We start from the raw sequence: 56576 nt of genomic DNA on the forward strand, positions 1-56576 counted from the left end.
AGCGGCCGGATCTCAAGTAGACCAATGTTGCCGGCCAGGCGCTCCACCCGGGCCATCCCGCCCGCGGTCAACTCGGCCTGCTGCCGCCAGGCAATGTCCTCGGCGACCGGGTCGGTCTCGTCGACCACCTCGTCGACGTGGAACTTCAGTCGCAGATGCAGATCCTGATTACCCTCCTGCAGATCGGCCGTCACCCGGTCGGCCAGCGCCGACGGCTCGACCAGCCCGTCGTACCGGCCGTCCGCCGTGGCCTTCCTCAGCCGGTCGGCGATCTCCACCCCGACGCCGGGGAACACGTAGTACTCGGCGACCAGGCTCGCGAGCCGGTCGATCAACGGGGGAATCTCCTCTGTACGCATGACGAGAAATCAAACACCAGGATTGACAAAGCGTCAAGAACTCTCGACGCTTAACCTCATGACCGAAGAAATGGCGGACAAGCTGGAGATCTCGACCGCGGAGCAGTTCAAGGCGCTCGGGCATCCGCTCCGGCACCGGCTGCTGTTCGCGCTCGGCCTGGAGGCGGCGACGATCAGCCAGCTGGCGGCCACGCTCGACACGGCGAAGGGCAATGTCGCCCACCATCTCGGCGTACTCAGAGACGCCGGGATGGTCCGGGTCGTCGAGACCCGGCAGGTGCGCGGAGGCACCGAGCAGTACTACCGCCGGACCGCGAAGATCATGGACTTCACCGGTGAGGGCGAGCGCGCGAACACAGCGATCGCCCTGCAGGCCGCCTCGGCCGAGCTGCAGTCCTCGACCGGCAAGCCGATGCTCGACCTGCGCAACATCCGGCTGACCGAGGCGCAGGCGGAGGAGCTCCGGACCCGGCTGTCCGAGCTCGTCCGGGGGCTGGAAGACGCCGGCTCTGGCGAGGCCCGCTACGGCGTGGTCGTCTCGGTCTACCGTCCCCAGCAGCCCGAGCCGACCACCTAGCGGACTACTTCAAGAAGTCCGGGATGTCGAGGTCGTCCTCGTCATTGTCGGGCTTGCGCGGCTGACGCTGCGGCGGCGGCTGCGAGGACGGCGCGTTCGACGGGCCCGTGGTCGGCCAGGTGTGCTGGGCCGGTGCGGGCGGCGGCGTATGCGGGAGGGGCGGCTGGTTCGTCTGCGGCTGAGGAGTGCGAATCGGCTCGCCGGCCTGCGGGCGCGCCGAGTGCGTGGTGCCCCGCTGGTCCGTGTTCGGCACCGGGACGGTGTCGTCGGCCGGCACGGGAGCCGGCGGCTGGTAACTCGGCGCGCCCTGAGTCGAGCCCTGGGCCGCGCCTTGGCCAGCCGGAGCCTGGGGTTGCGCCTCCACAGGCGGTGCTGCGGGCGCCTGGCTTGCGGTGTTCGCAGGCGGTGTCCCGTACGGCGGGGCCTGGTTGGCCGCTTGCTGAGCCTGCGCCTGCGCCTCGGCCGAGCGCGGAACGCCCTGGGTCGCGACATCGCCGCCGGCGGCCGGCAGCTTGTTCTGCGGACGCGCCTGGTTCATCGCCTGCTCGCGACGCTTCGGCATCCCGCCGTCGAAGCCGGCCGCGATCACGGTCACCCGGACCTCGTCGCCGAGCGCGTCGTCGATCACCGCGCCGAAGATGATGTTCGCGTCGGTGTGCGCGGACTCCGAGACGAGCTGGGCCGCCTCGTTGATCTCGAACAGGCCGAGGTCGGAGCCGCCGGCGATCGACAGCAGCACGCCGTGCGCGCCCTCGATGCTTGCCTCCAGCAACGGTGAGGAGATGGCCGCCTCGGCCGCCGCCACCGCGCGGTCCTCGCCGCGGGACGAGCCGATGCCCATCAGCGCCGAACCGGCGTTGGACATCACTGCCTTGACGTCGGCGAAGTCCACGTTGATCAGGCCGGGAGTGGTGATCAGGTCGGTGATACCGGAGACACCCTGCAGCAGCACCTGGTCGGCCTGCTTGAAGGCGTCCAGGACGGAGACGGCGCGGTCGGAGATGGTGAGGAGGCGGTCATTCGGAATCACTATTAGAGTGTCGACCTCCTCACGCAGAGCAGCTATACCGTCCTCGGCCTGGGTCGCGCGGCGCTTGCCCTCGAAGGAGAACGGCCGCGTCACCACACCGATGGTCAGGGCGCCGAGCGAGCGGGCGATCCGGGCCACGACGGGCGCGCCACCGGTACCGGTGCCACCACCCTCACCCGCGGTGACGAAGACCATGTCGGCGCCCTTCAGCGCCTCCTCGATCTCCTCCGCGTGGTCCTCGGCGGCCTTCTGCCCGATCGCCGGGTTCGCGCCGGCGCCGAGGCCCCGGGTCTCCTCACGGCCGATGTCGAGCTTGACGTCCGCGTCGCTCATCAACAACGCCTGGGCGTCGGTGTTGATGGCGATGAACTCAACGCCCTTCAAGCCGTGCTCGATCATCCGGTTCACGGCATTGACGCCGCCTCCGCCGATGCCGACGACCTTGATGAGTGCCAAATAGTTCTGCGGTGCCGCCACGTCCGCGCCTCTCGCCTCGTTCTGTTCCCGTTATGGCCAGTTGGCCGTCCGAGCTGCGCCTGCCTCGAACCCTTCCGCAAACCGCTCCCCGTTGCCCGGCAGCCGTCTGTGGTGTCTCCGGAATGGGTCTGTACCTCAAGTAGATGATTAGAGTTCTGTCAACCCTAGATTCATTCGAACGCTACGGGAGACGCTCAGGCAATGTCCACGCGCCTCGCCGCCCGTCCCGCGATGTGTGCCCGATGTGGGCACGCTCACTTCTTTTCCCCTTTGGTGACAGGGAGATCGGGCGCCGAGACGTCGTAGACCAAAGCGTCGCGTTTCATCAGCACGCTGAGTACTGCCGCCTTCTGCTCACTGTCATCGTCGCTGCCCCAGACCACCTTCACCCTGGACCCCAGGTTGAGGGTGATCGAGTCCGGCGAGGCCGCCGAGATCGACTTCACCTGGGACCGCAGTACCTCCGGCAAGGCCGCCGAAACCGTCACCACCGAACGGATTGTGACCGCTCGCCTGTTCCCGACCACGAGTGCCTCGGGTAACCCCTCCGGCCGGGCGGGCACGGTCTTGAAGGCCACCCCGGTCGCGTCCACGAGCTCGAAGTTGCTGCCGTCGGTGACGACCACCACCGGGACCCGCTCGGTCACCACGATCTTCAGCTGGTTCGGCCAGGCCCGGGTGACCTGCGCGTCGGAGACGGACTGGATCGTCCGCACCCGCTGCGCGATCGCACTCAGGTCCACCTTCGCCAGCGGCGTCCCGAGCGGGGCCGCCGCGACCTGGGTGATGGTTGCCACCGGCACCGTATCCGCCCCGGCCACCTTGACCCCGGAGACCGCGAGCACGGAGGAGTAGTAGAACAACCAGGCGATCACGCCGGCGAGCAGGACGATCAGGCCGCCGACTGCCCAGGGCAGCCAGCCACGCCATCGCACCAACCGCTGCCGGCGCGCGAACCGCTCCTGTGCCCGGGCAAGGTCAGTGCTTTGACTCATCCCCCGCTCACCACCGGATCCACCGGATCACTCCGCGGCCGCCGCCGCGAGAGCTGCCCGCTCGGCCAGCAGGCCGAGCACCTCAGGCCCGATCAGCGTCACGTCACCGGCACCGGCGGTGACGACCAGGTCGCCCGGCTCGGCCAGGTCCGCGACCAGCCGCGGTACGGCGGACCAGGAGGGCTCGAACCGGACCTGATCCGGCTTCAGCGGCACGTGGTTGGCGATCAGCGCGCCGGTGATCCCGGGCTCGGGATCCTCCCGGGCGGCGAAGATGTCCATCACCACGACCTCGTCGGCCAGCGCGAGCGACTCGGAGAAGTCGGCCGCGAAGATCCTGGTCCGGCTGAACAGGTGCGGCTGGAAGCAGACGATCACGCGCCCCTCCCCCGCCACCGTGCGAGCCGCGGCCAGGTCGACCGCGATCTCGGTCGGGTGGTGGGCGTACGAGTCGAAGACCCGGACGCCGTCCTCGAGGCCCTTGAACTCGAACCGCCGGCCGGTCCCGGTGAAGGCCGCGAGACCCTCGGCCAGATCGGCCGCGGAGAAGCCCAGCCCGAGCCCGACGGTCAATGCCGCCGCGGCGTTCAGCGCATTGTGCTTGCCGGCCTGCTGCAGGTTCACGATCGGCAGCTTGCGCCCGTGGAAGACCGGCACGAACGACTGGACCGCCCCGGTCGCGATGATCTCGGTCACCTGGGTGTCGGCATCCGCCGATTCGCCGTACGTCCGTACGTCGATGCCCTTCGCCCGGGCGAACTCGGCCAGCTTGCGGGCGCCGGGGTCGTCGAAGCAGACGACCATGAAGCCACCCGGGATCACCCGGTCGCAGAACTGCTCGAAGGCGAGCCGGTAGCTGGCCTCATCGCCGTAGTTGTCCAGGTGGTCCGGCTCGACCGAGGTGACGATCGACACCTCGGGGCTGTAGGTCAGGAAGGACTTGTCGGACTCGTCGGACTCCGCGACGAACAGGTCGCCGCTGCCGTCGTGGGCGTTCGAGCCGGACTCGTTCAGGTTCCCGCCGATCGCGTACGACGGGTCCGCACCGCAGTGCTGCAGCGCGACCGTCAGCATCGACGTGGTGGTCGTCTTACCGTGCGTACCGGCGACCGCGATGGTCCGGCGGCCGACCATCACCGACGCGAGCGCGGCGGCCCGCGGCAGGATCGGGATCCCCGCCGCCCGCGCGGCGACGACCTCGGGGTTGGTCTCGCGGATCGCCGTGGAGACGACGACGGTGTCCACCTCGGCGACGTGCTCGGCAGCGTGCCCGACCCAGCAGGTCGCACCGAGGGCGCGCAGGGCGCCGAGCACCTTGCTGTCCTTGCCGTCCGAACCGGAGACCTCGATACCGCGGGCCGCCATGATCCGGGCGATCCCGGACATCCCGGCGCCGCCGATACCGACGAAGTGCACCCGGCCGAGCTTCTCGGCGGGCAGATGGCTGTCAGGTGCGGTGACGATCACGAAGAAGACCCCACCACATCGAGGATGATCCGCGCCAACCGGTCGTCGGCGTCGAGCTTGATCAGGCCCTGGGCTGCGTTGGACATGGCTGTCAGACGCTCCCGGTCGTGCAGAAGTTGCGGCACGGTCGCGCGAACCCAGTCCGGAGTCACCTCGGCGTTGTCGACCAGCAGGCCACCGCCCGCCTCGACCACCGCCTTGGCGTTCTGGCGCTGCTCACCGTTACCGTGTGGCAACGGAACGTAGATGGCCGGCAGTCCGACGCCGGACGCCTCGGTGACCGCGTTCGCGCCGGAACGGCAGACGACCAGGTCGGCGGCGGCGTAGGCGTAGTCCATCCGGTCGATGTAGTTGAGCACCCTGTACGGGTACGGACCCGTCTGCGCGACCTCGAGGCTGTTCTTCGAGCCGATCGCGTGGATGACCTGGACCCCGGCCGCGAGCAGATCCGCCGCGGCCCCGCCGAACGCCTCGTTCAGCTGCTGGGCGCCCTGCGAGCCACCGGTGACGAACACCGTCGGCGCGTTCGGGTCGAGCCCGAAGAACTCACGCGCCTCCGCCCGCAGTGCGGCCCGGTCGAGGGTCGAGATCGCCCGCCGGATCGGCAGCCCGACGTACTGGGCGTGCGGCAGGTCCGTACCGGGGAAGGAGGTGATCACGTTCTGGGTGCAGTAGCGGGCGGCGAACTTGTTCGCGATGCCCGGGGTCGCGTTGCCCTCGTGCACGACGATCGGCGTCTTGCGGCGCCAGGCCGCGACGTACGCCGGGGTCGAGACGTAGCCGCCGAAGCCGACCAGGACGTCGGCCTTGGCCTCGTCGAGCACCTTGCGGGCGGCGTTCACCGAGCTGAGCATCTTGCCCGGGACGGCGAACAGCGCCGGCGTGGGTTTGCGCGGCAACGGGACGGGTGGGATCAGCTCGAGCCGGTAGCCGGCCTCGGGGACGACCCGGACCTCCAGGCCACGCTCGGTCCCGAGGGCGATGATCTCGATCGTCGGGTCGATCCGGCGCAAGGCGTCGGCGGTAGCGATCAGGGGGGAAGTATGGCCGGCGGTACCACCACCGGCCAGGACAATGCTCGGCACAGCTTTCAACGCTCCCGCGTGTTCTCACGGCCAGTACGGCCAGGTGTACGCCACGAAGACATCCACCCGAACCGAGGCCGCCTGGTCTCCTTGAGGGCGGCCTGCGCGCCGGGTTCGGCCTTCGCGAAGGACAGCAACATGCCGATCGCGATCAGCGTCGGCAGCAGTGCGGAACCACCGTACGACAAAAGCGGGAGCGGGATACCCACGATGGGTAGCAGTCCGATCACGGCGCCCAGGTTGACGAGCGTCTGGGCCATCAGCCAGACGGTGATTCCGGCGGCCGCATAGCGGACGAAGGGGTCCGAGTTGCGGGTCGCGATCCGGACGCCGACGTAGGCGAGCATCAGGAACAGCGCGAGCACGGTGAGTGACCCGATCAGCCCGAGCTCCTCACCGATCACCGAGAAGATGAAGTCGGTGTGCGCCTCGGGCAGGTTGCCCCACTTCTGCCGGCTGTTGCCGATCCCGACACCCCACCAGCCACCGGTGGAGAGCGCGTAGAACGAGTGGTACGCCTGCCAGCCGATACCGCCGGGGTCGGCCAGCGGGTTGGTGAAGTTGAGCAGCCGGTCCATCCGGTGCTGCGCGGTGGTGACGAAGTACGCCGCGATCGCGCCGACCACGACGATGGTGGCGACGAACAGCCGGGTCGGTGCGCCGACGATCCAGATCATCCCGATCATCACGGCCATCAGCACCAGCGCCGTACCGAGGTCGTGCTGGCCGACGACAAGGGCGATCACCAGACCGCAGACCGGCACCATCGGAACGAGCAGATGCTTCCACTGGGTCAGCAGTTTCTGCTTGCGGGCGTACAGATCCGCGCACCACATCACCAGCGCGAGCTTGGCGAACTCACTCGGCTGGAGCTGCAGCGGTCCACCGAGGTTCAGCCAGTTCGTGTTGCCCTTGACGCCGACGCCGAGTCCCGGCACGTAGGTCAGGACGAGCATGAACACCGACCCGAGCAGCGCGACGTACGCGAGCATCCGGAAGTGCCGGGGCGTCATCCGCGAGGCGACGTAGGCCATCGGCAGGCCGACGCCGACCCAGATCAGCTGGCGGTAGAAGATCGCGTACTGGTTCTGGTTGTTGGCCCGGTACGACAGCACGCTGGACGCGGACAGCACCATCAGCAGCCCGAGCACGAGCAGCAGGCCCGTCGCGCCGAGCAGGATGTGGTACGACGTCAGCGGCCGGTCGAGAACGTCCCTGATCGCCGCCAGCCAGGGGCGTTCGGTCGCCTGCGGAGCGTTGTCCTTCGACTGCCCCTTCGGCTGATCCGTGATCGTCGTCATGCGATCACCTCCGGATCAGTTGTCGCCCAGCCGCAGTACGGCTTCGGCGAAGGCGTCTCCGCGGGCTCCATAGTTGGCGAACATGTCCCAGGAAGCGCAGCCAGGCGCGAGCAGCACGGTGTCCCCCACCTGCGCAAGCTTCGTCGCCTCCCCCACCACGGTCTCCATTGCACCAGTGTCCGTTGACTCCACGGTGATCACCGGGACATCTGGCGCGTGTCGGGCAAGTGCTTCGGCGATCACAGCCTTGTCCTGACCGAGCAGTACGACGCCGCGCAACCGGTCCTTGGCAGCGATCACGAGCTCGTCGAAAGTCGCTCCCTTCGCCTGTCCACCGGCGATCCACACCACGTGGTCGTAGGCGAGCAGCGAAGCCTGCGCCGCATGCGGGTTGGTCGCCTTGGAATCATCGATGTAGTTGACCTCGGCAACCTCACCGACACTCGCGATCCGGTGCGCATCGGGCCGGAACACCCGCAGCCCGTCACGGACGGCAGATGCCGGTACGCCGAACGCTCGCGCCAGCGCGGCCGCCGCCAGCGCGTTCGCGACATTGTGCGGCGCCGGCGGCGTGATGTCGGCGATCGAGGCGATCTCCAGCGCCGAGCTGGCCCGCTGCTCGACGAAGGCACGGTCGACGAGCAGGTCGTCGACGAGGCCGACCATCGAGATCGCCGGCGTACCGAGAGTGAAGCCGACCGCGCGGCACCCCTCGATCACGTCCGCGTCCTGCACCAGCTGCTCGGTCGCGGGATCGGCGACGTTGTAGACGCAGGCGACCTGGCAGTTCTCGTAGATCTTGCCCTTCGCCAGCGTGTACGCGTCCATCGAGCCGTGCCAGTCGACGTGGTCGGGCGCGATGTTCAGTACCGCGGCCGAGTGCGCCGACATCGAGTCGGTGAAGTGCAGCTGGTAGCTGGACAGCTCGACCGCGATCACGTCGTACGGCTCGGGGTCCATCACGGCTTCCAGCAGTGGCAGCCCGACGTTGCCCGCGGCAACGGCACGGTGGCCGGCCGCGGTCAGGATCGAGGTCAGCATCTGGACCGTCGTGGTCTTGCCGTTGGTGCCGGTGATGCAGAGCCAGGGCGCGGCGTTGGCAGGATCGCGCAGGCGCCAGGCCAGCTCGATCTCGCTCCAGACGGGGATCCCGCGCTCGACGGCGGTCGCGAGCAGCGGCGCGTGCGGCGGGATACCGGGTGAGGTGACGACCACCTCGACGTCGGCCGGGAGCTCCGCGGTACTACCCGCGCCGAGCTTGATGGTGGCGCCCAGCGTCTCGAGGATCTGCGCCTTCTCGCGCAGCGCCTCGTTGTCGCGGTCGTCGAGCACGGTGACGTGATCGGCACCGGCCTGCAGCAACGAGTCGGCGCAGGCATAGCCGGCCGTACCGAAGCCGAGGACGACGAACCGCGTCGTCGCCCAGCCGTCGTCGGTCCGTGTCGTGAGGCTCATCCGGCCACCCATTCCGCGTAGAACAAGCCGAGCCCGGTGGCGACGCACAGGCCCGAGATGATCCAGAACCGGATCACCACGTTCACCTGTTCCCAGCCGAGCATCTCGAAGTGGTGCTGCAGTGGCGCCATCCGGAACAGCCGTTTGCCCACCCCGCCGGCGCGTTTGGTCACCTTGAACCAGCTCACCTGCAGGATCACCGAGGCGGTGATGATGACGAACAGGCCGCCGAGCACCAGGACGAGCAGCTCGGTCCGGGTCATCACCCCGAAGCCGGCCACCGCGCCACCCAGCGACAGCGAACCGGTGTCACCCATGAAGATCTTGGCCGGCGAGGCGTTCCACCACAGGAAGCCGAACAGCGCGCCGGTGAGTGCTGCCGCGACGACGGCCAGGTCGAGCGGATCCCGTACCTCGTAACAGCGGGCCTCGGCCATCGTCTTACAGCTCTGGTTGGACTGCCACACACAGATCAGCGTGTACGCGCCGAACACCATCATCGACGCGCCGGTGGCCAGCCCGTCCAGGCCGTCGGCGAGGTTGACTCCGTTCGACATGCCCGCGATCAGCAGCAGGATCCAGATCACCACCAGCACCGGCACCAGGTGCAGCCACTCGATGTCACGGATGAACGAGATGAACGGCGAGGCCGGCTTCTGGCCGCGCTCGTCGGGGAACTGCAGCGCCAGCACCGCGAAGGCGACCGCGACCATCGTCTGGCCGGCCAGTTTCGCCTTGCTGCGCAGGCCCAGGCTGCGCTGCCGGAAGATCTTGATGAAGTCGTCAAGGAAGCCGACCGCGCCCATCCCGGCGAACAGGAACAGCACCAGCAGCGCCGACGCGCTCGGCGCCCGCCCGGTCAGCAGCTTCGCCGCGAAGTAGCCGACGATGGTCGCGATGATGAAGACGGTGCCGCCCATCGTCGGCGTACCGCGCTTGGTGTGGTGCGAGGTCGGGCCGTCGTCACGGATCTCCTGGCCGTAGCCGCGGCGGGCCAGCAAGCTGATCGCCGAGCGGGTACCGAGCAGCGTCAGCACCATCGAGATGGCACCGGCGAACAGGATCGAGATCACTGCGAAGCCTCCTCGAGCAGGGCGGTCGCCAGCCGGTCGAGGCCGACGAACCTGGATGCCTTCACCAGCACCACGTCTCCCTGCTGCAGTTCCTTGCGAAGCAGCTCGAGCGCTTCGTCCATGCTGTCGACGTACGCCGACTCGTTGCCCCACGATCCTTCCAGCGAGGCGCCGAGGTGGATCGACCGGGCCCCCTCACCGATCACCAGCAGCCGCTGGATGTCCAGCCGAACGACGAGACGGCCGATCGCGTCGTGCTCCTCGATGTGGCTGTCGCCCAGCTCACCCATCGGGCCGAGCACCGCCCAGGTACGGCCTGTTCCGGTCTGCGCCATGCGGGCCCGGCCGATCGCGGCCAGCGCCTTGAGCGCGGCCCGGACCGACTCGGGGTTGGCGTTGTAGGCGTCGTTGATGATCGTCACGCCGTCCGGACGCTCGTGCACCTCCATCCGCCACTTGGAGGCGGCCGTCGCGGTGCTGAGCCCCTCGGCGATCTGCGCCGGCGTCAGCCCGACTGCCTGTACTGCGGCCGCGGCGGCGAGTGCGTTCGCAACTTGGTGTTCCCCGACGGTCTGGAGCTGAACTGCGTGCTCCTCGCCGCCCAGGTGCAGGGTGAAGCCGGCCCGCCCGAGCGTGTCGAGCTCGACTTCGGTGGCCCGGACGGTCGCCTCAGGAGCATCGCCCCAGAGCACGACGCTCTCGGCGGTCCGGCTCGCCATCGCGGCGACGCGCGGGTCGTCGGCGTTCAGGATCGCGGTACCACCAGGAAGTACGGCCTCGATCATCTCGCCCTTGGCGACGGCGATCGCGTCCTGGCTGCCGAACTCGCCGATGTGCGAGTGGCCGACGTTCAGCACCAGCCCGACCTTCGGCGGCGTGATCCGGCACAGGTAGGTGATGTCGCCGACGTGCCGGGCGCCCATCTCGGCGACCAGGTAGCGCGTGGCCAGATCCGCCTTCAGCGCGGTCAGCGGGTGCCCGATCTCGTTGTTCTGCGAGCCCACTGCGGCCACGGTCGGGCCGTACGGCGCGAGCAACTGGGCGATCAAGTCCTTGGTGCTGGTCTTGCCCTGGGAACCAGTCAGGCCGATCACGGTCAGCTCGGGCAGCTGGGAGATGACGAGCTTCGCGAGCTCACCGATCGCCTGCTGGGCGTCCGCGACGACGATGCAGGGGCTGCCCTCGACCGGCCGGGTGGTGATGGAAACGGTCGCGCCGGCCGCGGTCACCGCGGGGACGTACTCGTGCCCGTCGACGTTCTGCCCGGCGAAGGCGACGAACAGCCCGCCCGCGGTGATCTTGCGGGAGTCGATCTCGACGCCGGCGTCGACGACGGCCGCCGGGTCCACGCCGACCAGCTCACCGCCCACCGCTGCGGCGATCTGAGCACAACTGACGGGGATCAAAGCGCTGCCTCTTTCGTCGCCGCGATCAGCTCGCGGACGGTCTGCCGGTCGTCGAACGGGTGGATCACACCGCCGATTTCCTGGCCGGTTTCGTGGCCCTTGCCCAGCACCAGCACGGTGTCGCCGGGTCCGGCCAGTTCGATCGCGGTGGCGATCGCCTGACGGCGGTCACCGATCTCTTGCAGGTCCACGCCGGGGACGGCGGCGCGCGCGCCCTCGATCGCGGCGGCGCGGATCGCCGCCGGGTCCTCGCTGCGGGGATTGTCGTCGGTGACGATCACGATGTCGGCCGCCCGGGCCGCCGCCGCGCCCATCCCGGGTCGTTTGCCGGGGTCGCGGTCGCCGCCGCAGCCGACCACGGCGAACAGCCTGCCCTTGGTGGCCGTCCGGGCGGCTCGCAGCGCCAGCTCGACCGCGTCCGGCGTGTGCGCGTAGTCGACGATCACGCTCAGGCCGTCAGCCCGGGTGAAGGTCTCCATCCGGCCCGGTACGGCGGCGTTCTGCAGCCCGGCAGCGATCGCCTCGGCCGGTACGTCGATCTGCCGCAGCATCACGGTCGCCAGCAGCGCGTTCGCGACATTGAAGTCGCCGGGCAGCCCGATCTCGACCGTCAGCGTCTCGTCGGGGCCTTGGATGTCGATCACCGTGGTGCCGTGCTCGGACTGGTGCGTCCCACCGACAGTCCAGTCAGCATCAAGCGTCGTCGACACGGTCACCAGCGGTACGACCGTCTGCGCGGCGAGCCGGCGGCCGTACTCGTCGTCGATGTTCACCACGGCCAGGTCGCAGCGCTCGGGCGTGAAGAGCGAGGCCTTGGCGGCGAAGTACTCCTCGAACGTCTTGTGGAAGTCCAGGTGATCCTGGGTGAGGTTGCTGAACCCGGCGACCGCGAACCGCGCGCCGTCCACCCGGCCCATCGCCAGCGCGTGGCTGGAGACCTCCATCGCGCACCAGTCGACGGCCCGCTCGCGCATCACCGCGAACAAGGCCTGCAGGTCGGTGGCCTCCGGCGTCGTCCGGGCGCTCTTGACCGCCTCGTCGCCGATCCGGGTCTCGATCGTGCCGATCAGGGCCGACTGACCGAGCGTGCGCAGTACGGAGTCGAGCAGGAAGCTCGTCGTGGTCTTGCCGTTCGTGCCGGTGATGCCCAGTAGGTGCAGCCCGCTCGTCGGTTCGCCGTAGATGTGGCTGGCGACGGCGCCCAGCACCGCGCGCGGCTTGGCGACCACCAGGACGGGCAGGCCGGTGGCTCCCGCCCGCTCCTCTCCCTCCGGATCGGTCAGTACTGCGACGGCGCCGGCTGCCTGCGCATTGGCGGCGAAGGCTGCTCCGTGAGCCCGGGCGCCCGCCAGGGCGGCGTACAGGTCACCGGGGAGGATCGATCGCGAGTCGAGTGACACGCCGGTCACGAAGACGTCGGCGAGGTCCGTCGAAGGCGTGGCTCCGGCGGTCTGGACGAGGTCGGCGAGTGCGACCGGTACGGTCCGTTGCGGCCTGATCGCGGCAACGGCTCCGCCTGCGGCGGTTGGGGTGGACACGGGCCCAGAGGCTACCGCTCCGGACCCGGTGACACCTACCTGACCCGGCGTCACCAGGTCAGCGGGACGTTGGGCGCCTTCGCCCCAGTCGGCGGTACGGCGTACTTCTGCAGTGCGTAGCTCATCACGTCGCGGAACACGGGACCTCCCTGGAAACCACCACCACGCCCGTTCGTCGGGTTCTGCAGTACGACGTACGTAACGAAGCGTGGGTTGTCGGCAGGAGCGAATCCGGCAAAAGAAGTCGCCCACTTGCAGTAGCCCTCGCACCCCTCGCCGGTCTCCTGGGCGGTACCGGTCTTGCCCGCGACCCGGTAGCCGGCGATCGCGGCCTGGAGCGCGCTGCCGCCGTCCGCGGTCACCGACTCCATCATCGTGGTGACCTCCTTGGCGGCGGTCTCGCTCACCACCCGGCGGGACGGGCCGGCCGGATTCGGGATCTCGTTGCCGTTGGAGTCGACGTAGTTCTTGACCAGCTTCGGCGGTACGTAGACGCCGCCGTTGGCGACCGCGTTCACCGCGGCGGTCATCTGGACGGCGTTCGCGGCGATGCCCTGGCCGAAGGCGACGGTCGAGCGGGTCAGCTCCTGCCACTCGTCGCCGGGCGGCATCTTGCCGCGGCTCTCGCCGGGGAAGTCCAGGCCGGTCGGCTCGCCGAAACCGAAGTCGTGCAGGTACTTCACGAACTGCGGGATCGGCATCTCGCGCGACGCGATGATGGTGCCGACGTTGGACGACTTGGCGATCACGCCGGCGATGGTCAGCTTCAGCGTGCCGTGGTCGAAGTGGTCCTTGATCTTGCGCCGCTGCACCGTGATGCTGCCCGGCACCTCCAGCTTGGTGTCGAGCGAGATCTTGCCGGCGTCGGCGAGCGCGGCCATCGTGACGACCTTCTGCACGCTACCCGGCTCGTAGATCTGCTCCAGTGCGTTGTTCTTCAGCGACTGGCCCTTGAGCGACTTGTTCGGGTCGTAGGTCGGGTAGTTGGCCATCGCCATCAGGTCGCCGGTCTTCACGTCCATGACGACGACCGTGCCGGACTCTGCCTTCCACTGCTTGACCGCCGACTCGATCCGCCTCTCCGCCATCCACTGCAGGTCAGAGTCCAGGGTGAGCTGCGCGCTGACGCCAGGCTTGGGCTCCTCCACCGTGTGGTCGGCGTTCGGGATCTTGTTGCCCTTGGTGTCGACCTCGTACATCGCCTTGCCGTCCGAGCCGGACAGCTTGTCGTTGAGCCCGTACTCGAGCCCGGCCAGGCCCTTGCCCTCGGCACCGACCACGCCGACGACGTTGGCGCCGACGGTCCCGAGCGGGTGGCTGCGGATCGGGTCCGACTCGGTGAACAGGCCGACCAGCAGCGGCGCCTTGGCCTCTTTCAGCTTGCCCTTGTTCTGCTCGCTGATCGCGGCGTTCTGCTTCTTGATCTCGGCCTCGATCTGGTTCCAGGTCTGCGGGCTGACCTGGTGCGCGAGCAGCACGTAGCGCTTCTTCAGGGTGAGGTCGGCGTAGAACTTCGCGTACGTCGTACCGGGGATCTTCGAGGTCAGGATGCCGGCCAGCGCGGCCGCGACGGGCGCGGTCTGGGTCGGGTCGGCGGTGATCGCCACCGCGTCCTCCGACACCGACAGCGGGATGCCGTTGCGGTCCAGGATGGCGCCGCGGGTCGCGTGCAGCACGAACGGCTTGGTGTTCTCCTTGGTCGCGGCAAGCGCGTACGAGTCCGGGTCGACACCCTGCAGCAGGATCAGCCGGCCGGCGAACAGCGACAGCACGAAAGCCATCACGCCGAACGTCATCCGCAGCCGGAGCGCCGGGCGCCCGAGCTTCAGCGTGCGCGGCGGCTTCTTGTCCTTCGGCTTGCGCGGCGGACGGCGGTTCTGCGGCGGACCCTTCCTGGGATTACGGCTAGGGGTGCCACTGGCCGAGCGCTTGCGCGGCGGCTCGCCGGTACGCCGGGGTGCGCCGCTGGCGGCCTTCACCGGGCGCGCGGCAGAGGTCTTCTTCGCAGTACGCCGAGGCGCATCGCCAGCAGCCCGGCGGGGCTCACCGCTGCGGCTGACAGCCTTGCGAGGCTCTCCTGAACGACTGGCGGACTTGCGAGGCTCTCCCGTGGCCTTGCGAGGTCCAGTCGCCGCCTTACCGGGCCCTGCCCGGCGAGCATCCGCGCCCGGCCCCGCACGGCGAGCGTCTCCAGCGTCGGGCCGCTTGCGGCCGCCCGGCTCTGCGCGAGACGAGGCGGCTCCCTTCCGGGTCTCGCCACCGGCCTTGTCGCCTGCGGCGGCACGGCGGCGGCCACCGGCCTCTCCGGCGCCTGGGCGCTGCGCGCCCTCTCCCCCGCGCTTCGGGCGGGGTGTGGTTGAACCGGTGCTCTCTGTAGCTGACGGGCGGCGCGGCGGGGTAGCTCGGCGCGGTGGTTCCCGGCCGGGCTCGCCGCCGCGCTTGCGTGGCGGCTCGCTGCCCCGTCGCTCCGTCATCCGATCATCCCCCGGTCGTCGTGTTGGCCCCAGTAGTCACAGGCGGCTTGGTGGTCGTCGCCGGCGGCTTGTTCGCATTCGCGGGCGGCTTGTTACTGGTGGCAGGCGGCTTGGTGGTCGTGACCGGTGGCTTGTTGGTGGTCACCGGCGGCTTCACTGGCGGCTTCACCGGTGGCTTGGGCACCACTGGCGTAGTACCAGCCACCGTGCCCGGGCCGAACATCGTCGCCGCCGTTCCCGCCTTGCCCTCGGCCGGTACACCGAGCACCTTGCCGTCGGACAGCCGCAGGAACACCGGGTTCGGGTTCGGCACCATACCCATCAGCACCGCTCGGTCCGCCAGGTGCTGCGGCGACTCCAGCGTGCGGACCTGCTTCTCCAGCTGCTCCTGCTGGTCGCGCAGCTGGTCGGCCTGGTTGTTGAGGCTGGTCACCTGGAACGTGCCGCGCTGCAGCTCGGTGTTGAGCAGCAGCAGGCCGACCAGGCCGGCCGCGAGCAGCGCCACCACGAAGATGACGAACGGCATCCGCGGCGGCCGGAAGGGCGCTCCGTAGACGACGCGGAGCTTCGGCTCCTGCTTGGTCGCCGGCTGGGCCGGCGTGACCCGTGCCTTCGACGGGCTGAACACAGTGCTCATCAGGCCACCAACCCCTTCTCGCGTACGCGCTCCGCCGCCCGGACCCGGGCCGAGGCGGCCCTTGGGTTCTCAGCGACCTCTTCTTCGGTCGGCTTCTCCGCTCCACGCGTCAGTAACTTCAGGTACGGCTCGTGACCCGCCGGGATCACCGGCAGGTCGTCCGGCACATCGCTCTTCGCGGCTGCCGCCAGCGTCTGCTTGGCGATCCGGTCCTCGAGCGACTGGTAGCTCATCACCACGATCCGGCCGTGCAGCGCGAGCGAGGCGACCGCCGCGGGCATGGCGCGCCGCAGTACCTCGAGCTCGCCGTTGACCTCGATCCGCAGTGCCTGGAAGGTCCGCTTGGCCGGGTGTCCCCCGGTCCGGCGGGCAGCCTGCGGGATCGAGTCGCGGACCAGCTCGGACAGCCGGGCGCTGTTCGTGAACGGCTCGGTCTCGCGGGCCTTGACGATCCGGTCCGCGATCCGGCGGGAGAACTTCTCCTCGCCGTACTGGAACAGGATCCGGGCCAGGTCGGCCGAGCTGTAGGTGTTCAGGATGTCGGCGGCCGTGGTCGGCGCGGTGCTGTCCATCCGCATGTCCAGCGGAGCGTCCTGCGAGTAGGCGAAGCCACGGTCGGCCTCGTCCAGCTGCATCGAGGAGACGCCCAGGTCGAACAGGATGCCGTCGATCGCGGGGATGCCGAGCTCGTGCAGCACCTGCGGCAGCTCGTCGTACACGGCGTGCACCAGCGTGGCGCGCTCGCCGTACGACGCCAGCCGGTCGCCGGTCAGCCGCAGTGCCTCGGGGTCACGGTCGAGCCCGACCAGGCGGATCTCGGGGAATCGCTGCAGGAAGGCTTCGGCGTGTCCGCCGAGACCGAGGGTGGCGTCGACCAGGACGGCACCGGCGTGCTGGAGGGCCGGCGCGAGCAGCGCGACGACGCGATCGAGCATCACCGGGACGTGGCGTCCCTCCGCTCCGCGCTCAGCACCGTCCATCTCGACCCTTCCATAGCCGCGGGGAGCGACCCTGCCCCCGCGGGTTCTCTTGAACTGCGTTCTGCCGTTCTGGTCCTGCCGGGGCGGTGGTGTCGGGAGGTGCTGCAAACTGCCCGGATCGGTTCGGTGGAGCGCTGCTCCGCCGAACCTGGGAAGCGAGATCATCCGGTCAGATCGCGGGTTCGCCTTCCGGGGAAGTACCTGTCGCCTTGGCGCCGGGGAAGTGGCGCCAACACCCAGGTCGGAAGTCGGACCCGTGATCTCACCGGACGTCCGGCGCCACCTCGGGGTCGTTCAGTTTCAGAAGATGCCGGGCAGTACCTCCTCGGACAGGTCGGCGAATGCCTGCTCCTGTGCCGCGGAGTACGTGTTCCAGTTCTCCGTGTTCCAGATCTCCACCCTGTTCATCGCCCCGATGACGACACAGTCGCGATCCAGTCCTGCGTAGTCGCGAAGCATCGGTGGGATGGTGACCCGGCCCTGCTTGTCCGGCACCTCGTTGGAGGCGCCGGCGAACAACATCCGTAGGTAGTCCCGCGCACCCTTGTTGGTGATCGGGGCCTGCTTCAACTGCTCGGTCAACTGCACGAACTCGGCCTCGGGCCACACGGACAGCGACCGCTCCTGTCCACGCGTGATCACCAGACCCTCCGCCAGTTCGTCGCGGAACTTCGCCGGCAGGAACAGTCGGCCCTTGTCGTCGAGCTTGGGGAAGTGCGTTCCGAGGAACACGTTCCACCTCCCCGTTGCGGACTCTCCGTCTCAGGTCGAGCTTGTTGTCCACCATTTCAGTACCACTGCGCTCCACCTTACTCCACTTTGCCCCACCGTCAACCAGATTCGCCCCGTTTCGCTCCCCCGTAAGCTGGAGGTCACGAACCGGCAACAACGGGTGAGGGCGATTTCGATGAACGCCGAAACGACTGGTAACGAAACGCACGGAGATCTAGGCCCGACCCCTACGCCGGGTCAGAATGAGTCGGCCAACAACCAATGGGGAGGACTCAGGGTGAGCACCACCGCGACCAGCTCGGCCATGGATTTCGACGAGCTGACAGAGGTGGCGGGACGGGTCCGCCGAGCCATCGAGACTGTGATCGAAGGCAAACCCGATGTCGTCGAAGTAGCCGTCACCGTGCTACTCGCCGAGGGACATCTGTTGATCGAGGACGTACCGGGCGTCGGGAAGACGATGCTGGCCAAGGCGCTGGCGCGGTCGATCGACTGCACCGTGCGCCGGATCCAGTTCACGCCCGACCTGCTGCCGTCGGACATCACCGGCGTGTCGGTCTTCAACCAGGAGAACCGCGAGTTCGAGTTCAAGCCCGGCGCGGTGTTCGCGAACATCGTCGTCGGTGACGAGATCAACCGCGCGTCGCCGAAGACGCAGGCCGCGCTGCTGGAGTCGATGGAGGAGCGCCAGGTCACCGTCGACACGACGACGTACCAGCTCGAGGCGCCGTTCATGGTGATCGCGACGCAGAACCCGATCGAGATGGAGGGCACCTACCCCCTTCCCGAGGCGCAGCGCGACCGCTTCATGGCCCGGCTGTCGATGGGCTACCCGGAGCCGGCCGCCGAGATCCGGATGCTCGACGGGCACGCCGCCGCCGAGCCGCTGGACAGTCTCCAGCCGGTGACCGACGGGCAGCAGATCCTCCGTCTGGTGAAGACGGTGCACTCCGTGCACGTGTCGGATTCGGTGAAGGAGTACGCCGTCGCGCTGGTCGGGGCGACCAGACGGTCGCAGGAGTTGCGGCTGGGCGCCAGCCCGCGCGCCACGCTGCACCTGGTCCGGGCCGCCCGGGCCGCTGCCGCGCTGGACTCGCGGGAGTTCGTCCTGCCGGACGACATCCAGGAGCTCGCTGTACCGGTCCTTGCCCACCGGGTACTACCGGCCGCCGAGGCTCACCTCGGTGGGCGTGGCGCGGCCGACATCATCTCCGGGCTCGTGGCTTCGGTGCCGCTGCCCCGCACTCGTCGGGACTGAGACATGCGGCAGGCACTGCGGGGATTGACCACCCGAGGGCGGGCATTCGTCGCAGCCGGAATCACTGCTTCTCTTTGTGCGTTGCTGCTCGGCCAGAAGGACCTGCTGCGGGTCGGCATCCTTCTGGTCGCGCTGCCGCTCGTGGCAGCACTCGTCGTCGGCCGGACCCGGCTGCGCCTGCAGGTCCGGCGCAGCCTGGCTCCGGACCAGGTACCGGTAGGCACGCAGTCGACGGTCGAGCTGACCCTGTCCAACCAGGGCCGGATGCCGGCTGGGCTATTGCTGCTAGAGGACCGGATTCCTTATGTACTAGGTCACCGGCCGCGCTTCGTCGTCGACCGGGTCAGCCCGAACTGGAAGCGCACGGTCACCTATCCGGTGAAGTCCGACGTGCGTGGGCTTTTCCAGGTCGGGCCGTTGATGCTGACGGTCGCGGACCCGTTCGGCCTGGTCGAGACGAGCAGGACGTTCACCCGCAGTCAGCATCTGCTGGTGACGCCACGGGTTTACCAGCTCCCCGAAGTACGGCTGGGTGCTGATCGTGCGGGGTCCGGTGAGAACCGGCCGCGCGCCATCGCCTCGGCGGGTGAAGAGGACGCCACCGTTCGCGAGTACCGCGACGGCGACGACCTGCGCCGGGTGCACTGGCGTTCGACCGCGCGACGCGGGGCGATGATGGTTCGCCGGGAGGAGCAGCCCTGGCAGAGCCGGTGCGCGATCTTCCTGGACGCCCGCACCATCTCGCACCACGGGCATGGACCGTCGTCCAGCCTCGAGTGGGCGGTGAGCGCGGCGGCCTCGGTCGGTATCGACCGGATCCGGCGCGGCTACGTCACCACCTTGCTGGGCGGGCCGACCACGCTGTCGGCGATCAGCCATCGCAGCTCGACGGCGATCCACCAGCCGCTCACCAGCCAGCAACTGCTGACCGAGTGCGCGACGGTGGAGGAGCACAAGTACGCCGAGATCCGCCCGTTGCTGACTGTCGACCGGCACATCCAGGAACCCAGTCTGGTGGTCGCGGTCGTCGGCGCCTGCAACAGCGAGGACATCACCGCGCTCAATCGCTGGCGGACCAGCCAGGCGACCGGGGTGGCGCTCTTGCTCGATGCGGCAAGCTGGTCGGTGGGTGCGGAGGGTACTGAGAAGGCCGCCCGGCTCACCACCGCCACAGATGCCACCGAGAACGAACTGCGCCGCAACGGCTGGCGGGTCGCCAGAGTGCAGCGCGGAGACCATCTCCCGACCGTGTGGTCCACCCTCGGACTGCGGAGCGGAAGGATCGCATGACCGGTCACGTCAGGATCTCCCTCGCCGCCTGGGCGGCGACCGTGCTCGGAGCGCTGGTGCTCACGCCGGTGTTCTCCGGGCCTTTCCTCTTCATCAGCGCCTTGCTCTGCGCGGCCGTGACCGGCGTCGGGATCCTGCTGCAGAACTGGCGCACGCCGCGCTTCGTCGTACCGATCGTCCAGCTGCTCGTCCTGATCGAGCTGATCTCGCTGTTCTTCCTTCACGACACGATGAAGTTCGGCCTGCTGCCCTGGCGGGACACCGTGGTCTCGTTCAACAGCCAGATGGTCGACGCGATGGACTCGATCAACCGGTACAGCGCTCCCCTGCCCTATGACCGGCACCTGCTGCTGTTCGCGTCGTCGGTGATCGCCGCGGCCGGGCTGCTCATCCACCTGGTCGCAGTACAGATCAGGCAGGCCGCTTGGGCGGGTCTGCTGCTCCTGACGATGTACACGGTGCCCGCCGCGACCGTGCACGGTGGACTGCCTGCATTGCTGTTCGTCCCGCCGGCCCTCGGCTACATCGTGTTGCTGTCGGCCGAAGGGCGCACCAGGCTCAGTCGCTGGGGTCGCCGCATTTCTGGGGTCTCGCACCTGGACGCTGCCGAGCCGATCGAGGCCTCCGCGCTGGGACAGGCCGGACGACGGATCGGGCTGAGTGTCGTCGCGCTGGCCGCGTTGCTGCCGGCGCTCATCCCCGCCCTGCCGGAAGGGGTGATCGGCAACGGCCTGAACGGCAGCGGCGCCGGTAGCGGCGCAGGCGCGGTCATCTCGGCGAACGACCCGATGCTGGACATGGGCAAGAACCTGAAGCGCGGCGACAACGTGACCGCGCTGACCTACACCGGAGGACCGGCAGGCGGGGTCTACCTCCGGCTGACGGCGCTGGACTCCTTCGACGGCAACGTATGGCGGGTCTCGGACAAAGGCGAAGGCCAGCGGATCGGCAACGATCTGCTGAGCCCGCCGCCCGGTTACCTCGGCGACCTCACCAAGGTGCCGCAGGTCAAGATGAAGATCGAGGTGGAGCGGGCGCTGCGGTCCCAGCTGGCGCCGGTGCCGTATCCACTGCGTTCGATCTCGCTGAAGAAGAACTGGAAGTACTACACCAGTGCGCTGGACGTCACCTCCACCAACGGCCAGGTCGTCGGCGGCGAGGACTACAACCTCACCTATTACGACCTGCAGCCGACCGCGCAGGAACTGAACGACAGCATCCCGACGGGCGAACCCGACCAGGTCACCAGCGAGCTGCCGAACTCGAAGATCAATCCGGAGGTCGTGCAGCTGGCCCAGCAGGTGACCGCCGAGGCGAAGGGCAATCGCTTCCAGCAGGCGGCAGCACTGCAGAGCTACTTCCGGTCGAGCACGTTCACCTACAGCACAGCGACGGACAGCAAGAGTGGCATGAACGCGCTGAACGACTTCCTGCTCCGGAGCAGGCGCGGGTACTGCGAGCAGTTCGCGACCGGGATGGCCCTGATGGCCCGCATCCTCGGCATCCCCTCCCGGGTCGCGATCGGCTTCCTGCCCCGGCCGGCAGACTCGGACAACAAGCACGTCGTGAAGATGCACGACATGCACGCCTGGCCCGAGCTGTACTTCCAGGGAATCGGCTGGGTCACCTTCGACCCGACGCCGCCGGCCCGGATCGCGACGGCGCCGAGCTGGACCAACCCGGCGAACGTCGGCCCGACCAGCCCGATCACCACGGCGCCGACGGCACCGACGACGCCGGGCGAGACGGTCAGCCCCACTGCCAAGACGCCCAACGAGCGCAACCTGCCGGGTGACAGCGGGCTCGGGACGGTCAACGCCGGCAACTGGTTCACCAACGGCGGCGGCAAGCTCATCGGCCTGACGCTGCTGGCGATCCTGCTGCTCTGCGTGCCATGGCTGATCCGCACCCTCACCCGGCGCAAGCGCTTCAGCCGGCTGCCGAGCCGGATCGGTATCGAGGGGTTGTGGGCGGAGGTCCGCGACACCGCCCGCGATCTCGGGCTGGACTGGTCGGACATCTCGACACCTCGCCAGCTCGGCGACTGGCTGGTCTCCAAGGTGCCGGCCGAGACGCAGCCCCAGGCACTCCGCCTGGCCCGCGGCGTCGAAGCCATGCGGTACGCCGGTCAGGACTCCGACTTCCCCGACCTTCGCACGGAAGCCGAAGCGGTTCGCAAGGCGCTGTGGATCGACACCCGCTTCATCCGCCGCTGGCGGGCGAGGATGCTGCCGCCGTCGTGGCGCTGGTACCTCAACCGGGGCAGCTCCGAGGCCTCCGACCTGCTGGACGAGTTCGATCTGCTGCTGGCCCGGATCCGCTCAGCCCTGATCCCCCGCCGGAGCGGCCGGCACGCCAACTAGCCACTGGTACCAGCACCGGCACCGCGCTGCCTGCTAGCCCCAACCGGGGTTGGCAGGCAGTTGCATGCCTGGCCACCATCGCCGGTCCAGCCGGTGGGGGTTCGGCCGTCGTCGCCGGGCCAGCCAGTGCCTCGCCGGCCACCAGTGCCAGCTAGCCGGGGGCGGCGCAGCCCGTAGTACTGGGCAAGACAGAACCACACCCGGCGCGGATGCGCGGGTGTGGCTCGGAAGGTGCCGAAGTCAGACGGTCAGAGATCCTCGTCGCGGCGGCGGCGCCAGCGGTCTTCCATCCGCTCCATGAAGCTGCCGGACGAATCGTGTCTGGTCCGGTGCCGCTTGGACTGCGGCGGAGGCGGCGGCAGGTCGTCGCCGTCGCTCGCGTTGCTGATCCGCTTCATGCTCAGCGCGGCAACATACAGGCAGGCGACCATCACGACGAAGCCGATCACTCCGATGATGGTGTTGGGGATAATCGCGCCGGCCATCAAAATGGCAATACCCAGCACGAATCCAACGCCGGCAAGAACTGCCCGGCGCTTGTAGTACAAGCGCACATTGGTGCCTCGCATGGCGGAAACAAACTTCGGGTCTTCCGCAGCGAGGGCACGTTCGAGCTGCTCGAACTGGCGCTGCTCTTCTTCCGAGAGGGGCACCGTCGATCCCTCCATGGTGAGCGCGATCTCGATAGGCCGAGTCCAGTCTAGGCCGACCATGCGGTCCACGAAACCCTGACTGCCTGTCCCGCGCGTCACGGTCCGGCAACTCCGCGCTGTAATCACGGCTTCAGCACCCGTTTTCGCCTGGGGAGGCGTCATTTCATCCGGCGTGTCGTCGTTTTGCGGACACAGCAAGTAACCGTCCTCCGGGCGACTCACAGCGCCCGGAAAGGCAGTGCCCACCGAGCATCCCACGACAGCCGCCGTAGTGCGAACGATTGACCTACACCGGCGGACGCGGCCGGTGGGGGTCGACAGGTGGCGAAGCTCAGTGGGTCAGCAGGTGGCGACGCGGTGCCGAGGCTGGCGACCGGCGACGTGTGGTGACGCTGGCGACCGGCGAGGTGGGTCGGGGCCGGCGAGTGGCGAGTGGCGAAGTGGCGAGTGGCGTTTGGGTCAGCGGGTGGCGAGGATGTGGAGCTGGGGGGCCAGGGCGCGGAAGGCTGGGTGCTGGCTGGCAGCTCGCTCCAGCTCGGCCAGTGCCTCGGGGGCGCCTGGCTCGGAGTCGACGAAGGCCGCCGGGACCAGGTCGGCGAACGTGCGCACACCGTGCACGGTGTGCACCATGAAACCGGCCTCGGCAAGCTGCGCGATGATGCCCGCCTCGTCGAACCGGCGAGGCATCGGGTCGGTCGGTCCCCAGCGTCCGTCGGGGTCCTGTAGCGCGACGCGGGCTTCGGCGAGATGCCCGGCCAAGGCCCGGGCCAGCACCACAGCGTTGCGCTGGGCAACCAACAGGCTCAGTACGCCGCCATCTCGCAGTACGGATCCCATCGCCTGCAACGCCTGGACCGGGTCGTCGACGACCTCGAGTACGCCGTGGCAGAGCACTGCGTCGGCGCTCGACTCCCCCGCGACGTCAGGCAGCTCAGCGGCATCGCCCTGGACACCACGGACGAGCTTGCTCACACCCTCGTCAGCGGCCCGCCGCTCGAGCGACGCGAGCGCGTCGGGGCTGGGATCGACCACGGTGACGCGGTGCCCCTCAACCGCCAACGGGACGGCGAAACCACCGGTACCACCGCCGAGGTCGACGATGTCCAGTCCTGCTCCGGGATCGCTACGCACCCGGCCGGCAAGTGCCACGCGCAGAGCCTCGGCAACCAGCGCCGTTCGCACCGAGCGCCGACGTCGGTCGACCATCCTGAAGCCCTCCTCGACTACACCATCAGTCCGAGCCACACCCTACTTGCCGCCCACCCACCCACCTCACCACCACTACCGTTCAGCTGCGCCGGGACAGTTGCCGGCCGAGACGGTCGATGGCTTCCTCCGCTTCTTCAAGCATGAACCCGGCAACCTCCACCGACCGCTCACCAGTCGCACCGACGAACGTCGCGTTGCTCACCGCCGTCGCCCCAGGCCTCACCCGTCGCCGCCAGCCACTCGTCCATCGGCGTACCGGCCGTCCTCGCCCAGGCTTCCTTGTACGCAGCAACGCCGGCCCGCCTGGCAGCCATCACCAGGTCGAGCATGCCCGGCCCAACCCGAGCACTCCCCCAGTCGATCAACCGCGGCCATGTCACAAATCGGGGAAGGGCGGGCCATGCCGCTACGTCAAACACTGCTCGGCGCGATCGTTGTCACGGGGTTGATCCTCAGCCTGAGCGCCTGCGGCGGCGACGATAAAGCCACCACCCCAACACCGGTGAGCAGCGCACCAACCCCCACACCCACCCCAACGCCGACACCAACCCCGGTGGACCCGACGGTCGCAGCCAAGGCCAAGATCCTGGCGGACTACAAGAACTTCATCGCGACCCGGTCCCGAGGCATCGTGAGCAACAACCCGACCTTCGCCTACGAACAGGTCATGACAGGCGAGGCCCTGGCGGCTATCAAGGCGGTCGCGACAGGTGCGGAGATGATCGGCACGAAGTACAGCGGCAACGTCCGCTTCATCAAGGGCAAAGTGGCAGCCGTGAACCTCAGGGCCAAGCCCGCCACAGCGACGGTGCAAGCCTGCGTCTTCGATGGCCTGTCGACGACGAGCAAGAGCGGCAAGGTCAACACCTCATCCATAGAGGTGTCGAGAGAGGACCGCATGGTGCTGATCGGCGGCAGCTGGAAAGCCACCGAGACGAAGACACTTGCGAAGGAGGCGCCTGGGTGCGCGTGAAAATATCCGCCCTCATTGCCGCAGGCATCCTCCTTGTCAACCTGCTGTGCTGCCTACCAGCTATGGCGCACCCCTGCGATGCCTCAATCAGCGCACAGCTCGACTCCTCTCAAGCAGATCTGACGTGCCCGTCTCCTCCGTCAACGGACAACAGCACCTTGCCTGGCAAGAAGAGAACCGGCGAAAAGTCGGTGAAGCCGGCTTGCGTGTGGGTGCCGGAACCGGGCTATCAGCCCGGGCCCGGGCAGAAGGCCGGCGGCAGCGGAGGCGGCTGGTACCGCAAGTTCTGCAGCTTCGGGAAGTACAACACGCTGGCTGATTTCGAGAGTGAAATGGGCACGTGGGATGTGATGAACATGCGGCAGTCGAACATGATGAACCAGGCTGGTTTGGACATCCAGTGGTTCGTCACGCCGCCGGCCGTGCCGCGGCGGACGCCGGTTTGGCTCACTGACAAGGATGGTCAGTTCGTCCCGGACCTGTACCAGCCAACGGCGAAGACCATCGAACTCGAGGGCTATCCGTTGAAGTGGCAGATCGTTCCAGCCCTGACCATCTCGCCCGGCGCAGGCAGCGAAGAGCAGACGTGCGACGGTGCGGGAGTGCCATGGTCCGCGTCGGCTGACGGCGACCCGAGCGCGTGCACTGTGACCTACGACCGATCCGGTCAGTACACGCTGTCGGCCAACGTCGGCTGGACAGTGCAATGGTGGCTCGACGGCGTACCCCAAGAAGACATCCCCGGCCCAACCAACACCGCCACCCGCGCCATCACCGTCCTCGAAATCCACGCCCTGGACCGCTGACCATGGCCGAACAATCGGTCGACGCAGCAGCAACTGACGACGTGCCGCATCCCTTGCACGCGTATGTGACTGCGCTACTGAGGCGCGTGGGCACAACGCAGACACGGCTGAACAACAAGCAACCACGACCGGCACAGGCCGTCTCCCAAGGAACAGCTTGGGTCAGATCGCGCCACCGAGGATCGGCGGGGCGGTGAAGCAGTACACCTGCGCACCCAGCACCATCCCGCGCCGATCGGCACCCATTGCCAGGTCGCCAAGGAGGTACTGATCCTGACCATCGTCGGTATTCAGGTCGGCCTGAAGCGCATCAGCGGCGACCCAGGGGCGACTCAAGGTGCCCTCCAGCGTGTCCAACCACCAGAAGCCGTCGGGCGCCCGGAAGAACACATCCCCGAACAACGACGCAAACACAGGCGCCTTACCGGCTAGGTCCAGCCAACGCCAGGACTCCAACCCGCGGGCGTACTGCTCAGCAGTGAACGCACGCGTCAAATTCCACTGGCGGAGCACACAGACTAACGGTCCCTTCACCCAGAAGCCGACGGACAAGCGGCGCACGCGGAGCCGTCGCGGTCGCCATTGCTCCCTAGACAGTTAGGTGGAAACTTCTGGTCGCCAGGTGCAAGTTAGTTACCCGTTAGGCGGGCGCCCAGAGGTACGCGCCACCAACCTCGGCACCAGCCCGCCCATCAGCTGTCGATCGAGGTCGACACGAGGCGAGAGTCGGCTTCGCGGGCAGCCATCCGCCAGCCCCGCCGATCACCACCGTGGTCGAACTCACGCGACGCATTAGGAGTGGGGGCGGCGGGTGCGTGGGGTGGTGCTTGGTGGAGATGGGCGAGCGCCCGCGGGACGGGGGCCCGCGGGCGCTGCGTTGGGGGGAGGTGGTGGGGCTGGGTTAGCTGGCCTGCATCCAGGGTTGGGCTAGGACTGATTGGGGGTCGGAGTAGTTGGGGAGGGCTGGTTGGGTGGTGAGGTGGAGGCTGGATTCGACGAGGTTGTAGAAGGATTCGGCGGCGCGAATCAGGTCGTCGGCCTCGCGGGTGGTGACGGCTCGCTCCAGGCCTGCTTCGGCGGCGGCGCGTTGGGTGGCGCCGGCGGCGAAGAAGGTGGCCCATTCGCCGAGCTCCGGGGCGACCTCCGACAGCAGCACCCAGGCGTTGCGCTGGACGCGGCGGCGGGGGCCTGAGCGGACTGGGCGGGCGCGGACGGCGAGCACCGCGGCGGCGACTCGGAGGGCGGCCACGTGGGCGCTCGAGTAGCGGATCAGGTGGTCGTCGGCCTCGCGGGCCTCGGCGAGCGCAGTACGCGCTCGGGAAAGATCGCGGCTGGCCGAACCAGCGGCCGCCGGTGCAACCGGTGAAACTGTCATCGGTCCGTCACCCTCTCCAATTGCCAGCGTCCGGAGTCCGGGTCATGCGCGAGATCGAACATCTCCCGCCGGCCGTGCCGGCCGCAGCCGGCCTCCACCCGGTAGACCGCCCGTTGCGGCCCCCAATCTGCATCCAGCACACCGACGGCCGCGGATGATCCCGCGACGGCGGTCGCCGTCGCGGCGCCGACGCCGGAACCGATCACCCCGCGCTCCCACCAGGCCGCCGTCTCCACCCACTGGGCCTCGACCGAGCAGACCCGCCACAGCCGCCCGCGCCACAGGAACTGCTGTGGGGTGTCGACGCCGTCCTCGACGGCTGAACGCACCTCAACGGATTCGTCGAACTCCCACATGCTGCATCGCCTCCTGTGCGCGAACTTCTTCCCCTGGTCAGCGGCCCGGTGGGTGGGCGCCAGGTGGGGGTCGAGGTCCACCTCGGCGCCCGGCCCACCGGGACCACCGGTTACCGATGCGGCCGCAACTCCGCACCGGAGTCCTTCAGTTGCTCCGATCGCCTGGGTCCGGTCTCCCGACGAGACCGGCACTTCGGCAATCGAACATCTGTTCGAACACTGCAAGCGTAGCCTTGCGCGCCGACAATCGTCAACGGGCGGTAAGCGGTGGGTGGCCCGCGGCGTGCGCTTCCCCGGCGAGACTGAATCCATCGCCCGGACCGGCCGGACGACGGAGTGGAGACGATCGATGCCAAGCACCCGCCGCACCCTGGCCGTCACCACGGTGGCGGTCGTCGCCGTGGTCACCGCCGTCGCGTTGCCGCTGTTCCAGCCCTGGCGGCTGTTCACCGGCAAGGTGTCGACGAGGCGCTCCCTGGCGCCGATCCGATCTCCATGACCACATCCTCTGCGGCGCCACCGACAATTTCTGCCGGCCGCGGCCGGACCCCCACCGCTCCCCCGCCCAAAGCGACGCCGAAAGCCACTCCGGAAGCCCCGCCGGAAGCCCCGCAGCGGCTGACCACCGGCACCTTCATCAGCCACGAACACGAGACCAAAGGCACGGCATCGATCCTGAAACTGCCCAACGGCTCCCGGGTACTACGTCTCGAAGCCCTGGACACCTCGGACGGTCCCGACGTCGAGGTCTGGCTCAGCGACGCCGAGGTCGTCGACGGCAAAGCCGGCTGGCACGTCTTCGACGACGGCGCCCACCACAGCCTCGGCCAGCTCAAAGGCACCAAGGGCAACCAGAACTACCTGATCCCGCCCGACGTCGACCTGACCAAACTCCGCAGCGTCTCCCTGTGGTGCAACCGGTTCAACGTGTCCTTCGGCGCCGCCGCCCTCGCCTGACAAAACCAGATGTGGCCGACCACCCCCTGCAACTAGGGTCGGCCCATGACCACCGGCGGCACCTTCATCTCGGCTAGAGCTCTCAGCCAGAGCTTCCACGACGAGATCATCCGCCCGCTGCTGGCCGAAATCCCTTACGCGGCAGGTTTGCTGGGCTGGGGCTCGGACGTGCTCGGCTACGACACCGCGCGGTCGATGGACCACGACTGGGGTCCACGCCTCCACGTCTTCGTCGACGCCTACGAGGTCGACCGAGTCACCCACGCGATCGAGGGTGCCCTGCCCTCGGAGTACCGGGGTCACGCAGTGCGGTACGGCTCGGACACCGTGGTGCCGGTGCATCGCATCACGGTCACCACTGTCGACGCGTGGCTCAAGGAGCACCTCGGTGTCCTCAATGGTCGCGACCTGTCCCTCGAAGACTGGCTGGTGACGCCGCAGCAGCAGTTGCTGGGGGTCGTGGCCGGGGCCGTGTACGCCGACGACGGGCGCCTGCAGGTGGTCCGTGACGAGCTCCGGTGGTACCCGGATGACCTCTGGCTCTGGATGCTGGGCTGCCAGTGGTCCCGGATCGAGCAGGAGGAGGCGTTCGTCCAGCGCACCTCCGAGGTGGGAGACGAGCTCGGCTCACGGGTCGTGGCAGCCCGCCTGACCCGCGACCTGATGCGCCTCACCCTGCTGATGGAACGCACCTACGCCCCGTACACGAAGTGGCTCGGTACTGCGTTCACCCGTCTCGGCCATCCCGACGGCCTGGATCGCGATCTCGAGCAGGCGCTCGCCGCCGGCACCTTGGCCGAGCGCGAGCGCGCGCTCACGACGGCGTACCGGAAGGTCGCGGTCAGGCACAACGACCTCGAACTGACCGAGCCGGTCGATCCGGAACCGCGCCGGTACCACGACCGCCCGGCGATGGTGCTCGGAGCGGGCCGGTTCGTGCAGGCGTGCCTGGCCGCGGTGAAACACCTACGCGTGCAGGAGCTCGGGCTGATCGGCGCGATCGACCAGTTCGCGGACAACACTGATCTGCTCAGCAACCCGGCTGCGTACCGGAAGTTGATCAACATCTTCGAGAAGTAGGGTTTCGCCCGTGAGCACTCATCCCAATGTCCGACTGGTCGCCGCCGCGCTCGCAGCGGGCGGCGCCACCGGTGAGATCAAGATCCTCGACGACGCGGTACCGACCGCGGCCGCCGCGGCTGCCGAGCTCGGCTGCGAGGTCGGCGCGATCGCGAACAGCCTGATCTTCGACGGCGACGGCTCCCCCGTCCTGATCCTGACGTCCGGCGCGCACCGGGTCGACACCGCGAAGGTCGCCGCCGAGCTCGGCATCGGCAAGCTCCGCCGGGCGACCCCGGAGTTCGTGAAGGAGCACACCGGCCAGTCGATCGGCGGCGTCGCCCCGGTCGGCCACCCGCACCCGGTCCGCACGCTGGTCGACACCACCCTCGACCAGTACGCCGTGGTCTGGGCGGCCGCCGGCATCCCCCACTCGGTATTCCCGACCACCTACGCCGAGCTCGTCACGCTGACCAACGGCACGCCGATCACCGTCAACTGAAACTCGTGAGCGCCGCAGCGATGAGTCCGGCGCCCGGTGGGAGTCTCATCTGTGGACAACCTCTCGACAGATGGGATCAGGCTGATGACGCAGGGACCGCTCGACCATGAGTTCACCGCGGTACTGGAGAAGGACGGCGCCTTCGCCACGTACCTGACCGTGCCCGACTCGGCCGAGTTGCTGGGGACCGGGCGGGCGGCGAAGGTGAGCGGGACCATCGACGGTCAGCCGTTCGATGCCACCCTGATGCCTTCGGGTAGTGGGCCGCACTGGTTGCCGCTGCGGGCAGCCATCTGCAAGCAGATCGGCAAGAGCCAGGCCGGCGACGAGGTCAAGGTGCACCTCACTCAAAGGCACAGCTGACAGCGGTGGTCAGGCGAGGAGCTCATCGATGGTCGAGCGGACATACCGTCGCGCGAGCAAGCCGCGCCGAAGCCGCGACACCGGGTTGCGGCGAGCGCGAGCCATGGTGGCTGAGCCGTAGCGGCGGTGGTGGATGTCATTGACCACTGCAGCTGGGGCTCCGAGGGACGGCAGGAGTTCCAGAGCTTCGCGTTTGGTGATCAGTGTGCCGTCCGTCAGCGTTACGGCGGCTCGGGCGACGGTGATGAGGCCGAGGTCGACCCAGATGTCCCGCCGCCAGCGGGTCCACTTGGTGGCGGCCGGGCGCCAGAAGGTCTCCAGGTCGCGGCGGATGAACGCCGCCAGCTCGGCATCGGTAGTTGCCGGGAGCAATGAAGATGGCGCGGGTCCGTAGATGCTGAGATCGCCCAGGGCCAGTTCCCGTCGGGTGACCGCGGTCACCGGCCGATCGAAGTACTCCCGGTGTGCCCAGGTCGGATGCCGCAGCGACGCGTCGGCCAGCTGATCGACCCGCAGGTAGCTGCAGTGCAACCCGACAGCCAACGGATGAGCAGCCTCCAGCGAACGATGGAGAGCCTTCAAACCCTCAGCGGCGCCAACAGGCCCGTCAAGGACCGCGATCACGTCCAGGTCGCTGCGACCGACCTGGAAGTCGCCCAGCGCCAGCGACCCGTGCAACCACACGGCTCGCAGTGGCACCACCGACGGCAGGGACGCGACGAAGCCGTCCAGCAGACGCTGGACGGCTTCGTGGTAAGGCACGGTCAGTAGGCTAGCTTCAAGTCCACGTCGGCGGCACGGACGTAGGCCATCCGGTGGCCGAACCAGATCTGGTAATAGCGGTCCTTGCCGAGCACCTGTACGTGATCTGTCGGCGGCTCGCCGGCGAACGTGTTGGCCCGGTAGTAGTCCGTCTCGATGTTCGCGTCACCCACCGAGTAGGCCTGGCCGGCAGCGATCGAGTACTGCAGCGGCGTGACGGTCTGGTACGGAATCCCAGCCGGGTAAGCGGCCTGCTCCGGGTAAGCCCGCCCATAGACCGGCACTGTCGTCTTGCCCGCCTTCGGCTTCACCACGAGCCCCGGCTTGGCGAACGCGTCAGGCGCAGTGCGGGGACTCTTGAACCAGGCCTTCGCCCCCAGGTACCAGACCGCTACCCAGTCACCCGAGCGCTCCGCCACCACGTACTGCGAACCAGCGGCCGCCCGCCCACCGATGTCCGACACCTGCGTGGTGCTGTCGGAGCCGTTCGGCCGGTTGCCCAGGTCCTTGACCAGCGGAGCCGCATCGTCGGGCGCCTGCCGGAGGTACACGAAGTTCGTGCCCTGCGGCGCGCAAGGCGTACCGGCGGTGGTGCAGGCGGTCACGACCTGCTGGTTGTCGGCGAAGCCCGGCTTCACCGTGACGAGCGAACCGGCCTTCACCGGGAGGACGTTGTGCCCGTAGATCGGCGCGCCCAGCAGGTCGAAGTAGTGCTCCCAATCCCAGTACGGTCCCGGATCCCAGTGCATGCCGGCGACGGTCGACGGGACCGTGCCGGGCACCTGGTCGTGGCCGATGATGTGCGCGCGGTCCAGCGGGATGTTGTTCTGCTTCGCGAGGTACTTCACCAGCTTCGCCGAGTTGCGGTAGAGGGCCTCGGTGTACCAGGTCGAGCCCTGGGCGGCGAAGCCCTCGTGCTCGATCCCGATGCTGTGCATGTTCACGTACCAGTTGCCGGCGTGCCAGGCGACGTCGTTCGCGTTCACGTGCTGCCAGACGTGGCCGTCCGACGAGCGCATCGTGTACTGCCAGGACACGTACGTCGGGTCCTGGACCAGGTTCAGCGTGCCCTGCCAGCCACCCTCGGTGTCGTGGATGACGATGTAGTCGATCTTGCCCGTCTTCGGCCGGTTCCCCAGGTCGTGGTTGCCGTAGTCACCAGCACCCGGCCCGTACGTCGAGTACGGCGCCGGCAGCGACTCACAGGCGAGCTGCGCCGGGCACTGAACTCCACCAGCAGCACCCGCCTTAGCTAATGGCAGAGCGGTCTTGGCCAGCTGCGCCTTGTCCGGCGTCACCTTCTGCGCCGGCATCACGAGTTGCTGGCCAGTGTTCGTAGTGCGGGCTGCACCGCGCGCCAGGATCGCGTAGACGTCGTCAGCGAAGCCAGCGGCGCTAGTACGGTCCGATGCGCCGGCGTACGTGCTCACTGCGCCGTACCAGGCAGCGGCAGACGTAGTAGCGCCGACCGGCAGGTTCATCGAGCGCTGGTAGGAAGCGAGCAGCGCAGCGCCACCGGAGATGTTGGCGGCAGTGTCATTGCGCAGTGCGGCGGGGTCGAGCCCGGTCAAGTCCGACGCCTGGTACAGCGTCTGCAGCGACTCACCCTTGGCCAGCATCACGCCATTGGAACGATCCGTCAGCTCGCTCGGGGCGACAGCCGTCAAGTGCATCGGCCCGTAGCCGCCCGACGTACTGGCCTTGCCCTGGTGGTCGTCCCACCGGGTCTCGGCGTAGGACACGGCCAGCAGCACCGACTCCGGTACGCCGTACTGCGCTGACGCGGAACGGAAAGCCTCAGCCGCCACGGCGGACGCGGGCCCGGGCGTGGCAGCGGCCGCCACGGGCGGACCACCGGACGACACGCCGGTCACGGTTATGGGCAGCGCTACCGCTACCAGTGCGGCGAGAATCTTCGGACGACGACGCATGTTTGTTCTCCCTGGACCAGATGGGATACCGGTCACGCAGACCGGCAGCCTGTTCACTTTGGGTCGCGGAGATCCGGATGTCAACGGTTAACCAAATTTGGAGTCAGAAGGTTCGATACTGACGACGAGTGAGGTCCCCACGGGGTAACGACACAGGGTTACGGAGCAAGGCCATGGAAGCGTTGCCGTTGGCGTTCACGACGGGCTGGGCGAGCGGCATCAACGCCTACGCGTGCGTACTGATCCTCGGTCTGCTCGGCCGGTTCGCCGGTGTCGACGAAATCCCGTCCTCGCTGACCGGCAACGGCGTCCTGATCGTCGCCGGCGCGCTCTTCGCGTTCGAGTTCGTCGCCGACAAGATCCCCTATATCGACTCGGCCTGGGACGCGATCTCCACCGTCATCCGGCCGACCGTCGGCGCGATCGTCGCCGCACTGCTGGCCGGTGAAGCGGGCAGCCTGCACCAGGCCGCGATCGCCACCACCGGCGGGGTCGTAGCGCTGGTGTCGCACCTGGTGAAATCGAGCCTGCGGCTGGCGATCAACACCTCCCCCGAGCCCGTCACCAACATCGCCGCCTCGTCCGGTGAGGACGTCGCCGTCGCCGGTGTCGTCTCGCTGGCCGCGTTCCACCCCACCGCCGCCCTGATCATCGCCGCCATCCTGCTGCTGATCGGGCTCGTCTCGGTGTACTTCGCGTTCCGCGCGATCCGCCGGGGCCTCGTCAGGTTCCAGGCCTGGCGCGAGAAACGTAGCAATCCAGCAACCGGGAGCAGTGCAGTCTGATGGCCCGCGTGATCGTCATCGGGGCCGGCCTAGCCGGTCTCGCCACCGCCGTACGGCTGGCCAAGCTCGGCCACCAAGTTACCGTCTGCGAGAAGGACGACCGCCTGGGCGGCGCCCTCGGCCGGGTCGAGGCCGACGGCTTCAGCTGGGACGCCGGAGCAGCCAGTACTACGCTGCCGGCCGCCCTGCGCGACCTGTTCCGCAAGAGCGGCCGCCCGATCGAGAGCCTGGCCCAGCTGGAGCCCATCACCGAGCCGCGGCGCCACCTGTTCGGCGACGGCTCCGTGCTCGACCTGCCGGTCGGCGACCGGGCGTCCCAGTTCGAAGCCTGGCGGGACCTAGCTGACGACAAGACGGCAGAGCAGTGGACAGCACTGGTCGACAAGTACGGCGAGACCTGGCAGATCCTGCGCAAGTCGTCGCTGGAGCCGCCGCTGATGGACAAGCTGCCACTGGCCGCCATCCGCAGCCTCAAGCCCTGGCAGTCGCTCGAGCGCACCGCACAGCGCGGCCTCGACGACGAGCGCGCCCGCGCGGTACTGCGCTACTACGCGACCCAGCACGGCTCCGACCCGAAGCTCACACCTGGCTACGTCGGGGTTTGGTCGTACCTGGAGCGCACGTTCGGCCGCTGGACCATCCAGGGCGGCTTCGGCGTACTGGCCGATGCCCTGGCGCAGCGGGCGAGCGAGCGCAAGATCGACATCCACACCCATGCAGAGGTCGTCGGAGTCGACACCGACAACGGCCAGGTGACCGGGGTCAGGCTGTCGGACGGCAAGACGCTGCCGGCCGACGTCGTGGTCAGCGACATCGATCCACGCCACCTCTACGGGCAGCTGGTCGACGACCCGCACGCCAAGAAGGTCCGGCGCAAGGTCCTCTCCACCCACCAGGCCCAGGCGGCCTACGTCGTCCACCTCGGCCTCAAAGGCCCAGTGCCGGCCCTGCCCTTCGAGACCGTGCTGCACGGCAGCCCGACGGTAGTGATCCGCACCGGTGGTCAGGCGCCCGCCGGACACCAGGCCTGGTCGGTACTGGTCCATGGCTACCCCACTGACGACGTACTGGACCTCCTGGTCGCCAGAGGACTGCACATCCGGGACAAGGTCGTCTCCCGCCAGACCTCTCCTTCCTGGTGGGCCGGCGTCGCCTGGGAGGGGTACAAAACCGCCCGGCGACGGGCCGCGAACGCCTCCCCGATCAAGGGCCTGTACTGCGTCGGCGCGGGTGCTCACCCAGGCGTCGGAGTGCCCTCTACCACCCTCGGTGCGGCCATCGTTGCGGACGCCGTCGGCAAGGCTTGATCGCGGCGCACTAAGATTGATCGTTCATGTGTTCCGTGTCGGGGATTGTCGCCCGGCAGTAGAGAGGACCCCGGTGGATCAAACCCCCACGTCGACCGACCTGGAGAACGTCGAGCGCGCTGAGCTCGAGGCCGAGCAGCAGCACGTCGACCAGGTGTATACCCGGGTCGCCGAGGCCGCCCGGTCCGCGTCCCGGATCGCGGTCGAAGGGCACCAGCGCGGTCAGGCGCAGAATGTCGGCCGCGTCCGCGACGAGGAGCAGACCGGTCTGTACGAGCGCGACGTCCTGGTGTTCGCCGCAGCCCGCCGGATCGCCGAGCTGGACGCCGAGCACGAGGGCCTCGTGTTCGGCCGGCTCGACTCCGACCTGGGCGACGACACCGAGGTCGTGGCGACCGCCGCGGACTTGGAGAGCCTGTACGTCGGCCGGATCGGCGTTCGCGACGCCGAGTACGAGCCGCTCGTGATCGACTGGCGTGCCCCGGCCGCCGAGCCGTTCTACCGCGCGACTCCGACCGACCGGCTGAAGGTCGTCCGGCGCCGCGTACTGCGCAACAAGGGTCCCCGCATCGCGGGGATCGAGGACGACCTGCTGGCGCCCGATCGCGCTCCCGCCGACCTGCCCGTGATGGGTGAGGGCGCGCTGATGGCGTCCCTGTCGCGTGCTCGTGGTCACACGATGCGTGACATCGTCGCCACCATCCAGGCCGAGCAGGACGAGGCGATCCGGGCACCTGCCCGCGGCGTCACCGTCATCGGTGGCGGCCCCGGCACCGGCAAGACCGTGGTGGCGCTGCACCGCGCCGCCTACCTCCTGTACTCCGACCGCAGGCGGTTCGAACGCGGCGGCGTCCTGGTGGTCGGCCCGTCGGCCGCCTTCATGGCCTACATCGAGCGAGTGCTCCCAAGCCTCGGCGAGAACACCGTGTCGCTACGGGCGGTCGGTGAACTCGTGGACGGCGTGCGGGCGACTGCTGTCGACAACGCGGACGTAGCCGCGATCAAGGGCTCCCTGCGGATGCGCGGCCTGCTCTCCCGGGTAGCACGCGACCGGGTGCCCGATGCGCCGACCGGCCTGCGGGTCTTCATTAACGGCGCGAATGTCGAGCTGGACACGAACCAGCTCGACAACGTCCGCCGCAACGCGCTGCGCCGTACGCCGCGCAACAAGGCCGGCTCCGAAGCCCGCAAGGGCCTGGTGGCCGCGCTGTGGCAGCGGTTCCCCGACGACCTGCGGAACGGCGTCTACGCCGACCGCGAGTCGTTCGGCGACATCGTCACCGACCTGCCCGCGTACAAGCAGTTCTTCGCAGCCTGGTGGCCAGTGCTCACCCCGGGTGCCGTGCTGCGCTGGCTGGGCGACTCCCGGCGTACACAGCGCTGGTCGCGTGGGGACTTCACCCCGGCCGAGAGCGACCAGTTGTCGGCGGCAATTCGTAGTACGAGCGAGTTCACCATCGCCGACGTCGCACTGCTCGACGAGCTGAGCAACCTGCTCGGCCGGCCGCCAGTGATCGAGGCCGGCAAGGACGAGGAGTTCGACTGGCTCGAGGGGCTCTCGGACGGCGTCAACGAAGTACTGACGACCTCTGAGCGGCGTGCTCGTGCAGTGGCGGCGGCAGACGCCGAGGAGCCGGACGAGTACGCCCACGTGCTGGTGGACGAGGCACAGGACCTCTCCCCCATGCAGTGGCGCATGGTGACTCGCCGCGGCCCGCAGGCCAGCTGGACGATCGTGGGCGACCCGGCCCAGAGCTCCTGGCCCGACCCGGCCGAGGCGCGGGCGGCGATGGACTCGATGCTGTCGCACCTGCAGCGGCACACCTTCCGGCTCTCGACGAACTACCGGAACTCGGCGGAGATCTACGCCTTCGCCGGCGAGGTGATCCGGCAGGAGATCCCGGACGCCGACCTGCCGAACGCAGTACGGCAGACCGGTGTGGATCCGGAGCACCGGATCTTCGATGCGGACAAGGTCGCCGAGGCGGCAGCCGACGCGGCCGGTGAGCTCCTCCAGCTGGTCGAGGGCACCGTCGGCGTCATCGTTCCGCCAGTACTTCGCCCCGCGATCGACTCGGTGCTCAAGGAACTCGGCGACTCCCGCGTGGTGGCGCTGAGCCCGCTGGACTCCAAGGGCCTCGAGTACGACGCCGTCGTGGTGGTCGAGCCGGACCGGATCGTGAGCGACACACTGGGCGGCGTCCGAGCCCTGTATGTCGTCCTGACCCGGGCCACCCAACGGATGATCACCATCAACAGCACCACCCACTGGCTACCCACCCACACCTCCTGACCCCGTCATTTCGGGGTGGGGTGGTCAGCCGCGGGGGATGACGTAGTCGACCAGGTCTGCGTCGTCCGGGCTGATGTTGGCCCAGCGGCTGGTGGTGTGCAGGACTGTCAGGCCTGAGGTCGGGTACTTCTGGGTGAGCTCGACGCGGTTCGGGCTGGTGCCATCGAGTGCCAGCTCGTCCGCGAGCCACGGGATCCCGGGCGCGTGGCCGACGACGACCACCGTCCGGATCTCGGCCGGTACGTCGTAGATGACCTCAAGCAGCTCCTCGGTACCGGCACTGTAGATCCGCCGGTCGTACCAGACGTCGGTGGCGATCGCGCCGGCCTCGGCGGCGTACTGCCAGGTCTCCCTGGTGCGGATCGAGGGCGAGCACAGGACGAGCTCGGCCTCGATGCCCTGGGCAAGCAAGTAGCGTCCCGCCGCGGCAGCGTCGGCGCGGCCGCGGTCGGCGAGCGGTCGCTCGAGGTCGGGCATCGACTCGGGCGGCACCGCCTTCGCGTGCCGGAGCAGTACCAGGGTGCGGTCGATCAGCAGGTCGGACGGGTCAGCCATCGGCCCAGGATAGGGCGTCCGCGCCGGCCCGGGTCAGACCACTGTGGACTGCAGGTTGCGGAACACCTGACGCGTCGCCGTCGAGCGGTTCAGGGTGATGAAGTGGATGCCCGGCGCGCCACCGGCGAGCAGTTGGTCGCAGAGCTCGCTGGCGATCTCGATCCCGGCGGACCGGACCGCGGCCGGGTCGTCCGCGACCGCGTGCAGCCGGTCGGTGACGGCCGTCGGCAACGCCATGCCGGTCAGCTCGGCCATCCGCTCGATCTGCTTGATGTTCGTCACCGGCATGATGCCCGGCAGGATCGGGATGTCGCAGCCCAGCGCCGCGGCCCGGTCGACCAGCCGGAAGTAGTCGTCCGCGCCGAAGAACATCTGGGTGATGGCGTAATCGGCGCCGGCCGCAGCCTTCGCCGCGAGGACGCGGGCGTCGGTCTCGAGGTCCGAGGCCTCCGGGTGCTTGTCGGGGAAGGCCGCGACGCCGACGCAGAAGTCGCCGAGCTCACGGACCAGCTCGACCAGCTCGACCGCGTGGTTCAGGCCCTCGGGATGCGCGACCCACGGCTGCGACGGCCCGCCCGGCGGGTCGCCCCGCAGCGCGAGCACGTTGCGCACCCCTGCTCCGGCGTACGCGCCGATGACGGAGCGCAGCTCGTCCCGCGAGTGCGATACGCAGGTCAGGTGCCCGAGCGGCGTCAGCGAAGTGTCCTGCGCGACCCGCTCGGTGACCCGGATCGTGCCGTCCCGGGTCGTCCCGCCGGCGCCGTACGTGATCGAGACGAAGGTCGGCCGCAACTGCTCGATCTCGCGGATCGAGCGCCACAGCACCTCCTCGGCCTCGGGCGTCTTCGGTGGGAAGAACTCGAAGGAGAAAGATGGCTCGGCCGTCGACAGCAGGTCACGGATCGTCGGCGTAGTGCCGGGGAGCGTGGACGGGAGACCGGTTGCCATGGGGTCAAGGCTACCGGGGCGTGAGCGTCCGCGGCGGCACCGACTACTCTCCGAGACGTGTATGCCGACGCAGACATCCCGACCGAGATCCAGGCAGCGCTGACCAGCTTCCTGGACATCCAGCAGGAGCGGCTCGCCGCGATCGGACCAGAGCTCGAGGAGCAGGTCCAGGCCGCGCGGGACGCGACCAGTGGCGGTAAACGGCTGCGGCCATCCTTCTGCTACTGGGGTTTCCGCGCCGCCGGCGGTGACCATCGGCAGCCGATCCTGAAGGCCGCCGCGAGTCTGGAGATGCTGCACGTCAGCGCGCTCGTCCACGACGACGTGATGGATTCCTCCGACGTACGCCGGGGAGCACCGGCGGCCCACCGCCGGTTCGAGGCGCTGCAGCGGGCCCGGACGGAGAAGAGCGGCCGCGGTGGCGACCCGGTCGGATTCGGGATCGGCGCGGCCATCCTGCTCGGCGACCTGTGCCTGATCTGGGCCGACGAGATGCTGAACACGTCGGGATTCGACGCGGCCTCCTTGGCGGCTGCCTCGAAGTTCTTCGACGCCGTCCGGGTGGAGGTGACGGCCGGGCAGTACCTCGACCTGGTCGCCCAGGCCTCGGGCGAGGCCGACATGGACCGGGCTCTGCGCGTACTGCGGTACAAGGCAGCGACGTACACGGTCGAGCGGCCGCTCCACATCGGCGCCGCTCTTGGTGGCGGTGGCCAGCACCTCATCGACGCACTGTCGGCGTACGGGCTGCCCCTGGGTGAGGCCTTCCAGTTGCGCGACGACCTACTGGGTGTCTTCGGCGATCCGGCGCTGACCGGGAAGCCGGCCGGCGACGACCTGCGCGAGGGCAAGCGGACGGTCCTCACGGCGTACGCGGTCGAGCACGCGTCGGAGGTGCAGCTGACCGAGTTCGACCGGCTCTTCGGGCGGCCGGATCTGGACGCCGACGAGATCCAGTTGCTGCGCGAGATCCTTCAGGACAGCCGCGCGGTCCAGGCCTGCGAGGACCTGATCACCGAACGCACCGAGGACGCCCTCGACTCGCTCGATCGCGCGCCCATCGACGACGAGACCTCCCGCAAGGCGCTCGCCGACCTCGCGATCGCCGCCACCGCCCGGCACCTCTGAGCCCGTCAGGCCTGCTTCAGGCTTTTGCCAGCAAACTGACGATCCGCAGCAGATCGGCGGTCACCTCGGGATCACCGATGATGATCAGCTTGAGGCTGCTGCGGTCCTCGTCGTACGCCGACTCGACCCTCAGCTGGCCGAGCCCGCCCTGATTGACCGCCGCATGCAGATGCGTGCTGATCCGGTCGGCACCGGCCCGGTCGATCGCGTCGACCTGCACGATGCTCGACACCTCGACCCGCCGCGCGCTCGCGCCACCGTCGTCGACAGCGGAGATCCCGGTGAAGGCCTCAAGATCCTCGCGGCTGATCCGGTACTGCTTCCCGATCCGGACGGCGTTCAGCTTCCCGTCGCGGACGTAGTTCCGGACCGTCCGCACATGCAGCCCGAGCTGATCCGCCACCTGCTCGACCGAAAACATCATGCTAGATCCCTATCACATACCTTAGAATTCCCTATAGATCACTTTATAGGGAAGGATACGGAACTTTGCAGACCTATCGCGCGACCACCACGATCCTCAACGACCGGGATGCGGTCGATGTCATCGCGGAGGCGCACTACACCCACCAAGCCGAGTGGGTGGTCGTTCCGGTCGAGTTGCTGCCGGCGGAGTTCTTCCGGCTGGGCAGTGGGGTGGCCGGGGGGATCGTGCAGAAGTTCGTCACCTACCAGATGGGGCTGGTGGTGCTGGGCGATGTGTCCGCTCATGAAGCGGCCAGTACTTCGTTCCGCGACTGGGTCCGGGAGGCCAACCGCGGACGGCACCTGCGGTTCGTGCCGGATGAGCACGCTCTAGATTGCTGGCATGGAGGAGATCTCGCCGCTGGCGCCTGAGCTGCGCCCGCCGCGCATCCTCCGGCAGCGCTGGCTCGACCTGTCCTTCATCCACTGGGCAGTGGAGCCGGGGAGCGTCGCCCGCTACTTCCCGCCGGGCACCAGACCCGACACGTTCGAGGGACGGACGTACGTCGGGCTGGTGCCGTTCCGGATGGTCATGCTGAGGTCGTTCCTGGAGACCAACGTCCGTCTGTACTCCGTGGACAGCGCCGGCCGGCGAGGCGTGGTGTTCCTGAGCCTCGACGCCAACTGGCTTCCCATGGTGGCCGGCTCGCGCAGCACCCTGGGCATCCCCTACCGCTGGGCGCGCATGCAGCACCACGCAACAGGCAACCGCCATACCTACAGCTCAACCCTTCGCTGGCCGCACGGCGATGCCAGTAGCACGATCGAGACGCAGGTGGGCGAGCGACTGGAGCCCGGCCCGCTTGAGCACTTCCTGACCGCCCGCTGGGGCCTGCATCTCAACAGGGCCGGCCGCACCTGGTACCTGCCCAACGAGCACCCGCCATGGGTCCTGCACCAAGCAGAGCTCCAGACCTTCGAGGACCGCGGTCTGCTCGCCTCCGTGGGGCTAGGCGAGCTCGGCAGTCGCCCACCAGACCACGTGGCCTTCAGTAGCGGAGTACCGGCTCGGTTCGGCCTGCCTAGAGGACCGGTACTTCGGTAACCAGGTCTGGCACGTCGTCGGCCTCGCGCAGCAGCACCCGCAGTTGACCGGACTCGTTGGCGTCCTCGGTGAGGATCTGCAGCGCCACGTCGACCGTGTCGTGGTCGTGGTCGAGCAACTCGCGCCAGCCCTCCCAGAGCACGACCTCTGGCTCACCGGTCGACCGGTCGCTCAGCGAGTCGGCCAGAGCGTCCCAGTTGCGCCCGAACCAGCGCGGCAGGTCGAAGGCGGTCGCGCAGACGTCGAGGAAGCCGGCCTTGTCGTGCACGCTCGTCGTGTCGAGCAGCACCAAGCTCCAGCCGGCACTGGTGACAGTACGGCGCACCTCGTCGGTAGTGGCCTTGGCCGACCAGCGGTAGACGCCCGGGCGCAGGCCCTTGCTCAGCAGCATGCGCAGGTCAGTCATCCGTCGGTCCCCCCGTCCGCCTGGATCCGGCGGAACGACTTGTAGTGATCGTCAGTGTAGTAACGCTCGTCGCCCTTTCCCGTCACGATCCGCCGGGCGCCGCGGTCCTTCTCGCCCGGGGTCTTCACCGTGTACTCGTGGTAGTACCCCTTGTTCTGCTTCGGCAGGATCTTCTCGAAGTTGCCGAAGACCACGCCGTCGCGGCTGTACGGGTACGGCCCGCCCTTGTCGATCAGTGCGAGCGTCTGCTGGGCCTCCTTCGGAAGGTCGGCCGCGGGCACGAAGAGAAGGCCGCTGACCGAGTCCTTGGTCGGCGTGTCCTTGGTCGCCGTGCCGGAGCTCGAGGCACTGCAGCCGAGCAGGGACGCGGCGAGGGTGATCACCATCATCGCGATCACGACGGCGGCGATGATCCGCGCCGTCCTCGGGTTGTTCATCATCAGGCGCCCCGCAGCCGGCGGCTGAACTCCCCCGCCGCCGCGGCCGGGTCGTCAGCATCGGTGATCGCCCGTACTACGACCACGCGGATCGCGCCGGCCTCGACCACCTCGTCCAGCCTGGCCAGGTCGATCCCGCCGATCGCGAACCATGGCTTGGCGGACTGGCGACTGGCGGCGTACGAGACCAGCTCGAGCCCGGCAGCGGCGCGACCGGGCTTGGTCGGGGTCTCCCAGGTCGGGCCGACGCAGAAGTAATCCGAGCCGTGCTCATCGACAGCGGCGTTCACCTGGCTGAAGGTGTGAGTGGAGCGGCCTATCACCGGCTCCATCCCCGTGATGGCCCGCGCAGCCCTGACCGGCAGGTCGCGCTGGCCGAGGTGCAGGATGTCGGCACCCGCGGCGAAGGCGATGTCGGCGCGGTCGTTGACGGCCAGGAGCTTGCCGTGCCGCTTGCAGGCGTCGGCGAAAACCTCCAGGGCCGCCAGCTCGTCAGCGGCCTCCAGGTCCTTCTGCCGCAACTGCACGATGTCGACACCACCGCCCAGCGCGGCGTCCAGGAACTGCGCGAGGTCGCCCTGCTTCTCGCGTGCATCAGTGCACAAGTAGAGATGGGCGTCGGCCAATCGGTCACGCAGTCCAGCGTCTGCGGTGTGCTCAGTCACAGGCCCAGCCTGCCATGTACCCCTCCTACTGTGTGCACAGCGCCGTAGTCTTGGCGCCATGGCTGAGCGAACCTGCGATGTCGTCATCATCGGTGCGGGGCTGATCGGCCTCGCCACTGCCTGGCGACTCGCTGTAGACAATATCCAGGTGACGGTATGTGACCCGACACCCGGCAGCCAGACGTCCTCGGTCGCCGCCGGCATGCTCGCTCCGGTCACCGAGGTCGAGTACGGCGAAGACGACCTGCTGGCCCTCAACCTGGCTGGCGTGGCCGCCTGGCCCGGCTTCGCCGAGGAGCTGGAAGCCCTCACCGGCCAGCCCGCCGGGCTCCACCGCACCGGGACTCTCTCGGTCGCGTACGACGTCGACGATGCCGCCGCGCTCCACCGGCTCGCGGACTACCAGCGACGGCTCGGCCTGGAGGTCGAGGAGCTCTCCGGCCGCGAGGCCCGCAAGCGGGAGCCGCTGCTCGCACCGGGCGTCACTGCCGGCGTCTGGGTGCCCGGCGATCACTCCGTGGACAACCGCCAAGCCGTCGCCACCCTGCTCCGGGCCATTGAGCTCACCGGCGTACAGGTGGTCCGTCAGCGTGTCACCCGAGTGCTCACCACCGGTACTACTGCAGTCGGCGTCGAGCTGGACGACGGGTCGACCATCGCAGCCGGCCACGTCATTGCAGCGGCCGGTCCCTGGTCAGCCCAGATTCAAGGCATCCCACTAGAGCTGCAGGTGCCCGTCCGGCCACTAAAGGGCGAGATCCTGCGCCTGCGGGTGCCCGAGGCGTACCGGCCTGCTCTCAGCCACACAGTGCGAGCTACTGCGCGCGGGTTCGCCGTCTACCTCGTACCGCGGCCTGGCGGCGAGCTGGTAGTCGGCGCGACCACCTCAGAGCTTGGGTACGACACGCGTGTGCTGGCCGGTGGGGTGTTCGCGCTGCTGCGGGATGCCCGGATGATCCTGCCGATCACGGACGAGCTGGAGCTAGTGGAGGCAGTGGCTGGCCTGCGACCGGCTACGCCCGACAATGCGCCGGTGCTGGGGCCCTCCGGGCTCGACGGGCTGCTGTGGGCGACAGGGCACTACCGCAACGGAGTACTGCTCACTCCGATCACTGCACAGGTCATCGCCGAGACGGTCCGCACCGGCGTCCTTCCCGAGCTGGCGGCACCGTTCCTGGCCAGCCGATTCGCCGAAGTTAGGGTTGCGCCATGAACGTGCTCGTCAACGGCAGTACTGAGCAGATCGAAGCGGGGACCACTGTCTCCGAGGTGGTCGCGCGCTGGGCCAAGAGCCCGACCGGTGTGGCAGTAGCAGTGAACGAGGCTGTAGTGACCCGGACAGAGTGGCCCGGGACGACACTGGCCGACGGCGACCGGGTGGAGATCGTCACCGCGGTCCAGGGCGGTTGAGGAGAACCTATGAGTGACGACACCCTGGTGATCGCGGGGCGCGAGTTCACGTCGCGGCTGGTGATGGGTACTGGCGGCGCGCCGAGCCTCGAAGTACTGGAGGAGGCGCTGGTCGCGTCCGGGACGCAGCTGACCACTGTGGCGCTGCGGCGGCTCGACCCGAGCCAGCAGGGGTCTGTTCTCGATGTGCTCCGCAAGCACGACATCGCAGTACTGCCGAACACTGCCGGCTGTTTCACCGCTGGGGAGGCCGTACTGACCGCCCGGCTGGCCCGGGAGGCGCTACAGACGGACCTGATCAAGCTAGAGGTGGTTGCGGACGACCACACGCTGCTACCGGACCCGGTGGAGCTGCTGGACGCCGCGGAGACGCTGGCTGCCGACGGGTTCTCCGTGCTCGCCTACACCAACGACGACCCCATCCTGGCTCGCCGGCTGGAGCAGGTCGGTTGCGTGGCGGTGATGCCGCTCGGCTCCCCCATCGGCTCCGGCCTGGGCATCCGCAACCCGCACAACATCAGCATGATCGTCGAGGCGGCCAAGGTGCCGATCGTGCTCGACGCCGGCATCGGTACGGCGAGTGACGCCACCCTGGCGATGGAGCTGGGCTGCGACGCCGTACTGCTCGCCACTGCCGTCACCCGGGCCGAGCGACCGGCCCTGATGGCTGCTGCGATGCGGGACGCCGTGACGGCCGGCCGGGGTGCGCGGCTGGCCGGGCGGATCCCCCGGCGGTACCACTCGGCCCAGGCCTCTTCGCCCCTCGATGGGCGCGCCTCGCTTTAGGTGCCCTCGGCATCTGTTGCCGTCAGCAAACATCGATTGTGAACCACAATCATGTAGTTCAGCCTTAAATTGTTAACATTCGATCACAGCCGTAACAAATGACCCACCAGCACCTGTTGTCACATCTGTACCACCACTTACCGTCAAGGGACATTCACACGGGGAGATGGAAAGATGGGCAACACGTGGCGAAAAGTCCTGCGGGTAACGACTGGTTTTGCAGTCCCGCTGCTGGCGGCCGGGGTGATCACCGCCGGTTCGCCCGGCTTCGGCCAGTACAAGGTGAAGAACGGTGACACCCTCAGCCTGATCGCGGCGACGTACGGGACCGACGTCCGGACCCTGGTCGCGCTGAACAAACTGCCGGGCAACGGCAACACGATCTACGCCGGCGAGCTGCTGAGACTGCCGGGCAAGGCGGCGACGCCGGGTGCCGGCAGGAGCTCGCAGCTCGGCCGGGCGAGCTATGTCGTCAAGGCCGGTGACACGATCGGCAAGATCGCCAAGCGGTACCGCTGCTCGCAGGCCAGCCTGCTGGCCGCGAACGGGCTGCGGGCGAGCGACCACATCTACATCGGCAAGACGATCCTGGTCCCGGTGAAGATCCACGCCAAACCGGTGCCGAAGAAGCCGGCCAAGACTTCCAAGAAGACCAAGAACAACACCTTCGCCGGCCGCACCTACGCCGACCACATCGTCGCGGCCGCGGACCGCAACCGCGCCGTACTGCGCAACCGCAAGCTGCCCACCCGCGGCCAGCTGCGGACGATGATCGTCACGACCGCCAAGCGGTACGGCGTCGACCCCGAGCTCGCGCTGGCGATCTCCTGGCAGGAGTCCGGCTGGAAGCAGCGGGTCGTCTCCCCCGCCAACGCCATCGGCGCGATGCAGGTGATCCCCTCGACCGGCAACTTCACCTCGAGCATCGTCGGCCGCAAGCTCGACCTGCTCAAGCCGCAGGACAACGTCACGTCCGGGGTCGTGCTGCTCAGCAGGCTGACGGCGGCGGCCAAACTCGACATCGCGGTGGCGGGCTACTACCAGGGCCTGGGCGGCGTCCGGCGTAACGGTATGTATCCCGACACCAAGCGGTACGTACAGAGCGTCCTACGCCTGAAGGGACAGTTCGAGAAGGGGTGGAACCCGCTCTAGCACGTGGGTCGTGGGCGGGATGCGGCGCGGCGACGGAGCCACGACCTTGCGCCTTATTTACACTCTCAGAGCAGACAGCTTCGAGAGGCGGCTCACCGCAAGTGACGGAAGACGTAGGCACCCACGTAGGCGACCGCCTTGTCGGGCGAGTGCTCGACGGACGGTACCGCGTGGGTTCGCGCGTCGCCAAGGGCGGGATGGCGACCGTCTACGAGGCCCTCGACATGCGGCTGGACCGCATCATCGCGCTCAAGGTGATGCACCTCGGGATGGGTGACGACGCCGAGTTCGGGCGCCGGTTCGTGGCCGAGGCCCGGGCCGCCGCCAAGCTCTCGCACCCGAACGTGGTCGCCGTCTTCGACCAGGGCACCGACCACGACACGCTGTTCCTCGCGATGGAGTACGTGCCCGGCCGGACGCTGCGTGACGTCATCCGCCAGCAGTCGCCGTTGTCACCCGCGCGGGCGCTCGACCTGCTCGCCCCGGTCCTGTCGGCACTCTCGGCGGCCCACGACGCGGGCATCGTGCACCGCGACATCAAGCCCGAGAACGTGCTCATCTCCAACGACGGCACCGTGAAGGTCGCCGACTTCGGCCTCGCCCGAGCGGTCACCACGACCGGCAACACGGCCACCCAGGGCCTGCTGATGGGCACAGTGTCGTACCTGGCGCCCGAGTTGGTCACCGACGGCCGCGCGGACGCCCGCTCCGACGTCTACTCGTCCGGGATCCTCCTGTACGAGTTGCTGACCGGCAGCAAGCCGCACACCGGCGATACGCCCATCCAGGTCGCCTACGCGCACGTGCACGCCGATGTACCGCCGCCTTCGCAGCTCGTACCGGGCATCCCGCCGTACGTCGATGCGCTGGTGCAGCGGGCCACGGCGCGCGACCGCGACCTCCGGCCGGCCGACGCGCGGGTGTTCAGCCGCCAGGTCCACCGGGTGCGCAATGCGATCGAGGAGGGTCTGCCCGACGACCCCGAGCTGACCGGCGACCTGACCATTCCGATTCAGCAGATGCGGCAGGACACCGAGTACGACGACGGGTACTCGCGCGGCAACGGGTATGTCGAGCACGGGTACTCGGAGCAGCCGCCGCGCAACGACACCATCGTCGTACCGTTCGAGCCGCCGCCCAACCAGCGGTCGCTGCTACGGCCGCACGAGGCAACTCGGCAGTCGGCGCCACCTCCTGTACGACCCGCTGCTCGGCAACGGCGTGGGCGCGGATTGATCGCGCTGTTCGCAGTACTGGCGCTGGCGATCGGTATCGGATCGACCGCCTGGTACTACGGCGTGCACCGCTACACCTCGACGCCGCTGCTGCTGCGGATGACCGCGGCCGACGCGAACGCCAAGGCGGTGGAGTCGGGGCTGACGACCACGTTGGCGAACCAGGACTTCTCGGAGGATGTGCCCAAGGGACAGGTCATGGGCACCGACCCCGAGGCGGGCGGACGCATCCGCAAGGAAGGCGAGGTCTCCCTCACGGTCTCGAAGGGCCCCGAGCGGTACCGCGTACCGCAGCTCGCCGGGCTCGACGAGGAGGCGGCCGCCAGGGCGCTGGGGTCGATCAAGCTCGTCGTCGGCCAGGTCAGCGAGGCCTACAGCGAAACGGTGCCGACCGGGCGGGTGATCGTGTTCTCCCCGAAATTCGACTCGGTGATGAAGCCCGGCGACTCGGTGAACCTCGCGATCAGCAAGGGCAAGAAGCCCATCGGCGTCCCGAACCTGACCGGCAAGCCGGTCCGCGAGGCGACCCGCACGTTGAAGAAGGCGGGCTTCACCGTCGGCCGCACCGATCAGTTCGACGAGAAGATCCCCGAGGGCCGGGTGATCACCCAGACCCCCAACAACGGCACCCTCTTCGCCAAGGACAAGGTCCAGCTGGTCGTCTCCAAGGGCCCCGCGCTGCGCGAGATCCCGAACGTCCGCAGCAAAAAACTCGTCGACGCCACCAAGATCCTCACCGAAGCAGGCTTCCTGGTAAAGGTGGAGAAGGCCCCCTTCAACCTAGGCCTCAACCTGGTAGCCGGCCAATCCCCCGCCGCCGGCCAAAAAGCCAAACCAGGCACCACAGTCACCGTCACCGTCCTCTGACAACCCCACGCTCCACCCCGTTGCGCAGAGCAACGAGATTGGCGGGCTAGGGTCGGTGGTGTCTTGGATTGGAGTCCATCTTGAGCCTCGTTCACCGTGAGTTGAGCGTCAACGGTTTGACTATGCATGTCGCCGAGCAGGGTGAAGGGCCCTTGGTCCTGCTGCTGCACGGGTTTCCGGACAGCTGGTATGCGTGGCGGCATCTGTTTCAGCCGCTGGCTGATGCGGGCTACCGGGTGGTGGCACCGGACCAGCGCGGCTACGGCGGTACTGACGCCCCACCTGACATCGCCGACTACTCCATCCTTCACCTGGTCGGTGATGTGGTCGCCCTCATCCACGCACTCGGGGAGAAGAGCGCGGTCGTGGTCGGCCACGACTGGGGCGGCCCGGTCGCCTGGCACACCGCGCTGCTGCGCCCGGAGCTGGTGCGGGGCGTGGCCGGGCTGTCCGTGCCCCCGACGCAGCGTGGCGCCGTCCCCACGCTGACGTCCGTACGTGAGCACTTCGGCCCGGATTTCTACCAGATCTACTTCCAGGAACCCGGCCGCGCCGACGCCGAGCTCAACGCGGATCTTCGCAACAGCTTCCGGCGCGTGATGGCCGGCCTCGCCTCGCCGATCGCCGGGGAGGGTTTCCTCGCCAGCACTCGTCAGGTCGACCAACTACCGTCGTGGCTGACCGAGGACGACATCGAGGAGTACGCCCGGCAGTACGGGCGGAACGGGTTCACCGGCCCACTGAACTGGTACCGCAACATGGACCGCAACTGGGCGCTCACGGCTCCCTGGCAGGACGCGCTGATCACCCCACCGGCGCTCTTCATCACCGGCGGGGACGACGTGGTCCGCACCTTCTACCCGCCCGACTTCATCGAGCAACTCCCCCAGCTTGTACCTGACCTCCGCGGCGTGGTCGACCTGCCGGGCTGCGACCACTGGATCCCCGAGGAACGCCCGGCCGAAGTAGCCGAGGCGCTGATCACCTTCCTCGCCACCCTCGACCGATGAGCTGAGGAGACTCCCTCAATCGGCCTTCGCGAGGTTGTCGATGAGCGGGTTGAGGGTGAAGTCGAAGCGTTCGTGGCCGGCGCCGGAGGTGAGCTCGGCTAGGCCGCGGCGAAGTTTCGGGGGTGTGGGAACCCAGGGGGTGGATCGAGCGTTGCGGTGGTGTGACGGCAACAATCAGTGGACCGCTTGGTGCGGCTGCGAAGCGGGAAAGCACCGGTCGGGGATGGTTCCGGGCGTTCTGGCGGTGGCATTTCTATGCTGCCTTCCTGGTCATCCCGGTGTTGTTGCTGTTGGCGACGACCGGGCTGATCTATCTGTTCCGGTTCCAGCTCGAGCCGGCCCTGCACGCGGACGTGATGAAGGTCGACCAGCCGGCCGGGCTGGTCGCGCAGCCGTACGCCGCGCAACTGGATGCGGTCAAAGCCGCCCTCCCCGACGCGACTGTGGTGTCGATGACCGAGCCGTCCGGTCCGGATCGGTCGACGGTGTTCTCGGTCGAGACCGCGGCCGGCGGTGTCCGGGACGTGTTCGTCGATCCGTACGAGGCCAAGGTGCTCGGATCGCTGAATCCGGACACCACCCTGTCCGGTGCTGCGATCCGCCTGCATGGCGACCTGATGGCCGGCCGCTTCGGTGATGCTGTGATCGAGATCGCCGCGTGCTGGGCACTTGTGATGGCTATCACGGGCTACTACCTGTTCGCCCGCGGCCGGGTCGCCCGGGCTCGGCGTCGCGCGGCGAAAGCGGCGGGCGCAGTACTGCGGTCGCGGCACGCGTTGACCGGGTCGATCCTGGGTGTCGGGCTGCTCTTCCTGATCATCTCGGGATTGCCGTGGACCGGGTTCTGGGGCGCGAAGGTCCAGCAGATCGCCACCGGCCAGGGCAGCTCGATGTGGGCTGAGGACCCTGGGGCCTTGTCCGATCCCGTGTCGACGCTGGACGAGTCGCTGCCGCACAGCCACGCGGTGCCGTGGGCACTCGGCGAGTCGAAGGTGCCGCGCTCCGACCCCAACCAGGAGGGCCGTCCGACGGCGAACCTGGATACCGCCGTCGCCGTCGGCACCAGGAACGGCTTGGCCAGGCCGATGACGGTCGCGCTGCCAGGAGGCGAGGAAGGCGTGTACTCCGTCATCGGCTATGCCTTCCAGAATCCGGCCAAGGAACGCAGCCTGCACGTCGACCAGTACGGCGGCGCAGTCATCTCGACGTACGGGTATCGCGACTATCCGCTGCTGGCCAAGACCGTTGCCCAGGGCATCGCGCTGCACGAGGGCCGGCGGCTGGGCACGGTCAACCTGTGGATCACCACCGCCTTCTGCCTCGGCGTGATCTTCATGTGTCTCTCCGGACCGGCGATGTGGTGGCGCCGCCGCCCCAAGACACCCGGGACAGGACTCGGCGCACCCCGCGGCCGGCTCCCTCTCAAGGCCACGCCGGCCCTGGCAGTCATCATCGCCGCCCTGGCCGTGTTCCTCCCCCTCTTCGGGATCACCTTGGCCATCGTGCTGCTCCTCGACCTACTCGTCATCCGTCGGACAAAGCAGTTGCGGCACTGGTTCAACACCACCAACTGACTCCGACGGGCTCGGTGTCACTTGGCCGCGTGGGCCATCCGGGTGAGGGCCTCTTCGAGGATCGTGGCGCTCGTACCGAAGTTCAGCCGTACGTGCCGTTCGCCGCCGGCGCCGAAGGAGGCGCCTGGTTCGAGGGCGACACCGTGGCTCAGGAATTGCTCCTGTGGAGAAGGATCGCCGAGAGCCTGGCAGTCGAGCCAGGCCAGGAAAGTCGCCTCCGGTGGATGCCAGTTGACCGAGGGCAGGTTGTCCCGCAGAAGCGTGGCCAGTTGGGATCGCCGGGCGTCGAGGTCGGCGAGCAGTAGGTCGAGCCAAGGCCCGCCGTCGGTGTAGGCGGCCACGGTGGCGATGACCCCGAAGTGACCGATGCGCCAGCGAAGATCCGCCGGCAGCTCGTCCAGTGCAGCCCGCATCCGGTCCGAGCCCGCAACAATCGCGGCGCACTTGAGGCCGGCGAGGTTCCACGCCTTGCTTGCGGAGTGGAGTGACACGGCGAGGTCGGCCGCACCGGGCACGGTGAGCAGCGGGGTGAACTGGGCACCGGGCAGCACCAGCGGCGCATGGATCTCGTCGCTGACCACGGTCACGTCATAGCGCGCGGCGAGCTCCACCAAGGCGGCGAGTTCCTCCGGGCTATGCACCCGCCCGACAGGGTTATGGGGATTGCACAGCAGGTACGCCGCCGGCCGGCCGGCGAAGGCCGCCTCCAGGGCGTCGAGATCGAGCCGCCATCCGTCCGCTTCGTCGTACCGCAGCGGCGCCTCGACCAGCCGGGCGTCAACCTCGCGCACCCAGCCGGGGAAGGGCGCGTAGACCGGCGGACTGATGACAACCGAGTCGCCGGGTCGTACGAACAGCCGCAGTACGTGGACGACCGCCGTACTCACGTCGGTCGCGACCGCCACCGAGCCCGGGTCGATCGTCCAGTCCCAACGGCGCCCTGCGAAGTCGGCCAGTGCGCGGCCAAGCTCGGGCTCCGCGACCCCGTACCCGACGTCGGACAGGTCCAGCGCCCTGTCGAGCACGGCGCGGATCGGCCTGGCGAGGTTGAAGTCCGTCTCGGCGACGGTCAACGGCAGCACGTCGGCGGGATGCGTCCGCCACTTCGCGCTGCGCCGCTCTCGCAGCCGCTCGATCGGGTCGACGGTGGGGACATCCAGCGGCTCGTCGATGCTCACGCCGGCACCATCTCGGCAGCGATCGCCCGGCGACGTTCGGAAGGAAGCATCAGTGGGATCCACTCCAGTCGAATCTGCGGATTGCTGAGGAACAGTCCGGAGTATCGAGGATAGGCACAATGAGGTCTAGCCTCAGCGAGAAGCGCGACAAGCACCAAGCCGGCTAGCGCGGAGTGCCGTCCAGATACCTCAGTACTGCGGTCACTCGGCGATCGGCGCGGTCGTCGGGGGCGAGCTCGAGCTTGGCGAAAATGCTGCGGATGTGCTTGTGGACAGCGCCTTCGGTGACGAACATCCGCTCGGCGATGACCGTGTTGCCAAGCCCCTCTGCCATCAGCGCGAGCACGTCGCGTTCGCGGGGGCTCAATCGCTCCAGCGTGCTGTCCGGTCGTCGGCGGGCGAGCAGTTGGCCGACGACCTCGGGGTCGATCGCCGTACCACCGTCCGCCACCCGCTGCAGCGCGGTCAGGAACTCGTCGACCCGTCCGACGCGCTCCTTCAGCAGGTACCCGAGTCGGCTCGCCCCATCGGCCAGCAGGTCGGTTGCGAATGCCTGCTCGACGTACGCGGACAGCACGAGGACAGCCAATCCAGGTTGGCGGCGGCGCGCCTCGACGGCAGCGCGGATCCCCTCGTCGGTGTGGGTCGGCGGCATCCGGACATCGACGATGGCGACGTCCGGGCGGTGCTCGTCGATGGCTGCGAGGAACGGCTCCACAGAGTCCGTCGTCGCCACCACGTCGAGGGACTCGGCCCGCAGCAACAAGGCCAGCCCCTCCCGCAACAGCGCGTCGTCCTCGGCGATCACTATCCGCATGGCAGCTCCACCTCGATGATCGTCGGCCCGCCGGCCGGGCTGGTGAGGGTCAGGCGGCCGTCGAAGGCCTCGACCCGGCGGCGGATCCCGGTCAGCCCCGATCCCATCTCCGGATCGGCTCCACCCCGGCCGTCGTCCTCGATGCGCAGCTGCAACTTGTTGCTCTCCTGACGGAGTACTACGGCGGCGCCGGTCGCGCCGCTGTGTCTGGTGATATTGGTCAGCGCCTCGGCAACCACGAAGTACGCCGTGGCCTCCACCGAGGCGGCGCACCGGGTGGAGACGTCGATGTCCAGGTCGCATGGGACACCGCAACTGCTGACGAGACTGGTCAGCGCACCGGCGAGCCCGCGATCCTCGAGTACCGGCGGAAGGATGCCTCGGGCAACCATGCGCAGCTCGGCCAGCGCCTGCTCGGCGGCGTCCTGCGCGTGCGCCAGCGCTACCTCCGCGGTGGCGGGATCCCGCGTGAGCGCACGACGCGCCGCCCCGACGAAGACGGTCACGGCGACCAGGCGGTTCTGTGCTCCGTCATGCAGAGAACGCTCGATCCGCCGAAGCTCGACGGCGTGCGCATCGAGAGCCGCGGCCCGCGTCGAGGTCAGCTGCGAAACCCGGAGCGATAGGTCGACCTCGGCGGACGGGGACAGCAGACGGCGGCCGGTCCACGCCTGCACGCGGGCTAGTACGGGATTGACGGCCACAGCGATCACGAACCACGCGATGCCCGTAAGACCGACGACGAGCGCGTCGGCGAGGCCATCGATCCGCCAGGCCGCCAGCCCTGGCCCGTTCGTGCCCGGCGGCAGGAGCCCGTACCACAGTGGGAAGGTCAGGCTCTGCACGGCGTACAGCGGCAAGGTGAGACCGAGCAGGCCGATCAGGAAGCCAAAGGTTGCATGTAGCAACAGCCAGCCCAGCTCACGTCGTACCGAGGGGTTCCGGACGGCTTCCCAACGGCCATCGGGCAACGGTTCGGCACCGACGACCTCCGGTCCCCAGCGGGTCAGCCGCGCCCGTTCCCGGTCCGCGATCGCGCGCGTGACCTGGAGGGCGGACGGGATCAGCAGGAAGCCGATACCGATCAGGCAGCTCAGGGCGACGATCATCACCCACACCACGGCGGCCAGGGCCAGGAGCGCGGTGCCCAAACCTCCTACCAGGTGTTCGAGCGCATCGACCCCGAGTCCGAGCCTGGACAGCAGGAAACCCCTGCGCGGACCCTTGCCGGACTTCTCGATGCTCATGCCACCTCCTGCTGACGACCGTAGGGCACCCGGGATCGATCAGTCAGCCGACGACCCAAAAAGTACAGCCTGCGGTACCTCGTTCGGCCCGACAGCTGGATGGTTCGCCGGCGGTGCCATCCCTAGCGTTGATGCCATCCACAACGTCGCTGAAGGAGCAGTCATGTCATCACCTCATCTACTGGCCGGCCGTTGGCGATGAGCGGATCGTCGGCCCGCATCCGCGCGGCTATTACAAGACCAGCCCGGACGGCAAGGAGACCGCGTCACCGAACAGGATCCGTCGCTCGGCTGGTCCGAGGGCCAGATGATCGGTTCGCCCGCCGACCTCAATCGCTTCTTCAGCGCCCTCATCGGCGGCAAGCTGCTCGAGCCGGCGCAGCTCGAGGAGATGCTGACCACGGTGGATGCGCCGGACTTCGAAGGCTCTCGACACCGCCCTCTGCAACTGAGAACCCGGACTGGGCCAAGCCCGCACGCGGACGACGCCAGCCGGACCAGCCGCCGCTCCTCCCCGGGGCGGCGGCTGGTCCCTCCACAGTGCGCCCCGTTCCGCAGGTAGGCTCCAGTACGCTCCGCCTGGTCGGCGGGAACTTCGGCTGCGTGCCTCGGGTACAGGGATATGGGGACGTCTTGGTTCAGTCGCGCGTGAGTCTTGGCATTCTGGGCCCGCTGCGAGTCCAGGTGGGCGACGCCGCGGTGGCTGCAACGCGGCCGGCTGTTCGCAACGTACTGGGCGCTTTGCTGATGTATCCCGGCGGGACGCTGAGTGCTGCTCGCGTGGCCGAGCTCGCCTGGGGTCCGGGCGGCTGCTCGCCTGGCGCGTTGCAGACGACGGTGACGCGGCTCAGGGACTGGCTCAAGGAGCAGTGTGGGCCCCCCGCAACGGTCGTCTGGGACGGACATGGTTACCGCCTCGAGGTTCCAGGCGCTGAGGACGACTTCAGGGAGTACCAGCAACTGGCGCTGGCTCCGCGGTCAGCCGATCCTGATGAGCGCGCCCAGGCGCTGCACCACGCGCTCAGCCTGTGGCGCGGACCGCTCTTTGCCGACGGCCCCGAATGGATCCGCACCGACCCGCTGGTACGCCGGTGGGAGGAGTCGCGGATCAGCCTGGCGCTCGAACTCGCCGATGCCGCCTTGCAAGCCGGCAAGCCCGAGTTCGCCCTGGATCAGCTGGAGCAGCTGGCCTCTGAGCTGCCGTACGACGAGAGAGTCCATGCTCGACTGCTGACCATCTTGCTTGCGTCTGGCCGACGTGCCGAGGCGTTGCGGCGGTACGACGAAGTACGGCGCAGGCTGTCCGAGGAGCTCGGGGTGGGGCCCAGCGCGGAGCTGGTCGAGGCTCATGCGGAGCTGGTCCGGGAGCCGCGGTCGGCAAGGCTTCCGTTTCACGACCCGCCGAAATCCGGGGAGCTGGTGATCGGCAGCCACGAAGCCATGATCGCCTTACCCGCCGTTCGTGCCTTGCTCGCCGAGATGCGGGCCCGTCACCCGGAGATCACCATCAAGGTCCGCCACCTCGATTTCGTCGAGCAGGTGACGGCGCTGCCCCAAGGACAGGTCGACGTCATCGTCGCCTACCTGCCGGTACCTGCGGGCGTACCGGTGGAGCCGCTCGCCACCGGCACCCGCGTCGTTGCTTGCAGCAACACCCATGCGCTGGCCTCCCGCGACCATCTCTACCTGGCCGACATGGCAGATCACATGGTGGTGAGCCTGTCCCCCAGCGTCCACCAGGAGTACCGGGACTTCTGGGCCGTCGACCCACGCCCGGACGGCACCCGCGTCGTCTACACCGACGACGAGGTGACAAACCTCGA

The 56576-nt window shown here is 68.6% G+C and carries 56 protein-coding genes and 1 pseudogene (2 of these 57 only partly in view); 25 read left to right on the forward strand and 32 right to left on the reverse strand.

All coding sequences use genetic code 11. The features are described from left to right. On the reverse strand, window positions 1-359 hold the 5' portion of the coding sequence (locus tag G3I17_RS34820) for a S41 family peptidase (RefSeq protein ID WP_164602775.1). The gene continues 619 nt to the left of window position 1, outside the view; only the first 359 of its 978 coding nucleotides appear in the window; the start codon lies at window positions 357-359; its stop codon lies off the left edge, out of view. Window positions 360-417: 58 nt separating this feature from the next. Here G3I17_RS34820 and G3I17_RS34825 point away from each other — a divergent pair, with 58 nt between their 5' ends. Continuing rightward, window positions 418-936, forward strand: a complete 519-nt coding sequence (locus G3I17_RS34825; RefSeq protein ID WP_164602777.1) for a helix-turn-helix domain-containing protein — start codon at window positions 418-420, stop codon at window positions 934-936. A 535-nt stretch (window positions 937-1471) separates the two neighbouring features. Here G3I17_RS34825 and ftsZ read toward each other — a convergent pair. The 13 genes and pseudogenes from ftsZ to mraZ form a co-directional block, all read right to left on the reverse strand. Continuing rightward, window positions 1472-2449: pseudogene (gene ftsZ / locus G3I17_RS34830) on the reverse strand (cell division protein FtsZ); the annotation flags it as partial. A gap of 248 nt (window positions 2450-2697) precedes the next feature. Beyond that, window positions 2698-3438 (reverse strand): FtsQ-type POTRA domain-containing protein, encoded by a 741-nt coding sequence (locus tag G3I17_RS34835; RefSeq protein ID WP_164602781.1) that lies wholly within the window; start codon window positions 3436-3438, stop codon window positions 2698-2700. Between the two features lie 27 nt (window positions 3439-3465). Further along, on the reverse strand, window positions 3466-4905 hold the full coding sequence (gene murC, locus G3I17_RS34840; protein ID WP_164602783.1) for a UDP-N-acetylmuramate--L-alanine ligase: 1440 nt from the start codon (window positions 4903-4905) through the stop codon (window positions 3466-3468). Continuing rightward, entirely contained in the window at window positions 4902-5990 is a 1089-nt protein-coding gene (gene murG, locus G3I17_RS34845) for an undecaprenyldiphospho-muramoylpentapeptide beta-N-acetylglucosaminyltransferase (protein ID WP_164602785.1), read from the reverse strand. The genes murC and murG overlap by 4 nt, the downstream gene beginning before the upstream one ends. 5 nt (window positions 5991-5995) lie before the next feature. Further along, complete coding sequence (gene ftsW / locus G3I17_RS34850) at window positions 5996-7291, reverse strand: putative lipid II flippase FtsW (RefSeq protein ID WP_164602787.1); 1296 nt, start codon at window positions 7289-7291, stop codon at window positions 5996-5998. A gap of 15 nt (window positions 7292-7306) precedes the next feature. Then, complete coding sequence (gene murD, locus G3I17_RS34855; protein WP_164602789.1) at window positions 7307-8746, reverse strand: UDP-N-acetylmuramoyl-L-alanine--D-glutamate ligase; 1440 nt, start codon at window positions 8744-8746, stop codon at window positions 7307-7309. Beyond that, entirely contained in the window at window positions 8743-9819 is a 1077-nt protein-coding gene (gene mraY, locus G3I17_RS34860; protein ID WP_164602791.1) for a phospho-N-acetylmuramoyl-pentapeptide-transferase, read from the reverse strand. Before mraY ends, murD begins: the two co-directional genes overlap by 4 nt. After that, entirely contained in the window at window positions 9816-11225 is a 1410-nt protein-coding gene (murF, locus tag G3I17_RS34865; RefSeq protein ID WP_164602793.1) for a UDP-N-acetylmuramoyl-tripeptide--D-alanyl-D-alanine ligase, read from the reverse strand. The genes mraY and murF overlap by 4 nt, the downstream gene beginning before the upstream one ends. Continuing rightward, window positions 11222-12763, reverse strand: a complete 1542-nt coding sequence (locus tag G3I17_RS34870; RefSeq protein ID WP_164602795.1) for a UDP-N-acetylmuramoyl-L-alanyl-D-glutamate--2,6-diaminopimelate ligase — start codon at window positions 12761-12763, stop codon at window positions 11222-11224. The genes murF and G3I17_RS34870 overlap by 4 nt, the downstream gene beginning before the upstream one ends. A gap of 50 nt (window positions 12764-12813) precedes the next feature. Beyond that, the gene (locus G3I17_RS34875) at window positions 12814-15237 is read right to left on the reverse strand and encodes a penicillin-binding protein 2 (RefSeq protein ID WP_203591180.1); all 2424 of its coding nucleotides are present in this window, start codon (window positions 15235-15237) and stop codon (window positions 12814-12816) included. A 4-nt stretch (window positions 15238-15241) separates the two neighbouring features. Beyond that, window positions 15242-15874, reverse strand: coding sequence for a hypothetical protein (locus G3I17_RS34880; protein WP_203591181.1), 633 nt, complete (start codon window positions 15872-15874; stop codon window positions 15242-15244). Further along, complete coding sequence (gene rsmH / locus G3I17_RS34885; RefSeq protein WP_164602798.1) at window positions 15874-16854, reverse strand: 16S rRNA (cytosine(1402)-N(4))-methyltransferase RsmH; 981 nt, start codon at window positions 16852-16854, stop codon at window positions 15874-15876. The genes G3I17_RS34880 and rsmH overlap by 1 nt, the downstream gene beginning before the upstream one ends. Before the next feature lie 300 nt (window positions 16855-17154). Continuing rightward, window positions 17155-17586, reverse strand: coding sequence for a division/cell wall cluster transcriptional repressor MraZ (gene mraZ / locus G3I17_RS34890; RefSeq protein WP_164602800.1), 432 nt, complete (start codon window positions 17584-17586; stop codon window positions 17155-17157). 304 nt (window positions 17587-17890) lie between these two features. Here mraZ and G3I17_RS34895 point away from each other — a divergent pair, with 304 nt between their 5' ends. From G3I17_RS34895 to G3I17_RS34905, 3 genes are read left to right on the forward strand one after another with little or no spacing between them, the layout of a single operon-like run. Next, window positions 17891-18844, forward strand: coding sequence for a MoxR family ATPase (locus G3I17_RS34895; RefSeq protein ID WP_164602895.1), 954 nt, complete (start codon window positions 17891-17893; stop codon window positions 18842-18844). Between the two features lie 3 nt (window positions 18845-18847). After that, window positions 18848-20134, forward strand: coding sequence for a DUF58 domain-containing protein (locus tag G3I17_RS34900; RefSeq protein WP_164602803.1), 1287 nt, complete (start codon window positions 18848-18850; stop codon window positions 20132-20134). Next, window positions 20131-22497 carry a DUF3488 and transglutaminase-like domain-containing protein gene (locus G3I17_RS34905; RefSeq protein ID WP_164602805.1) on the forward strand — a complete coding sequence of 789 codons (2367 nt, stop codon included), beginning with the start codon at window positions 20131-20133 and terminating at the stop codon, window positions 22495-22497. Before G3I17_RS34900 ends, G3I17_RS34905 begins: the two co-directional genes overlap by 4 nt. Before the next feature lie 248 nt (window positions 22498-22745). On the opposite strand, the gene G3I17_RS42370 is transcribed toward G3I17_RS34905, so the two are convergent. The 3 genes from G3I17_RS42370 to G3I17_RS34920 all read right to left on the reverse strand — a co-directional run bounded on the left by G3I17_RS42370 (window position 22746) and on the right by G3I17_RS34920 (window position 24688). Next, the gene (locus G3I17_RS42370) at window positions 22746-23396 is read right to left on the reverse strand and encodes a DUF3040 domain-containing protein (protein ID WP_203591182.1); all 651 of its coding nucleotides are present in this window, start codon (window positions 23394-23396) and stop codon (window positions 22746-22748) included. A gap of 213 nt (window positions 23397-23609) precedes the next feature. Next, a complete protein-coding gene (locus G3I17_RS34915) occupies window positions 23610-24356 on the reverse strand; it encodes a methyltransferase domain-containing protein (RefSeq protein WP_164602807.1) in 747 nt (248 codons plus the stop codon). 170 nt (window positions 24357-24526) lie between these two features. Continuing rightward, the gene (locus G3I17_RS34920; protein ID WP_164602809.1) at window positions 24527-24688 is read right to left on the reverse strand and encodes a hypothetical protein; all 162 of its coding nucleotides are present in this window, start codon (window positions 24686-24688) and stop codon (window positions 24527-24529) included. Window positions 24689-24804: 116 nt separating this feature from the next. On the opposite strand from G3I17_RS34920, the gene G3I17_RS34925 reads away from it, so the two are divergent. Continuing rightward, complete coding sequence (locus tag G3I17_RS34925; protein ID WP_164602811.1) at window positions 24805-25332, forward strand: hypothetical protein; 528 nt, start codon at window positions 24805-24807, stop codon at window positions 25330-25332. Continuing rightward, window positions 25323-26138 carry a hypothetical protein gene (locus G3I17_RS34930; RefSeq protein ID WP_164602813.1) on the forward strand — a complete coding sequence of 272 codons (816 nt, stop codon included), beginning with the start codon at window positions 25323-25325 and terminating at the stop codon, window positions 26136-26138. Before G3I17_RS34925 ends, G3I17_RS34930 begins: the two co-directional genes overlap by 10 nt. Window positions 26139-26300: 162 nt before the next feature. Here the strand turns inward: G3I17_RS34930 and G3I17_RS34935 are convergent, their stop codons facing one another. The 3 genes from G3I17_RS34935 to G3I17_RS34945 all read right to left on the reverse strand — a co-directional run bounded on the left by G3I17_RS34935 (window position 26301) and on the right by G3I17_RS34945 (window position 27869). Next, window positions 26301-26672, reverse strand: a complete 372-nt coding sequence (locus tag G3I17_RS34935; protein WP_164602815.1) for a hypothetical protein — start codon at window positions 26670-26672, stop codon at window positions 26301-26303. A gap of 367 nt (window positions 26673-27039) precedes the next feature. After that, window positions 27040-27513: an SAV_6107 family HEPN domain-containing protein gene (locus G3I17_RS34940; protein WP_164602817.1), complete on the reverse strand. Its 474-nt coding sequence runs from the start codon at window positions 27511-27513 to the stop codon at window positions 27040-27042. Next, window positions 27510-27869, reverse strand: coding sequence for a DUF6504 family protein (locus tag G3I17_RS34945; RefSeq protein ID WP_164602819.1), 360 nt, complete (start codon window positions 27867-27869; stop codon window positions 27510-27512). The genes G3I17_RS34940 and G3I17_RS34945 overlap by 4 nt, the downstream gene beginning before the upstream one ends. Window positions 27870-28218: 349 nt before the next feature. On the opposite strand from G3I17_RS34945, the gene G3I17_RS34950 reads away from it, so the two are divergent. The 5 genes from G3I17_RS34950 (at window position 28219) to G3I17_RS34970 (ending at window position 30750) form a co-directional block, all read left to right on the forward strand. Further along, window positions 28219-28368 carry a hypothetical protein gene (locus tag G3I17_RS34950; protein ID WP_164602821.1) on the forward strand — a complete coding sequence of 50 codons (150 nt, stop codon included), beginning with the start codon at window positions 28219-28221 and terminating at the stop codon, window positions 28366-28368. Continuing rightward, complete coding sequence (locus G3I17_RS34955; protein WP_164602823.1) at window positions 28365-28826, forward strand: DM13 domain-containing protein; 462 nt, start codon at window positions 28365-28367, stop codon at window positions 28824-28826. The genes G3I17_RS34950 and G3I17_RS34955 overlap by 4 nt, the downstream gene beginning before the upstream one ends. A 45-nt stretch (window positions 28827-28871) precedes the next feature. Next, window positions 28872-29906 (forward strand): DUF4037 domain-containing protein, encoded by a 1035-nt coding sequence (locus tag G3I17_RS34960; protein ID WP_164602825.1) that lies wholly within the window; start codon window positions 28872-28874, stop codon window positions 29904-29906. Between the two features lie 10 nt (window positions 29907-29916). Further along, window positions 29917-30387 (forward strand): YbaK/EbsC family protein, encoded by a 471-nt coding sequence (locus tag G3I17_RS34965; protein ID WP_164602827.1) that lies wholly within the window; start codon window positions 29917-29919, stop codon window positions 30385-30387. An 84-nt stretch (window positions 30388-30471) separates the two neighbouring features. Beyond that, window positions 30472-30750, forward strand: a complete 279-nt coding sequence (locus tag G3I17_RS34970) for a DUF1905 domain-containing protein (protein WP_164602829.1) — start codon at window positions 30472-30474, stop codon at window positions 30748-30750. A gap of 9 nt (window positions 30751-30759) precedes the next feature. Here the strand turns inward: G3I17_RS34970 and G3I17_RS34975 are convergent, their stop codons facing one another. Then, a complete protein-coding gene (locus G3I17_RS34975) occupies window positions 30760-31512 on the reverse strand; it encodes a nucleotidyltransferase (protein WP_164602832.1) in 753 nt (250 codons plus the stop codon). Window positions 31513-31514: 2 nt separating this feature from the next. Next, entirely contained in the window at window positions 31515-33443 is a 1929-nt protein-coding gene (locus G3I17_RS34980) for a peptidoglycan recognition family protein (protein WP_164602834.1), read from the reverse strand. Window positions 33444-33616: 173 nt separating this feature from the next. On the opposite strand from G3I17_RS34980, the gene G3I17_RS34985 reads away from it, so the two are divergent. The 3 genes from G3I17_RS34985 to G3I17_RS34995 all read left to right on the forward strand — a co-directional run bounded on the left by G3I17_RS34985 (window position 33617) and on the right by G3I17_RS34995 (window position 37828). Next, complete coding sequence (locus tag G3I17_RS34985; protein WP_164602836.1) at window positions 33617-34228, forward strand: DUF4126 domain-containing protein; 612 nt, start codon at window positions 33617-33619, stop codon at window positions 34226-34228. Next, the gene (locus G3I17_RS41330; RefSeq protein WP_164602838.1) at window positions 34228-35535 is read left to right on the forward strand and encodes an NAD(P)/FAD-dependent oxidoreductase; all 1308 of its coding nucleotides are present in this window, start codon (window positions 34228-34230) and stop codon (window positions 35533-35535) included. Before G3I17_RS34985 ends, G3I17_RS41330 begins: the two co-directional genes overlap by 1 nt. Window positions 35536-35608: 73 nt before the next feature. After that, a complete protein-coding gene (locus G3I17_RS34995) occupies window positions 35609-37828 on the forward strand; it encodes a UvrD-helicase domain-containing protein (protein ID WP_164602840.1) in 2220 nt (739 codons plus the stop codon). 24 nt (window positions 37829-37852) lie between these two features. On the opposite strand, the gene G3I17_RS35000 is transcribed toward G3I17_RS34995, so the two are convergent. Together G3I17_RS35000 and metF are read right to left on the reverse strand one after the other, a co-directional pair. Next, window positions 37853-38383 carry a histidine phosphatase family protein gene (locus G3I17_RS35000; RefSeq protein WP_164602841.1) on the reverse strand — a complete coding sequence of 177 codons (531 nt, stop codon included), beginning with the start codon at window positions 38381-38383 and terminating at the stop codon, window positions 37853-37855. Window positions 38384-38416: 33 nt separating this feature from the next. Further along, window positions 38417-39331 carry a methylenetetrahydrofolate reductase [NAD(P)H] gene (metF, locus tag G3I17_RS35005; protein ID WP_164602842.1) on the reverse strand — a complete coding sequence of 305 codons (915 nt, stop codon included), beginning with the start codon at window positions 39329-39331 and terminating at the stop codon, window positions 38417-38419. 57 nt (window positions 39332-39388) lie between these two features. On the opposite strand from metF, the gene G3I17_RS35010 reads away from it, so the two are divergent. Continuing rightward, window positions 39389-40459, forward strand: a complete 1071-nt coding sequence (locus G3I17_RS35010) for a polyprenyl synthetase family protein (protein ID WP_164602843.1) — start codon at window positions 39389-39391, stop codon at window positions 40457-40459. 16 nt (window positions 40460-40475) lie between these two features. Here G3I17_RS35010 and G3I17_RS35015 read toward each other — a convergent pair whose 3' ends face one another. Further along, a complete protein-coding gene (locus tag G3I17_RS35015) occupies window positions 40476-40883 on the reverse strand; it encodes a helix-turn-helix domain-containing protein (protein ID WP_239063231.1) in 408 nt (135 codons plus the stop codon). Window positions 40884-40948: 65 nt separating this feature from the next. Between G3I17_RS35015 and G3I17_RS35020 the strand changes: the two genes are divergently transcribed. Further along, window positions 40949-41296, forward strand: coding sequence for a DUF4180 domain-containing protein (locus G3I17_RS35020; RefSeq protein ID WP_164602844.1), 348 nt, complete (start codon window positions 40949-40951; stop codon window positions 41294-41296). Next, window positions 41268-41969 (forward strand): DUF2071 domain-containing protein, encoded by a 702-nt coding sequence (locus G3I17_RS35025; RefSeq protein ID WP_203591184.1) that lies wholly within the window; start codon window positions 41268-41270, stop codon window positions 41967-41969. The genes G3I17_RS35020 and G3I17_RS35025 overlap by 29 nt, the downstream gene beginning before the upstream one ends. Here the strand turns inward: G3I17_RS35025 and G3I17_RS35030 are convergent. The 3 genes from G3I17_RS35030 to thiE are packed head-to-tail and all read right to left on the reverse strand — an operon-like array spanning window position 41947 to window position 43477. After that, window positions 41947-42375, reverse strand: a complete 429-nt coding sequence (locus G3I17_RS35030; RefSeq protein ID WP_164602845.1) for a barstar family protein — start codon at window positions 42373-42375, stop codon at window positions 41947-41949. The two genes, G3I17_RS35025 and G3I17_RS35030, sit on opposite strands and share 23 nt — an antisense overlap. Next, window positions 42372-42812: a ribonuclease gene (locus G3I17_RS35035; RefSeq protein WP_203591185.1), complete on the reverse strand. Its 441-nt coding sequence runs from the start codon at window positions 42810-42812 to the stop codon at window positions 42372-42374. Before G3I17_RS35035 ends, G3I17_RS35030 begins: the two co-directional genes overlap by 4 nt. Before the next feature lie 2 nt (window positions 42813-42814). Then, complete coding sequence (gene thiE, locus G3I17_RS35040) at window positions 42815-43477, reverse strand: thiamine phosphate synthase (RefSeq protein ID WP_164602847.1); 663 nt, start codon at window positions 43475-43477, stop codon at window positions 42815-42817. A gap of 58 nt (window positions 43478-43535) precedes the next feature. Here thiE and thiO point away from each other — a divergent pair, with 58 nt between their 5' ends. The 7 genes from thiO to G3I17_RS35075 all read left to right on the forward strand — a co-directional run bounded on the left by thiO (window position 43536) and on the right by G3I17_RS35075 (window position 51511). After that, window positions 43536-44690 (forward strand): glycine oxidase ThiO, encoded by a 1155-nt coding sequence (gene thiO, locus G3I17_RS35045; protein ID WP_164602848.1) that lies wholly within the window; start codon window positions 43536-43538, stop codon window positions 44688-44690. Beyond that, window positions 44687-44887 carry a sulfur carrier protein ThiS gene (gene thiS, locus G3I17_RS35050; RefSeq protein ID WP_164602849.1) on the forward strand — a complete coding sequence of 67 codons (201 nt, stop codon included), beginning with the start codon at window positions 44687-44689 and terminating at the stop codon, window positions 44885-44887. Before thiO ends, thiS begins: the two co-directional genes overlap by 4 nt. Window positions 44888-44896: 9 nt before the next feature. After that, window positions 44897-45673, forward strand: a complete 777-nt coding sequence (locus G3I17_RS35055) for a thiazole synthase (protein WP_164602850.1) — start codon at window positions 44897-44899, stop codon at window positions 45671-45673. A gap of 174 nt (window positions 45674-45847) precedes the next feature. Further along, window positions 45848-46825, forward strand: a complete 978-nt coding sequence (locus G3I17_RS35060; protein ID WP_164602851.1) for a LysM peptidoglycan-binding domain-containing protein — start codon at window positions 45848-45850, stop codon at window positions 46823-46825. 101 nt (window positions 46826-46926) lie between these two features. Beyond that, entirely contained in the window at window positions 46927-48927 is a 2001-nt protein-coding gene (pknB, locus tag G3I17_RS35065) for a Stk1 family PASTA domain-containing Ser/Thr kinase (RefSeq protein WP_164602852.1), read from the forward strand. 122 nt (window positions 48928-49049) lie between these two features. After that, window positions 49050-49937 (forward strand): alpha/beta hydrolase, encoded by an 888-nt coding sequence (locus G3I17_RS35070; RefSeq protein ID WP_164602903.1) that lies wholly within the window; start codon window positions 49050-49052, stop codon window positions 49935-49937. A gap of 161 nt (window positions 49938-50098) precedes the next feature. Then, window positions 50099-51511 (forward strand): PepSY domain-containing protein, encoded by a 1413-nt coding sequence (locus G3I17_RS35075; protein ID WP_164602853.1) that lies wholly within the window; start codon window positions 50099-50101, stop codon window positions 51509-51511. A gap of 17 nt (window positions 51512-51528) precedes the next feature. On the opposite strand, the gene G3I17_RS35080 is transcribed toward G3I17_RS35075, so the two are convergent. From G3I17_RS35080 to G3I17_RS35095, 4 genes are all read right to left on the reverse strand, one after another. After that, window positions 51529-52689, reverse strand: coding sequence for an aminotransferase class I/II-fold pyridoxal phosphate-dependent enzyme (locus tag G3I17_RS35080; protein ID WP_343238529.1), 1161 nt, complete (start codon window positions 52687-52689; stop codon window positions 51529-51531). 163 nt (window positions 52690-52852) lie between these two features. Beyond that, window positions 52853-53506 carry a response regulator transcription factor gene (locus tag G3I17_RS35085; RefSeq protein WP_164602854.1) on the reverse strand — a complete coding sequence of 218 codons (654 nt, stop codon included), beginning with the start codon at window positions 53504-53506 and terminating at the stop codon, window positions 52853-52855. After that, window positions 53497-54753, reverse strand: coding sequence for a sensor domain-containing protein (locus G3I17_RS35090; RefSeq protein ID WP_164602856.1), 1257 nt, complete (start codon window positions 54751-54753; stop codon window positions 53497-53499). The genes G3I17_RS35085 and G3I17_RS35090 overlap by 10 nt, the downstream gene beginning before the upstream one ends. A 232-nt stretch (window positions 54754-54985) precedes the next feature. Continuing rightward, complete coding sequence (locus G3I17_RS35095) at window positions 54986-55189, reverse strand: hypothetical protein (protein ID WP_164602858.1); 204 nt, start codon at window positions 55187-55189, stop codon at window positions 54986-54988. A 212-nt stretch (window positions 55190-55401) separates the two neighbouring features. On the opposite strand from G3I17_RS35095, the gene G3I17_RS35100 reads away from it, so the two are divergent. Further along, window positions 55402-56576 carry the 5' portion of a BTAD domain-containing putative transcriptional regulator gene (locus G3I17_RS35100; protein ID WP_164602860.1) on the forward strand. 226 nt of this gene lie beyond the right edge of the window, so only the first 1175 of its 1401 coding nucleotides appear in the window; it begins with the start codon at window positions 55402-55404; the stop codon falls past the right edge of the window.

This window comes from Streptomyces sp. SID13031 (genome assembly GCF_010548305.1).
Lineage (GTDB): Bacteria > Actinomycetota > Actinomycetes > Propionibacteriales > Kribbellaceae > Kribbella.

Coding starts and splice junctions, on each gene's coding strand:
- G3I17_RS34825 (WP_164602777.1), top strand. CDS start 418: ATGACCGAAGAAATGGCGGACAAGCTGGAGATCTCGACCGCGGAGCAG.
- G3I17_RS34835 (WP_164602781.1), bottom strand. CDS start 3,438: ATGAGTCAAAGCACTGACCTTGCCCGGGCACAGGAGCGGTTCGCGCGC.
- ftsW (WP_164602787.1), bottom strand. CDS start 7,291: ATGACGACGATCACGGATCAGCCGAAGGGGCAGTCGAAGGACAACGCT.
- murD (WP_164602789.1), bottom strand. CDS start 8,746: ATGAGCCTCACGACACGGACCGACGACGGCTGGGCGACGACGCGGTTC.
- G3I17_RS34875 (WP_203591180.1), bottom strand. CDS start 15,237: ATGACGGAGCGACGGGGCAGCGAGCCGCCACGCAAGCGCGGCGGCGAG.
- G3I17_RS34880 (WP_203591181.1), bottom strand. CDS start 15,874: ATGAGCACTGTGTTCAGCCCGTCGAAGGCACGGGTCACGCCGGCCCAG.
- rsmH (WP_164602798.1), bottom strand. CDS start 16,854: ATGGACGGTGCTGAGCGCGGAGCGGAGGGACGCCACGTCCCGGTGATG.
- G3I17_RS34895 (WP_164602895.1), top strand. CDS start 17,891: ATGGATTTCGACGAGCTGACAGAGGTGGCGGGACGGGTCCGCCGAGCC.
- G3I17_RS34900 (WP_164602803.1), top strand. CDS start 18,848: ATGCGGCAGGCACTGCGGGGATTGACCACCCGAGGGCGGGCATTCGTC.
- G3I17_RS34905 (WP_164602805.1), top strand. CDS start 20,131: ATGACCGGTCACGTCAGGATCTCCCTCGCCGCCTGGGCGGCGACCGTG.
- G3I17_RS34915 (WP_164602807.1), bottom strand. CDS start 24,356: ATGGTCGACCGACGTCGGCGCTCGGTGCGAACGGCGCTGGTTGCCGAG.
- G3I17_RS34920 (WP_164602809.1), bottom strand. CDS start 24,688: ATGCTCGACCTGGTGATGGCTGCCAGGCGGGCCGGCGTTGCTGCGTAC.
- G3I17_RS34940 (WP_164602817.1), bottom strand. CDS start 27,513: ATGACAGTTTCACCGGTTGCACCGGCGGCCGCTGGTTCGGCCAGCCGC.
- G3I17_RS34945 (WP_164602819.1), bottom strand. CDS start 27,869: ATGTGGGAGTTCGACGAATCCGTTGAGGTGCGTTCAGCCGTCGAGGAC.
- G3I17_RS34950 (WP_164602821.1), top strand. CDS start 28,219: ATGCCAAGCACCCGCCGCACCCTGGCCGTCACCACGGTGGCGGTCGTC.
- G3I17_RS34955 (WP_164602823.1), top strand. CDS start 28,365: ATGACCACATCCTCTGCGGCGCCACCGACAATTTCTGCCGGCCGCGGC.
- G3I17_RS34960 (WP_164602825.1), top strand. CDS start 28,872: ATGACCACCGGCGGCACCTTCATCTCGGCTAGAGCTCTCAGCCAGAGC.
- G3I17_RS34970 (WP_164602829.1), top strand. CDS start 30,472: ATGACGCAGGGACCGCTCGACCATGAGTTCACCGCGGTACTGGAGAAG.
- G3I17_RS34980 (WP_164602834.1), bottom strand. CDS start 33,443: ATGCGTCGTCGTCCGAAGATTCTCGCCGCACTGGTAGCGGTAGCGCTG.
- G3I17_RS34985 (WP_164602836.1), top strand. CDS start 33,617: ATGGAAGCGTTGCCGTTGGCGTTCACGACGGGCTGGGCGAGCGGCATC.
- G3I17_RS41330 (WP_164602838.1), top strand. CDS start 34,228: ATGGCCCGCGTGATCGTCATCGGGGCCGGCCTAGCCGGTCTCGCCACC.
- G3I17_RS35000 (WP_164602841.1), bottom strand. CDS start 38,383: ATGGCTGACCCGTCCGACCTGCTGATCGACCGCACCCTGGTACTGCTC.
- metF (WP_164602842.1), bottom strand. CDS start 39,331: ATGGCAACCGGTCTCCCGTCCACGCTCCCCGGCACTACGCCGACGATC.
- G3I17_RS35015 (WP_239063231.1), bottom strand. CDS start 40,883: ATGATGTTTTCGGTCGAGCAGGTGGCGGATCAGCTCGGGCTGCATGTG.
- G3I17_RS35025 (WP_203591184.1), top strand. CDS start 41,268: ATGGAGGAGATCTCGCCGCTGGCGCCTGAGCTGCGCCCGCCGCGCATC.
- G3I17_RS35030 (WP_164602845.1), bottom strand. CDS start 42,375: ATGACTGACCTGCGCATGCTGCTGAGCAAGGGCCTGCGCCCGGGCGTC.
- G3I17_RS35035 (WP_203591185.1), bottom strand. CDS start 42,812: ATGAACAACCCGAGGACGGCGCGGATCATCGCCGCCGTCGTGATCGCG.
- thiO (WP_164602848.1), top strand. CDS start 43,536: ATGGCTGAGCGAACCTGCGATGTCGTCATCATCGGTGCGGGGCTGATC.
- thiS (WP_164602849.1), top strand. CDS start 44,687: ATGAACGTGCTCGTCAACGGCAGTACTGAGCAGATCGAAGCGGGGACC.
- G3I17_RS35055 (WP_164602850.1), top strand. CDS start 44,897: ATGAGTGACGACACCCTGGTGATCGCGGGGCGCGAGTTCACGTCGCGG.
- G3I17_RS35060 (WP_164602851.1), top strand. CDS start 45,848: ATGGGCAACACGTGGCGAAAAGTCCTGCGGGTAACGACTGGTTTTGCA.
- G3I17_RS35070 (WP_164602903.1), top strand. CDS start 49,050: ATGCATGTCGCCGAGCAGGGTGAAGGGCCCTTGGTCCTGCTGCTGCAC.
- G3I17_RS35085 (WP_164602854.1), bottom strand. CDS start 53,506: ATGCGGATAGTGATCGCCGAGGACGACGCGCTGTTGCGGGAGGGGCTG.
- G3I17_RS35090 (WP_164602856.1), bottom strand. CDS start 54,753: ATGAGCATCGAGAAGTCCGGCAAGGGTCCGCGCAGGGGTTTCCTGCTG.